The sequence below is a fragment of the Streptomyces chiangmaiensis genome (genome assembly GCF_036281785.1).
Lineage (GTDB): Bacteria > Actinomycetota > Actinomycetes > Streptomycetales > Streptomycetaceae > Streptomyces > Streptomyces chiangmaiensis.
Genome location: NZ_JAYWVC010000016.1, coordinates 1 through 56,850, shown reverse-complemented (window position 1 = coordinate 56,850; position 56,850 = coordinate 1). Strand labels below are relative to the sequence as shown.

The 56,850-nt window shown below is 69.4% G+C and carries 51 protein-coding genes and 2 pseudogenes (1 of these 53 only partly in view); 10 read left to right on the top strand and 43 right to left on the bottom strand.

Annotated features, from left to right (window positions below; translation table 11 throughout):
* Window positions 1-428, top strand: partial view of a fumarylacetoacetase gene (fahA, locus tag VXC91_RS07970; protein WP_329506199.1) — the 3' end only. Its footprint begins 787 nt before the window's first position; only the last 428 of its 1,215 coding nucleotides appear in the window; its start codon lies beyond the left edge, outside the window; its stop codon occupies window positions 426-428.
* 78 nt (window positions 429-506) lie between these two features.
* Here fahA and recQ read toward each other — a convergent pair whose 3' ends face one another.
* From recQ to VXC91_RS07895, 15 genes are all read right to left on the bottom strand, one after another.
* A complete protein-coding gene (gene recQ / locus VXC91_RS07965; protein WP_329506197.1) occupies window positions 507-2,483 on the bottom strand; it encodes a DNA helicase RecQ in 1,977 nt (658 codons plus the stop codon).
* A gap of 348 nt (window positions 2,484-2,831) precedes the next feature.
* A complete protein-coding gene (nuoN, locus tag VXC91_RS07960; RefSeq protein ID WP_329506196.1) occupies window positions 2,832-4,481 on the bottom strand; it encodes an NADH-quinone oxidoreductase subunit NuoN in 1,650 nt (549 codons plus the stop codon).
* A complete protein-coding gene (locus tag VXC91_RS07955; RefSeq protein WP_329506194.1) occupies window positions 4,478-6,088 on the bottom strand; it encodes an NADH-quinone oxidoreductase subunit M in 1,611 nt (536 codons plus the stop codon). Before VXC91_RS07955 ends, nuoN begins: the two co-directional genes overlap by 4 nt.
* 5 nt (window positions 6,089-6,093) lie before the next feature.
* Entirely contained in the window at window positions 6,094-8,013 is a 1,920-nt protein-coding gene (gene nuoL, locus VXC91_RS07950) for an NADH-quinone oxidoreductase subunit L (protein WP_329506193.1), read from the bottom strand.
* Window positions 8,014-8,027: 14 nt separating this feature from the next.
* On the bottom strand, window positions 8,028-8,327 hold the full coding sequence (gene nuoK / locus VXC91_RS07945) for an NADH-quinone oxidoreductase subunit NuoK (protein ID WP_039651090.1): 300 nt from the start codon (window positions 8,325-8,327) through the stop codon (window positions 8,028-8,030).
* On the bottom strand, window positions 8,324-9,166 hold the full coding sequence (locus VXC91_RS07940; protein ID WP_329506191.1) for an NADH-quinone oxidoreductase subunit J: 843 nt from the start codon (window positions 9,164-9,166) through the stop codon (window positions 8,324-8,326). Before VXC91_RS07940 ends, nuoK begins: the two co-directional genes overlap by 4 nt.
* A complete protein-coding gene (nuoI, locus tag VXC91_RS07935) occupies window positions 9,163-9,753 on the bottom strand; it encodes an NADH-quinone oxidoreductase subunit NuoI (protein WP_329506190.1) in 591 nt (196 codons plus the stop codon). Before nuoI ends, VXC91_RS07940 begins: the two co-directional genes overlap by 4 nt.
* The gene (gene nuoH, locus VXC91_RS07930; RefSeq protein ID WP_329506189.1) at window positions 9,746-11,110 is read right to left on the bottom strand and encodes an NADH-quinone oxidoreductase subunit NuoH; all 1,365 of its coding nucleotides are present in this window, start codon (window positions 11,108-11,110) and stop codon (window positions 9,746-9,748) included. Before nuoH ends, nuoI begins: the two co-directional genes overlap by 8 nt.
* On the bottom strand, window positions 11,107-13,611 hold the full coding sequence (locus tag VXC91_RS07925; RefSeq protein ID WP_329506187.1) for an NADH-quinone oxidoreductase subunit G: 2,505 nt from the start codon (window positions 13,609-13,611) through the stop codon (window positions 11,107-11,109). Before VXC91_RS07925 ends, nuoH begins: the two co-directional genes overlap by 4 nt.
* Window positions 13,608-14,993: an NADH-quinone oxidoreductase subunit NuoF gene (gene nuoF, locus VXC91_RS07920; RefSeq protein WP_329506186.1), complete on the bottom strand. Its 1,386-nt coding sequence runs from the start codon at window positions 14,991-14,993 to the stop codon at window positions 13,608-13,610. Before nuoF ends, VXC91_RS07925 begins: the two co-directional genes overlap by 4 nt.
* Window positions 14,993-15,865 (bottom strand): NADH-quinone oxidoreductase subunit NuoE, encoded by an 873-nt coding sequence (nuoE, locus tag VXC91_RS07915; RefSeq protein ID WP_329506185.1) that lies wholly within the window; start codon window positions 15,863-15,865, stop codon window positions 14,993-14,995. Before nuoE ends, nuoF begins: the two co-directional genes overlap by 1 nt.
* Window positions 15,862-17,193, bottom strand: a complete 1,332-nt coding sequence (locus tag VXC91_RS07910) for an NADH-quinone oxidoreductase subunit D (RefSeq protein ID WP_329506183.1) — start codon at window positions 17,191-17,193, stop codon at window positions 15,862-15,864. Before VXC91_RS07910 ends, nuoE begins: the two co-directional genes overlap by 4 nt.
* Window positions 17,190-17,966, bottom strand: coding sequence for an NADH-quinone oxidoreductase subunit C (locus VXC91_RS07905; protein WP_329506182.1), 777 nt, complete (start codon window positions 17,964-17,966; stop codon window positions 17,190-17,192). The genes VXC91_RS07910 and VXC91_RS07905 overlap by 4 nt, the downstream gene beginning before the upstream one ends.
* The gene (locus VXC91_RS07900; RefSeq protein WP_329506180.1) at window positions 17,963-18,517 is read right to left on the bottom strand and encodes a NuoB/complex I 20 kDa subunit family protein; all 555 of its coding nucleotides are present in this window, start codon (window positions 18,515-18,517) and stop codon (window positions 17,963-17,965) included. The genes VXC91_RS07905 and VXC91_RS07900 overlap by 4 nt, the downstream gene beginning before the upstream one ends.
* 13 nt (window positions 18,518-18,530) lie before the next feature.
* Window positions 18,531-18,890 (bottom strand): NADH-quinone oxidoreductase subunit A, encoded by a 360-nt coding sequence (locus VXC91_RS07895; protein WP_007383963.1) that lies wholly within the window; start codon window positions 18,888-18,890, stop codon window positions 18,531-18,533.
* Between the two features lie 787 nt (window positions 18,891-19,677).
* Between VXC91_RS07895 and VXC91_RS07890 the strand changes: the two genes are divergently transcribed.
* The gene (locus VXC91_RS07890; RefSeq protein WP_329506178.1) at window positions 19,678-20,484 is read left to right on the top strand and encodes a C40 family peptidase; all 807 of its coding nucleotides are present in this window, start codon (window positions 19,678-19,680) and stop codon (window positions 20,482-20,484) included.
* Between the two features lie 61 nt (window positions 20,485-20,545).
* On the opposite strand, the gene VXC91_RS07885 is transcribed toward VXC91_RS07890, so the two are convergent.
* The gene (locus tag VXC91_RS07885) at window positions 20,546-22,336 is read right to left on the bottom strand and encodes a hydroxysqualene dehydroxylase (RefSeq protein WP_329506176.1); all 1,791 of its coding nucleotides are present in this window, start codon (window positions 22,334-22,336) and stop codon (window positions 20,546-20,548) included.
* An 87-nt stretch (window positions 22,337-22,423) separates the two neighbouring features.
* Window positions 22,424-23,713: a geranylgeranyl reductase family protein gene (locus VXC91_RS07880; RefSeq protein WP_329506174.1), complete on the bottom strand. Its 1,290-nt coding sequence runs from the start codon at window positions 23,711-23,713 to the stop codon at window positions 22,424-22,426.
* 157 nt (window positions 23,714-23,870) lie between these two features.
* Here VXC91_RS07880 and VXC91_RS07875 point away from each other — a divergent pair, with 157 nt between their 5' ends.
* Window positions 23,871-24,377, top strand: coding sequence for a GNAT family N-acetyltransferase (locus tag VXC91_RS07875; protein WP_329506172.1), 507 nt, complete (start codon window positions 23,871-23,873; stop codon window positions 24,375-24,377).
* Window positions 24,378-24,470: 93 nt separating this feature from the next.
* Window positions 24,471-24,809 carry a PASTA domain-containing protein gene (locus VXC91_RS07870; protein ID WP_329506170.1) on the top strand — a complete coding sequence of 113 codons (339 nt, stop codon included), beginning with the start codon at window positions 24,471-24,473 and terminating at the stop codon, window positions 24,807-24,809.
* Window positions 24,810-24,866: 57 nt separating this feature from the next.
* On the opposite strand, the gene VXC91_RS07865 is transcribed toward VXC91_RS07870, so the two are convergent.
* The 6 genes from VXC91_RS07865 to VXC91_RS07840 all read right to left on the bottom strand — a co-directional run bounded on the left by VXC91_RS07865 (window position 24,867) and on the right by VXC91_RS07840 (window position 31,056).
* On the bottom strand, window positions 24,867-25,562 hold the full coding sequence (locus VXC91_RS07865; RefSeq protein ID WP_329506169.1) for a demethylmenaquinone methyltransferase: 696 nt from the start codon (window positions 25,560-25,562) through the stop codon (window positions 24,867-24,869).
* A gap of 94 nt (window positions 25,563-25,656) precedes the next feature.
* Window positions 25,657-26,307 (bottom strand): hypothetical protein, encoded by a 651-nt coding sequence (locus VXC91_RS07860; protein ID WP_329506168.1) that lies wholly within the window; start codon window positions 26,305-26,307, stop codon window positions 25,657-25,659.
* A 7-nt stretch (window positions 26,308-26,314) separates the two neighbouring features.
* Window positions 26,315-27,514, bottom strand: a complete 1,200-nt coding sequence (mqnC, locus tag VXC91_RS07855; protein WP_329506167.1) for a cyclic dehypoxanthinyl futalosine synthase — start codon at window positions 27,512-27,514, stop codon at window positions 26,315-26,317.
* Between the two features lie 120 nt (window positions 27,515-27,634).
* Window positions 27,635-28,360, bottom strand: coding sequence for a prepilin peptidase (locus VXC91_RS07850; protein WP_329506166.1), 726 nt, complete (start codon window positions 28,358-28,360; stop codon window positions 27,635-27,637).
* Window positions 28,339-30,114 carry a serine/threonine-protein kinase gene (locus tag VXC91_RS07845; protein WP_329506165.1) on the bottom strand — a complete coding sequence of 592 codons (1,776 nt, stop codon included), beginning with the start codon at window positions 30,112-30,114 and terminating at the stop codon, window positions 28,339-28,341. Before VXC91_RS07845 ends, VXC91_RS07850 begins: the two co-directional genes overlap by 22 nt.
* A 93-nt stretch (window positions 30,115-30,207) precedes the next feature.
* Window positions 30,208-31,056: a menaquinone biosynthetic enzyme MqnA/MqnD family protein gene (locus VXC91_RS07840; RefSeq protein WP_329506164.1), complete on the bottom strand. Its 849-nt coding sequence runs from the start codon at window positions 31,054-31,056 to the stop codon at window positions 30,208-30,210.
* 367 nt (window positions 31,057-31,423) lie between these two features.
* Here VXC91_RS07840 and VXC91_RS07835 point away from each other — a divergent pair, with 367 nt between their 5' ends.
* Window positions 31,424-31,627, top strand: a complete 204-nt coding sequence (locus VXC91_RS07835; RefSeq protein ID WP_043442843.1) for a cold-shock protein — start codon at window positions 31,424-31,426, stop codon at window positions 31,625-31,627.
* Between the two features lie 320 nt (window positions 31,628-31,947).
* Here VXC91_RS07835 and VXC91_RS07830 read toward each other — a convergent pair whose 3' ends face one another.
* From VXC91_RS07830 to VXC91_RS07820, 3 genes are all read right to left on the bottom strand, one after another.
* Window positions 31,948-33,153: a cytochrome P450 gene (locus VXC91_RS07830; RefSeq protein ID WP_329506162.1), complete on the bottom strand. Its 1,206-nt coding sequence runs from the start codon at window positions 33,151-33,153 to the stop codon at window positions 31,948-31,950.
* A gap of 141 nt (window positions 33,154-33,294) precedes the next feature.
* Window positions 33,295-34,311: a DUF1259 domain-containing protein gene (locus tag VXC91_RS07825; RefSeq protein WP_329506160.1), complete on the bottom strand. Its 1,017-nt coding sequence runs from the start codon at window positions 34,309-34,311 to the stop codon at window positions 33,295-33,297.
* 138 nt (window positions 34,312-34,449) lie between these two features.
* On the bottom strand, window positions 34,450-36,384 hold the full coding sequence (locus tag VXC91_RS07820) for an AMP-dependent synthetase/ligase (RefSeq protein ID WP_329506158.1): 1,935 nt from the start codon (window positions 36,382-36,384) through the stop codon (window positions 34,450-34,452).
* 556 nt (window positions 36,385-36,940) lie between these two features.
* Between VXC91_RS07820 and VXC91_RS07815 the strand changes: the two are divergent.
* Window positions 36,941-37,189: pseudogene (locus VXC91_RS07815) on the top strand (SDR family oxidoreductase); the annotation flags it as partial.
* Between the two features lie 57 nt (window positions 37,190-37,246).
* Window positions 37,247-38,056, top strand: a complete 810-nt coding sequence (locus tag VXC91_RS07810) for a MaoC family dehydratase (RefSeq protein ID WP_329506157.1) — start codon at window positions 37,247-37,249, stop codon at window positions 38,054-38,056.
* A 30-nt stretch (window positions 38,057-38,086) separates the two neighbouring features.
* On the opposite strand, the gene VXC91_RS07805 is transcribed toward VXC91_RS07810, so the two are convergent.
* From VXC91_RS07805 to VXC91_RS07770, 8 genes are all read right to left on the bottom strand, one after another.
* Window positions 38,087-38,770, bottom strand: a complete 684-nt coding sequence (locus tag VXC91_RS07805; protein WP_329506156.1) for a TetR/AcrR family transcriptional regulator — start codon at window positions 38,768-38,770, stop codon at window positions 38,087-38,089.
* A 38-nt stretch (window positions 38,771-38,808) separates the two neighbouring features.
* Window positions 38,809-39,108 carry a DUF4229 domain-containing protein gene (locus VXC91_RS07800; protein ID WP_329506155.1) on the bottom strand — a complete coding sequence of 100 codons (300 nt, stop codon included), beginning with the start codon at window positions 39,106-39,108 and terminating at the stop codon, window positions 38,809-38,811.
* A 134-nt stretch (window positions 39,109-39,242) separates the two neighbouring features.
* Window positions 39,243-39,767 (bottom strand): GNAT family N-acetyltransferase, encoded by a 525-nt coding sequence (locus VXC91_RS07795; RefSeq protein ID WP_329506154.1) that lies wholly within the window; start codon window positions 39,765-39,767, stop codon window positions 39,243-39,245.
* Window positions 39,768-39,877: 110 nt separating this feature from the next.
* Complete coding sequence (mqnE, locus tag VXC91_RS07790; protein WP_329506153.1) at window positions 39,878-41,041, bottom strand: aminofutalosine synthase MqnE; 1,164 nt, start codon at window positions 41,039-41,041, stop codon at window positions 39,878-39,880.
* 82 nt (window positions 41,042-41,123) lie between these two features.
* Window positions 41,124-41,579, bottom strand: coding sequence for an Lrp/AsnC family transcriptional regulator (locus VXC91_RS07785; RefSeq protein WP_329506152.1), 456 nt, complete (start codon window positions 41,577-41,579; stop codon window positions 41,124-41,126).
* Window positions 41,580-41,734: 155 nt separating this feature from the next.
* Window positions 41,735-42,427, bottom strand: a complete 693-nt coding sequence (locus VXC91_RS07780) for a UbiX family flavin prenyltransferase (protein WP_329506151.1) — start codon at window positions 42,425-42,427, stop codon at window positions 41,735-41,737.
* 267 nt (window positions 42,428-42,694) lie between these two features.
* Window positions 42,695-43,597 (bottom strand): menaquinone biosynthesis prenyltransferase MqnP, encoded by a 903-nt coding sequence (gene mqnP / locus VXC91_RS07775; protein ID WP_329506150.1) that lies wholly within the window; start codon window positions 43,595-43,597, stop codon window positions 42,695-42,697.
* Complete coding sequence (locus tag VXC91_RS07770; protein ID WP_329506149.1) at window positions 43,594-45,051, bottom strand: menaquinone biosynthesis decarboxylase; 1,458 nt, start codon at window positions 45,049-45,051, stop codon at window positions 43,594-43,596. Before VXC91_RS07770 ends, mqnP begins: the two co-directional genes overlap by 4 nt.
* Before the next feature lie 89 nt (window positions 45,052-45,140).
* Here VXC91_RS07770 and VXC91_RS07765 point away from each other — a divergent pair, with 89 nt between their 5' ends.
* Both VXC91_RS07765 and VXC91_RS07760 read left to right on the top strand, forming a co-directional pair.
* Window positions 45,141-45,533: a PLD nuclease N-terminal domain-containing protein gene (locus tag VXC91_RS07765; RefSeq protein ID WP_329506148.1), complete on the top strand. Its 393-nt coding sequence runs from the start codon at window positions 45,141-45,143 to the stop codon at window positions 45,531-45,533.
* 53 nt (window positions 45,534-45,586) lie between these two features.
* A pseudogene (locus VXC91_RS07760) lies at window positions 45,587-46,333 on the top strand (isopenicillin N synthase family dioxygenase); the annotation flags it as partial.
* A 33-nt stretch (window positions 46,334-46,366) separates the two neighbouring features.
* Here the strand turns inward: VXC91_RS07760 and VXC91_RS07755 are convergent.
* The 8 genes from VXC91_RS07755 to hemL form a co-directional block, all read right to left on the bottom strand.
* Window positions 46,367-46,777 carry an SRPBCC domain-containing protein gene (locus VXC91_RS07755; RefSeq protein WP_329506147.1) on the bottom strand — a complete coding sequence of 137 codons (411 nt, stop codon included), beginning with the start codon at window positions 46,775-46,777 and terminating at the stop codon, window positions 46,367-46,369.
* 250 nt (window positions 46,778-47,027) lie between these two features.
* Window positions 47,028-48,110 carry a c-type cytochrome biogenesis protein CcsB gene (gene ccsB / locus VXC91_RS07750; protein WP_329506146.1) on the bottom strand — a complete coding sequence of 361 codons (1,083 nt, stop codon included), beginning with the start codon at window positions 48,108-48,110 and terminating at the stop codon, window positions 47,028-47,030.
* Window positions 48,107-49,942: a cytochrome c biogenesis protein ResB gene (gene resB / locus VXC91_RS07745; protein WP_329506145.1), complete on the bottom strand. Its 1,836-nt coding sequence runs from the start codon at window positions 49,940-49,942 to the stop codon at window positions 48,107-48,109. Before resB ends, ccsB begins: the two co-directional genes overlap by 4 nt.
* A 3-nt stretch (window positions 49,943-49,945) precedes the next feature.
* Window positions 49,946-50,719: a cytochrome c biogenesis CcdA family protein gene (locus VXC91_RS07740; protein ID WP_329506144.1), complete on the bottom strand. Its 774-nt coding sequence runs from the start codon at window positions 50,717-50,719 to the stop codon at window positions 49,946-49,948.
* 1 nt (window position 50,720) lies between these two features.
* Window positions 50,721-51,356, bottom strand: a complete 636-nt coding sequence (locus VXC91_RS07735) for a TlpA family protein disulfide reductase (protein ID WP_329506143.1) — start codon at window positions 51,354-51,356, stop codon at window positions 50,721-50,723.
* A 66-nt stretch (window positions 51,357-51,422) separates the two neighbouring features.
* A complete protein-coding gene (locus VXC91_RS07730; protein WP_329506142.1) occupies window positions 51,423-52,727 on the bottom strand; it encodes a polysaccharide deacetylase family protein in 1,305 nt (434 codons plus the stop codon).
* Window positions 52,728-52,952: 225 nt separating this feature from the next.
* A complete protein-coding gene (locus VXC91_RS07725; protein WP_329506141.1) occupies window positions 52,953-53,627 on the bottom strand; it encodes a histidine phosphatase family protein in 675 nt (224 codons plus the stop codon).
* A complete protein-coding gene (gene hemL / locus VXC91_RS07720; RefSeq protein WP_329506140.1) occupies window positions 53,624-54,943 on the bottom strand; it encodes a glutamate-1-semialdehyde 2,1-aminomutase in 1,320 nt (439 codons plus the stop codon). The genes VXC91_RS07725 and hemL overlap by 4 nt, the downstream gene beginning before the upstream one ends.
* A 139-nt stretch (window positions 54,944-55,082) precedes the next feature.
* Here hemL and VXC91_RS07715 point away from each other — a divergent pair, with 139 nt between their 5' ends.
* Window positions 55,083-55,745 carry a hypothetical protein gene (locus tag VXC91_RS07715; protein WP_329506138.1) on the top strand — a complete coding sequence of 221 codons (663 nt, stop codon included), beginning with the start codon at window positions 55,083-55,085 and terminating at the stop codon, window positions 55,743-55,745.
* Between the two features lie 135 nt (window positions 55,746-55,880).
* Here VXC91_RS07715 and VXC91_RS07710 read toward each other — a convergent pair whose 3' ends face one another.
* The gene (locus VXC91_RS07710; protein ID WP_329506136.1) at window positions 55,881-56,294 is read right to left on the bottom strand and encodes a hypothetical protein; all 414 of its coding nucleotides are present in this window, start codon (window positions 56,292-56,294) and stop codon (window positions 55,881-55,883) included.
* Window positions 56,295-56,850: the final 556 nt, after the last annotated feature.

Sequence of the window (56,850 nt, the reverse complement as noted above, 5' to 3'; positions counted from 1 at the left end):
AGGCGCGGGTGGCACCGCCGGAGCGCACGCATCCGTTGCTGGCGTATCTGGACGACGCACAGGAGGAACGGGCCGGCTACGACCTGCACATCTCCGTCGCCATCAACGGCCGGACGGTCTCCGAGCCGCCCTTCTCCACCATGTACTGGACGGCGGCCCAGCAGCTGGCGCACATGACGGTGAACGGGGCCTGTCTGCGCACGGGCGACCTGTACGGCTCGGGCACCGTGAGCGGCCCGACGGAGCGCGAGCGCGGCTCGCTCCTCGAACTGACCTGGAACGGGCGCGACCCGCTCGAACTCCCGGACGGCAAGCGAACGTTCCTGGAGGACGGGGACGTGGTGACGCTGACGGCCTGGGCCCCGGGGCCGGGCGGGACTCGGGTGGGACTCGGCGAGGTGGCGGGCCGGGTGGTACCGAGTCCCTGAACGGAGCCGGCCGCCCACGAGTCGCCCCGCGCGGCTCGTGGGGTCCCCGGCGGGGCACCGTCCCCTGGCTCCCGTCCGCTATGTCCAGTCCGCCGGCTCGGGCTCGCCCTCCGCCTCCGGCCACTCGGGGTCCGGACCCGTCTCGGAGGCCGACCCGCCGTCCGCCGCACCGCCGAACAGAGCGGCCAGCACCGTGAGCACCCCCTCGCCGTATGTGGCGAGCTTCTTCTCGCCCACCCCGCCGATCGTGCCGAGTTCCGCCACCGTCTTCGGACGGGCCGCTGCGATCTCACGGAGCGTCGCGTCGTGGAAGATCACGTATGCCGGGACGCCCTGTTCCCTCGCCTGGGCGGCGCGCCAGGAGCGCAGGGCCTCGAAGACGGGGAGCAGCTCGGGCGCGAGTTCGGCAGCGGCCTTCGGGGAGCGCTCGCCCTTCGGGGCGGCGGACCGCGCGAGCGTGGGCTTGGGCGGCTCCTTGCGCAGCGGCACCTCGCGCTCCCGCCGCAGCACCGCCCCGCTCGCCTCGGTCAGCACCAGCGTTCCGTACTCACCCTCGACCGCGAGCAGGCTCTGCGCCAGCAACTGCCGGATCACACCCCGCCATTCGCCCTCGGTCAGCTCCTCACCGATGCCGAACACGGACAACTGGTCGTGGTCGAACTGGATGACCTTGGCCGTGCGCCGCCCCAGCAGGATGTCGACGGTCTGCAGCGCGCCGAACTTCTGGCGCCGCTCCCGGTCCAGCCGCCACACCGTGGACATCACCTTCTGCGCCGCGATGGTCCCGTCCCAGGTGTCGGGCGGCGCAAGGCACGTGTCGCAATTGCCGCAGCCGTCCGGCTCCGGGTCCTGGCCGAAGTAGGCCAGCAGCCCGCCACGGCGGCACTGGACCGTCTCGCACAGCGCCAGCATCGCATCCAGGTGCGCCTGGGCCCGGCGGCGGAACGCCTCGTCGCCCTCCCCGGACTGGATCAGCTTGCGCTGCTGGACGACGTCGTTCAGCCCGTACGCCATCCAGGCCGTCGACGGCAGTCCGTCGCGGCCCGCCCGGCCCGTCTCCTGGTAGTAGCCCTCGATCGACTTCGGCAGGTCCAGATGCGCGACGAACCGCACGTCCGGCTTGTCGATGCCCATTCCGAACGCGATCGTGGCGACCACGACCAGGCCGTCCTCGCGCAGGAAGCGGGACTGGTGCGCCGCGCGGGTGCCCGCGTCCAGGCCCGCATGGTACGGCACCGCCTCGATGCCGTTGCGGGTCAGGAACTCCGCGGTCTTCTCCACCGAGTTCCGCGAGAGGCAGTACACGATGCCCGCGTCGCCCGGGTGCTCCTCACGCAGAAATGCCAGCAGCTGCTTCTTGGGGTCGGCCTTGGGGACGATCCGGTACTGGATATTGGGCCGGTCGAAGCTCGCCACGAAGTGACGGGCTCCCGGCATGTTCAGCCGCTGGGTGATCTCCTGGTGCGTGGCGCGCGTCGCCGTCGCCGTGAGCGCGATCCGGGGGACCTCCGGCCAGCGCTCGCCGAGCACGGACAGCGCGAGGTAGTCGGGCCGGAAGTCGTGGCCCCACTGGGACACACAGTGCGCCTCGTCGATGGCGAACACCGAGATCTTGCCGCGCGAGAGCAGATCGAGGGTGGACTCCATGCGCAGCCGCTCCGGGGCCAGATAGAGGAGGTCGAGCTCGCCGGCCAGGAACTCCGCCTCCACCACGCGCCGCTCGTCGAAATCCTGCGTGGAATTGACGAATCCGGCGCGCACACCGAGCGCCCGCAGCGCGTCCACCTGGTCCTGCATCAGTGCGATCAGCGGGGAGACCACCACTCCCGTGCCGGGTCTGACCAGGGCCGGGATCTGGTAGCAGAGCGACTTGCCGCCGCCGGTCGGCATGAGGACCACAGCGTCGCCACCGGCCACCACGTGCTCGATGATCGCTTCCTGCTCGCCGCGGAAGGTCTCGTAGCCGAAGACCCGGTGCAGCGTGGCCAGTGTCTCGCTCCCGCCACCTGGCGCCGGCATCACGCCCGCCTCGGTCATCCCACCCGTCCCGTCCATCGCCCGTCCCCCGTGCGTCGTCCCTCGACCACGCCATCCACGATAGGGGGCCGCGCCGACAGCAGCCGTGGAAGTATGCCCGGCCAGGATCTCCCACTGCCGGTGCGCCGAGAATGAGAAGGGCCTCGCCGTGGGTCCACGCCTTTGAGCTGGAACCCACCACCGGGGCCTATGCCCGTGCAGGAATTGTCCGGGAGCGGATGAAGGTGACCGCCCCTGCCCCGCAGATCTCGACCTCACCCGGATCAGGACCGGACGGGCGCCGAAGCGATGACTCCGTACCGCTGGGACCACGACGGCCCGACACCCCCCGAGCGGGCACCGGGCCGTCGTGTGCGGCGGGGCTCGTCAGCGGACGAACACGCCCGCCTGGCTCGCCAGATCCAGGAAGTACTGGGGTGCCACACCCAGGACCAGCGTGACCGCCACGCCCACCCCGATCGCCGTCATCGTCAGCGGCGAGGGCACCGCCACTGTCGGGCCCTCGGGATGCGGCTCGCTGAAGAACATCAGGACGATCACGCGGACGTAGAAGAACGCGGCGATCGCCGACGAAATCACACCGATCACCACGAGCGGCACCGCCCCGCCCTCGGCCGCCGCCTTGAACACGGCGAACTTCCCCGCGAAACCGGAGGTCAGCGGGATGCCGGCGAAGGCCAGCAGGAACACCGCGAACACGGCCGCGACCAGCGGCGACCTGCGCCCGAGCCCCGCCCACTTGGACAGGTGCGTCGCCTCGCCGCCCGCGTCGCGGACGAGCGTCACGACGGCGAAGGCGCCGATCGTCACGAACGAGTACGCGGCCAGGTAGAAGAGAACCGAGGACACGCCGTCCCGCGTCGTCGCGATGACACCGGCGAGGATGAAGCCCGCGTGCGCGATGGAGGAGTAGGCGAGCAGGCGCTTGATATCGGTCTGTGTGATCGCGACGATGGCACCGCCCAGCATGGTGACGATCGCGACCGCCCACATCACCGGCCTCCAGTCCCAGCGCATTCCCGGCAGGACCACGTACAGCAGCCGCAGCAGCGCTCCGAACGCCGCCACCTTGGTCGCCGCGGCCATGAATCCGGTCACCGGGGTCGGAGCGCCCTGGTACACGTCCGGCGTCCACATGTGGAACGGCACCGCGGCCACCTTGAACAGCAGACCCATCACGATCATCGCGGCACCGACCAGCAGCAGGGCGTCGTTGCCCATGGTGCCCGCGAGCGCCGGATCGACGTTGGTGACCGTGCCGTCGACGACCCGTGCGATCGTCGCGTACGACACCGAGCCCGAGTACCCGTACAGCAGCGCGATGCCGAACAGAGTGAACGCGGAGGCGAACGCCCCGAGCAGGAAGTACTTGACCGCGGCCTCCTGCGACATCAGCCGCTTGCGGCGGGCCAGGGCACACAGCAGGTACAGCGGCAGCGAGAAGACTTCCAGGGCCACGAACAGGGTCAGCAGGTCGTTCGCCGAGGGGAAGACGAGCATGCCGCTGACCGCGAACAGCAGCAGCGGGAACGCCTCCGTCGTCATGAACCCCGCCTTCACGGCGGCCTGCTCGCTGTCGCTGCCCGGCACGGAGGCCGCCTGCGCGGCGAAGGAGTCGACCCGGTTGCCGTGTGCCGCCGGGTCCAGATGCCGCTCGGCGAAGGTGAACACCCCGAGCAGACCGGCCAGCAGGATCGTCCCCTGAAGGAACAAGGACGGCCCGTCGACCGCGATCGCGCCCATGGCCGCGATGTGCGCCTTCGTGGTGCCGTACCCGCCGGCCGCAAGCGCCACCACCGCGGCGAACGCGGCGACGAGCGCGACGGCCGACACGAACGCCTGTGCGTAGTAACGGGACTTGCGCGGGACGAACGCCTCGATCAGCACCCCGATGAGTGCTCCACCGATGACGATCAAGGTCGGCGACAACTGTCCGTATTCGATCTTCGGCGCCTCGATCTTCGAGATCGGGTCGGCCGCGGTTGTCCACAGGCTGTGGACGACTGCTGTGCTCACTTGGCCGCCTCCACCTCGGGCTTGGGATCGGTCTGGTGTACGTCGGAGATGGTCTGCTTGACCGCCGGGTTGACGATGTCGGCCACTGGCTTCGGATAGACGCCCAGGAAGATCAACAGCACGATCAGCGGGGCGACCACCAGGACTTCACGCACGCGCAGGTCCGGCATCTCGGCGACCTCCGGCTTCACCGGGCCCGTCATCGTCCGCTGGTAGAGGACGAGGGTGTAGAGCGCGGCGAGGACGATGCCCAAGGTGGCGATGATGCCGATCGCCGGATGGCGGGAGAAGGTGCCGACCAGGACCAGGAACTCGCTGACGAACGGTGCGAGTCCCGGCAGGGACAGCGTCGCCAGACCGCCGATCAGGAAGGTGCCGGCGAGCACGGGAGCGACCTTCTGCACGCCTCCGTAGTCCGCGATCAGACGCGAGCCGCGGCGCGAGATCAGGAAGCCGGCCACCAGCATCAGGGCGGCGGTCGAGATCCCGTGGTTGACCATGTAGAGCGTCGCGCCCGACTGGCCCTGGCTGGTCATCGCGAAGATGCCCATGATGATGAAGCCGAAGTGCGAGATGGACGCGTAGGCCACCAGTCGCTTGATGTCGCGCTGGCCGACGGCGAGCAGAGCGCCGTAGATGATGCTGATGAGCGCCAGGACGAGGATGACGGGCGTCGCCCACTTGCTCGCCTCCGGGAACAGCTGGAGGCAGAAGCGGAGCATCGCGAAGGTGCCCACCTTGTCGACGACCGCCGTGATCAGCACGGCGACCGGTGCGGTGGCCTCCCCCATGGCGTTGGGCAGCCAGGTGTGCAACGGCCACAGCGGCGCCTTCACCGCGAAGGCGAAGAAGAAGCCGAGGAACAGCCAGCGTTCGGTGCTGGTCGCCATGTGGAGCGAGCCGTTCGCCCGGGCCTGGACGATCTCCGGGAGCGAGAAGGTCCCGGCCTGCACATAGAGGCCGATCACCGCGGCCAGCATGATCAGGCCGCCGACGAGGTTGTACAGGAGGAACTTCACGGCGGCGTACGACCGCTGCGTGGACGCCACCTTCTCGCCGTGCTCGTGGGCGCGGTCCCCGAAGCCTCCGATGAGGAAGTACATCGGGATGAGCATGGCTTCGAAGAAGATGTAGAAGACGAAGACGTCGGTCGCCTCGAAGGAGAGGATCACCATCGCCTCGACGGCCAGGATCAGGGCGAAGAAGCCCTGCGTGGGACGCCAGTGATAGGGGCCGGTCTCCTTGGGGCCTCCCCTGTTCGAACGAGGTTGAGAGCTTGGGGAAGGGTCGGCGTCGTGCCAGCCCGCCAGGATCACGAACGGGATCAGCAGGGCGGTCAGCGCGATGAGCGCCACGGCGATGCCGTCCACCCCCAGTTCGTACCGCACCCCGAAGTCCTTGATCCAGGCGTGGGACTCGGTGAGCTGGTAGCGGGAGCCGCCCGGTTCGAAGCGGACCACGGTCAGCGCGGCGAGCACGAACGTGGCGAGCGAGACGACCAGCGCAAGCCACTTCGCGGCGGTGCGCTGCGCGGCCGGAACCGCGGCCGTGGCGATCGCCCCCACGGTCGGGAGCACCACCGTCGCTGTCAGGAGAGGAAAGGACATCGCTATCAGACCGCCCTCATCAGCAGGGTCAGGGCGACGAGCACCGCCGCACCGCCGAACATCGACACCGCGTACGACCGCGCGTAGCCGTTCTGCAGTCGTCGGAGCCGACCGGAGAGGCCGCCGACCGAGGCCGCCGTGCCATTGACGACGCCGTCGACCAAGGTGTGGTCCATGTAGACCAGCGACCGCGTGAGGTGCTCTCCGCCGCGAACGAGGACGACGTGGTTGAAGTCGTCCTGGAGCAGGTCACGCCGTGCGGCCCGGGTGAGCAGCGATCCGCGCGGGGCGACGGCCGGGACGGGACGGCGGCCGTACTGGGCGTAGGCGATGCCGACGCCGACGAGCAGCAGCACCAGGGTCGCGGCCGTGACCGCCCCGGCGCTGATGGGCGAGTTGCCCTCCTCGTGTCCGGTGACGGGCTCCAGCCAGTGCAGGAAGCGGTCCCCGATCGAGAAGAGCCCGCCCGCGAACACCGACCCGAAGGCCAGCACGATCATGGGGATCGTCATGACGCTCGGCGACTCGTGCGGGTGCGGCTCGTGGCCGTCCGCGTCCGGCTGCCAGCGCTTCTCGCCGAAGAAGGTCATGATCATCACGCGCGTCATGTAGTACGCGGTGATGGCCGCGCCCAGCAGGGCCGCGCCACCGAGGATCCAGCCCTCGGTGCCGCCCTTGGCGAAGGCCGCCTCGATGATCTTGTCCTTGGAGAAGAAGCCCGACAGGCCGGGGAAGCCGATGATGGCCAGGTAGCCGAGGCCGAAGGTGACGAATGTGACCGGCATGTACTTCCGCAGGCCGCCGTACTTGCGCATGTCGACCTCGTCGTTCATGCCGTGCATGACCGAACCGGCGCCGAGGAACAGCCCGGCCTTGAAGAAGCCGTGCGTCACCAGGTGCATGATCGCGAAGACGTAGCCGATGGGGCCGAGGCCCGCGGCGAGCACCATGTAGCCGATCTGCGACATGGTCGAGCCGGCCAGCGCCTTCTTGATGTCGTCCTTCGCACAACCGACGATCGCACCGAAGAGGAGTGTGACGGCGCCGACCACGGTCACGGCCAGTTGTGCGTCGGGCGCGGCGTCGAAGATGACGCCGGAGCGGACGATCAGGTATACGCCCGCGGTCACCATGGTCGCGGCGTGGATGAGGGCCGAGACCGGGGTCGGGCCTTCCATCGCGTCCCCGAGCCAGGACTGCAGCGGCACCTGCGCCGACTTTCCGCACGCGGCGAGCAGCAGCAGCAGAGCGACGGCGGTGAGCTTGCCCTCGCCGCCCGGCGCGGCAGCGCCTGATGTCAACGTGTCCACGCCCGCGAAGACCGGCCCGAAGGCGAAGGTCCCGAAGGTCGTGAACATCAGCATGATGGCGATCGACAGGCCCATGTCGCCGACGCGGTTGACGAGGAACGCCTTCTTCGCCGCGGTGGCCGCGCTGGGCTTGTGCTGCCAGAAGCCGATCAGCAGGTACGAGGCGAGACCGACGCCCTCCCAGCCGACGTACAGCAGCAGGTAGTTGTCGGCGAGGACGAGCAACAGCATTGCCGCGAGGAACAGGTTCAGATAGCCGAAGAAGCGGCGCCGGCGCTCGTCGTGCTCCATGTACCCGACCGAGTACAGATGGATGAGCGAGCCGACACCGGTGATCAGCAGGACGAACGTCATCGACAGCTGGTCGAGCCGGAAGGTGACGTCGGCCTGGAAGCCTGCCACCGGGATCCAGCTGAACAGGTGCTGCGTCAGGGTGCGCTGATCCGCGGCCTTCCCCAGCATGTCGGCGAAGAGGAGGACGCCGAACAGGAAGGAGAGGGCGGCGAGCAGCGTGCCGATCCAGTGGCCGACCGCGTCCAGCCTTCTGCCGCCGCACACCAGGACGGCCGCTCCGAGCAGGGGCGCCGCGATCAGCAGCGCAATCAGGTTCTCCACGATTCAGCGACCCCTTACAGCTTCATCAGGCTGGCGTCGTCGACCGAGGCCGAGTGGCGGGTACGGAACAGCGACACGATGATCGCGAGCCCGACCACGACCTCCGCGGCGGCGACGACCATCGTGAAGAAGGCGATGATCTGGCCGTCGAGATTGCCGTGCATCCGGGAAAAGGTGACGAACGCGAGGTTGCACGCGTTGAGCATCAACTCGATGCACATGAACAGCACGATCGCGTTCCGCCGGATCAGCACGCCGGTGGCGCCGATCGTGAACAACAGGGCGGCGAGATACAGGTAGTTGACCGGGTTCACTTCGACGCCTCCTCGGTCCTCTTCAGAGCCGGCCGCTCGTCCTCGGCCCGCTCCAGGCGCTCCGCGGCGCGCTGTTCCAGGGCCTTCAGATCACCGAGCGCCTCGTCGGACACGTCACGGATCTGACCGCGCTCCCGCAGCGTCTTGTTGACGGTCAGCTCGGACGGAGTGCCGTCCGGCAGGAGGCCGGCGATGTCCACCGCGTTGTGCCGGGCGTAGACGCCGGGGGCCGGGAGCGGCGGAAGGTGCTTGCCCTCACGTACGCGCTGCTCGGACAGCTCGCGCTGGGTCTTGGCGCGCTCGGTGCGCTCGCGGTGGGTGAGCACCATGGCGCCGACCGCGGCCGTGATGAGAAGGACGCCCGTGATTTCGAAGGCGAACACGTACTTGGTGAAGATGAGGGCCGCCAGACCCTCGACATTGCCGTTCGCGTTCGCCTTGCCGAGGCCGTTGAAGTCCTTCAGTGAGGCATTGGCGATGCCGGCGAACAGCAGGATGCCGAAGCCGAGCCCGCACACAAGGGCCAGCCAGCGCTGGCCCTTGATGGTCTCCTTCAGGGAGTCCGCCGCCGTGACACCGACGAGCATCACCACGAACAGGAACAGCATCATGATCGCGCCGGTGTAGACGACGATCTGCACGATCCCCAGGAAGTAGGCGCCGTTGGCGAGGTAGAACACCGCCAGCACGATCATGGTGCCGGCCAGGCAGAGCGCACTGTGCACGGCCTTCTTCATGAGGACGGTGCCCAGGGCGCCGATCACCGCGACGATGCCGAGGACCCAGAACTGGAAGGCCTCACCGGTGGAGGTGGTGTAGGCGGCAAGCTGCGAAGTCATGCGTCAGCCCCCTGTTCTCCCTTGGAGACGGCCACCTGACGCTCTGTGCCGGGCGCGGCCTCCGTCACCAGGCCCCGGTAGTAGTCCTGCTCGTCCATCCCCGGGTAGATGGCGTGCGGCGTGTCGACCATGCCCTCTTCGAGGCCGGCGAGCAGCTGCTCCTTGGTGTAGATGAGGTTGGCGCGGCTGGAGTCCGCCAGCTCGAACTGGTTCGTCATCGTGAGCGCGCGCGTGGGGCACGCCTCGATGCACAGGCCGCACAGGATGCAGCGGGCGTAGTTGATCTGGTAGACCCGCCCATACCGCTCACCCGGCGAGTAGCGCTCCTCGTCGGTGTTGTCCGCGCCCTCCACGTAGATCGCATCGGCGGGGCAGGCCCAGGCGCACAGCTCGCAGCCGACGCACTTCTCCAGACCGTCCGGATGGCGGTTGAGCTGGTGCCGGCCGTGGAACCGCGGAGCCGTGGTCTTCTTCTGCTCCGGGTACTGCTCGGTCAGCCGCTTCTTGAACATGGCCCTGAAGGTCACGCCGAAGCCGGCCACGGGGTTCTGGAAACCGGGCTTGGTCTCCTTGGGCTCCTCAGCCATCGGACGCCTCCTTTCCATCCGTAGATCCGTCACTGACAGTGTCCGATCCGCCACTGACAATCAGCTCCCGCTCCCTGCGCGGGTGGCGGCGGGGCACGGACGGAAGCGTCTGTCCCGGCAGCGGCGGCACGGGGAACCCGCCCGCCATCGGATCGAAGGCGGCGGGCTCCTCGGCGGGCCGCGCCGGCTCCTTCGCCTTCTCGCGGAACATGTCGACGACGAACGACATCAGCAGCAGCGCGAGGACGCCGCCCGCGACGTACAGGGCGATGTCGGCGAAGCCGTAGTTCTCGTTGCGCAGCACTCGCACGGTCGCCACGAGCATCAGCCAGACCACGGAGACCGGGATGAGAACCTTCCACCCGAGCTTCATCAGCTGGTCGTAGCGGACACGCGGAAGCGTGCCGCGCAGCCAGATGAAGAAGAACAGCAGCAGCTGCACCTTGATGACGAACCACAGCAGAGGCCACCAGCCGTGGTTCGCACCGGCCCAGAAGGTGCTGATCGGCCAGGGCGCCCGCCAGCCGCCCAGGAAGAGCGTGGTCGACACGGCGGAGACCGTCACCATGTTCACGTACTCGGCGAGCATGAACATCGCGAACTTGATCGACGAGTACTCGGTGTTGAAGCCACCGACCAGGTCGCCCTCGGACTCCGGCATGTCGAAGGGGGCGCGGTTGGTCTCACCGACCATCGTGACGATGTAGATGATGAACGAGACCGGCAGCAGCAGGATGAACCAGCGGTCGTGCTGCTGCTCGACGATCCTCGACGTCGACATCGACCCCGAGTAGAGGAACACGGAGGCGAAGGCGGCGCCCATGGCGATCTCGTACGAGATCATCTGAGCGCAGGAGCGCAACCCGCCGAGGAGCGGATAGGTGGATCCGGAGCTCCAGCCCGCCAGCACGATGCCGTAGATGCCGACCGAGGCGATCGCGAGGATGTACAGCATCGCGATCGGCAGGTCGGTCAGCTGCATCGCGGTGCGATGGCCGAAGATCGAGATCTCGTTGCCGGAGGGCCCGAAGGGGATCACCGCGATCGCCATGAAGGCCGGGATGGCCGCGACGATCGGCGCGAGGACGTAGACCACCTTGTCCGCGCGCTTGACGATGACGTCTTCCTTCAGCATCAGCTTCACGCCGTCGGCGAGCGACTGGAGCATGCCCCAGGGGCCGTGCCGGTTGGGGCCGATGCGCAGCTGCATCCACGCGACGACCTTGCGCTCCCACACGATGGAGAACAGCACGGTCACCATCAGGAAGGCGAAGCAGAAGACCGCCTTGATGACGACCAGCCACCACGGGTCGCGGCCGAACATGGAGAGGTCTTCAGCAGCGAGGTACGGGCTCATGCCTCCACCTCCTTGGGGGCGTCGGCGGGGATCGTCGCCGGGCCGATACGGACGAGAGTGCCGGGCAGCGCCCCGGTGTCGGAGCCGACGCCGCCGCCCGTGGAGTTCAGCGGAAGCCAGACGACACGGTCGGGCATCTCGGTGATCTGCAGCGGGAGTTGCACGGTTCCGGCGGGGCCGGTCACGGCCAGGGCGTCGCCGTTCTTGACGCCCGCCTCGGCGGCCGTGGCGGCGGAGACACGCGCGCGTGCCGCGTGCCGCGTGCCGGCGAGGGCGTCGTCACCCTCCTGGAGGCGGCCCTGGTCGAGCAGCAGCCGGTGGCCCGCGAGCACGGCCTCCCCGGCGGCGGGGCGGGCCAACTGCCCGCCGATCTCCAGGGGATTGTTTGCGCGGGGTCCGTCCCACGCCCCGAGCCGGTCCAGCTCCGTACGCAGAGTGTGCAGGTCCGGAAGCCCCAGGTGGATGTCCATCGCGTCGGAGAGCATCTGGAGCACGCGCACGTCGGTGGGTGCCAGGCGGCGGGTCATCTGGTCGGGCTTGAGCGCGGCGTCGAACATGCGGGCGCGGCCCTCCCAGTTGAGGAAGGTGCCCGACTTCTCGGCGACCGCCGCGACGGGCAGTACCACGTCCGCTCGCTCGGTGACCTCGCCGGGGCGCAGTTCGAGCGAGACCAGGAAGTCCACGGCGGAGAGCGCCTCACGCGCGCGTGCCGGGTCGGGCAGGTCGGCGATCTCGACACCGGCGACCACGACGGCCCGCAGTTCTCCGGTGGCCGCGGCCTCGACGATCTGGTTCGTGTCCCGGCCGTAGCGGTGCGGGAGTTCGGCGACACCCCAGGCGGCCGCGACCTCCTCCCGGGCGCGCGGGTCGGTGGCCGGACGTCCGCCCGGCAGCAGCGACGGCAGCGCGCCCACCTCGATCGCGCCGCGCTCCCCGGCCCGGCGCGGGATCCACACCAGGTCGGCTCCGGTCGCGGCCGCGGTCCGGACGGCGGCGGTCAGTCCGCCTGCCACACCGGCGAGGCGTTCGCCGACGACGATCACCGCGCCCTCGGTGCGCAGGGCCTCGGCGGCGCGTACGCCGTCCTCCTCCAGGCCGACCCTGCCGGCCAGCGCGTCCAGCCACTCGGTCTCGGTGCCGGGCGCGGCGGGCAGCAGCGTGCCGCCGGCCTTCTCAAGACCCCGGGTGGCATGCGTGGCGAGCGAGAAGACCCGTTGCCCGTGGCCCCGCCAGGCCTTGCGCAGCCGCAGGAAGACGCCGGGCGCCTCCTCCTCGGACTCGAATCCGACGAGCAGGACGGCGGGCGCCTTCTCGAGTGAGGTGTAGGTGACCCCCGTACCGTCGAGGTCGCGGCCGCGTCCGGCGATCCGGGCGGCCAGGAAGTCGGCCTCCTCGCCGCTGTGCACCCGCGCACGGAAGTCGATGTCGTTCGTGTCGAGGGCCACCCGCGCGAACTTGCTGTACGCGTAGGCGTCCTCGACGGTGAGCCGGCCGCCGGTCAGCACTCCGGCCCGGCCCCGTGCGGCCAGCAGGCCCCGGGCGGCCGCCTCCAGCGCCTCGGGCCAGGACGCCGGCTCCAGTTCACCGGACTCGCCTCGCACCAGCGGCGCCTCGAGCCGGTCCTTCATCTGCGCGTACCGGAAGCCGAACCGCCCCTTGTCGCAGATCCACTCCTCGTTGACCTCGGGGTCACTGGCCGCGAGGCGCCGCATGACCTTGCCGCGCCGGTGGTCCGTCCGGGTCGCGCAGCCTCCGGAGCAGTGCTCGCACACGGACGGCGACGAGACGAGGTCGAAGGGCCGGGAGCGGAAGCGGTACGCCGCCGACGTGAGCGCACCCACCGGGCAGATCTGGATGGTGTTGCCGGAGAAGTACGACTCGAAGGGGTCGCCCTCGCCGGTGCCTACCTGCTGAAGCGCGCCCCGCTCGAGCAGCTCGATCATCGGGTCGCCCGCGATCTGGTTGGAGAACCGGGTGCACCGGGCGCACAGCACGCACCGCTCCCGGTCGAGCAGCACCTGGGTGGAGATCGGGACGGGCTTCTCGTAGGTGCGCTTCCTGCCCTCGAAGCGGGACTCGGCGTTGCCGTGCGACATCGCCTGGTTCTGCAGCGGACACTCGCCGCCCTTGTCGCAGACCGGGCAGTCCAGCGGGTGGTTGATGAGCAGGAGCTCCATCACACCCTTCTGGGCCTTCTCGGCGACGGGGGAGGTGAGGTGGGTCTTCACGACCATCCCGTCCGTACAGGTGATCGTGCAGGAGGCCATGGGCTTGCGCTGGCCCTCGACCTCGACGATGCACTGCCGGCAGGCGCCGACCGGGTCGAGGAGGGGGTGGTCGCAGAAGCGGGGGATCTCGATGCCGAGCTGCTCGGCGGCGCGGATGACCAGGGTGCCCTTGGGCACGCTGATCTCGATGCCGTCGATCGTCAGCGACACGAGGTCCTCCGGCGGGACCGCCGCCTCTCCCCCTCCCGAGGGAGCGCTGGTGGTCACAGTCATGCGGTCACCTCCGTGGGCTTGTCCGCCCAGGCCGTGGACTTGGCCGGGTCGAAGGGGCAGCCCCGGCCCGTGATGTGCTCCTCGTACTCCTCGCGGAAGTACTTGAGGGAGGAGAAGATCGGCGAGGCGGCGCCGTCGCCGAGGGCGCAGAACGACTTGCCGTTGATGTTGTCGGCGATGTCGTTCAGCTTGTCGAGGTCGGACATCACGCCCTTGCCCGCCTCGATGTCCCGCAGCAACTGGACGAGCCAGTACGTGCCTTCGCGGCAGGGCGTGCACTTTCCGCAGGACTCGTGGGCATAGAACTCGGTCCAGCGGGTGACGGCACGGACCACGCAGGTCGTCTCGTCGAAGCACTGCAGGGCTTTGGTGCCGAGCATGGAGCCGGCGGCGCCCACGCCCTCGTAGTCGAGCGGGACGTCGAGGTGTTCGTCGGTGAACATGGGCGTCGAGGAACCGCCCGGCGTCCAGAACTTGAGGCAGTGGCCGGGCCGCATGCCGCCGCTCATGTCGAGCAGCTGGCGGAGCGTGATGCCCAGCGGGGCCTCGTACTGGCCGGGGTTCGCGACATGGCCGCTGAGCGAGTAGAGAGTGAAGCCCGGGGACTTCTCGCTGCCCATCGACCGGAACCATTCCTTGCCCCGGTGCAGGATCGCGGGAACCGATGCGATCGACTCGACGTTGTTCACCACAGTCGGGCAGGCGTAGAGGCCCGCGACCGCGGGGAAGGGAGGACGCAGCCGGGGCTGGCCACGGCGGCCCTCGAGCGAGTCGAGCAGTGCGGTCTCCTCACCGCAGATGTACGCGCCGGCGCCCGCGTGCACGGTGAGTTCGAGGTCGAGCCCGCTACCCAGAATGTTCTTGCCGAGGTAGCCCGCCGCGTAGGCCTCCGCCACGGCCGAGTGCAGCCGCCGCAGCACGGGGACGACTTCACCCCGCAGATAGATGAAGGCATGCGACGACCTGATGGCGTAGCACGCGATGACGATGCCCTCGATGAGGCTGTGCGGGTTGGCGAAGAGGAGCGGAATGTCCTTGCAGGTCCCGGGCTCCGATTCGTCGGCGTTGACAACGAGATAGTGAGGCTTGCCGTCGCCCTGGGGGATGAACTGCCACTTCATCCCCGTCGGGAATCCAGCTCCGCCGCGCCCGCGCAGCCCGGAGTCCTTGACGTACGCGATGACCTCGTCCGGCGACATGGCGAGGGCCTTGCGAAGCCCCTCGTACCCCTCGTGATTCCGGTAGACATCCAGCGTCCAGGACTTCTCCTCGTCCCAGAAGGCGGACAGGACGGGTGAGAGCAGCTTCTCGGGGCTGCTCTCTCCCGCACCCTCGAACTTGCTCGGGCGGGAGGTCCCCCCGTCCTCGGTGGTCACTGTCATCACTCCCCCTCCTCCGTGGCGGGACCCGCCGGGTGGGCCGGGTCGGAGGCCGATGTGTCCTGTGGCGCGTCGTGCGACCCGAGGTGCTCGGCCGGTGACGGCCCGTGCACCGGTTCGGGCCGCGGCTCGTCGTGCGGTCCGCCGTGCCGCGGGTGCACCACGCGCGCGGTGGGGGTCTCGCCCTTGGACAGCCGGAGCCCGACCAGCGAGGCCGGGCCCGCGCCGCCGGTCGCGTCGACGACCCCGTGCCGTTCGTCGGGGAAGCCGGCCAGCATCCGGGCGGTCTCCTTGAAGGTGCACAGGGGCGCGCCGCGGGTGGGTTCGACCTGCCGTCCCGCCCGCAGGTCGTCGACGAGGCTCTTGGCGCTCTCGGGGGTCTGGTTGTCGAAGAACTCCCAGTTGACCATCACGACCGGTGCGTAGTCGCAGGCCGCGTTGCACTCGATGTGTTCCAGGGTGACCTTGCCGTCGCCGGTGGTCTCGCCGTTCCCGACGCCCAGGTGCTCCTGGAGCGCGGAGAAGATCGCGTCACCGCCCATCACGGCGCACAGCGTGTTGGTGCAGACGCCCACCTGGTAGTCCCCGGAGGGCCCCCGCCGGTACATGGTGTAGAAGGTCGCGACCGCGGTGACCTCGGCCGTGGTCAGGTTCAGCATGTCCGCGCAGAACCGCATCCCGGTGCGCGTGACATGCCCTTCCTCCGACTGCACCAGGTGCAGCAGCGGCAGCAGGGCGGAGCGCGAGTCCGGGTAGCGGTCGATGATCTCGCGCGCGTCCCGCTCGAGCCGGGCCCGCACGTCGTCCGGGTAGTCGGGCGCGGGCAGCTCGGGCATGCCCAGGCTGATGCCGCGCTCCGAGGAACTGGTGGTCACCGGTCGACGCCTCCCATCACGGGGTCGATGGACGCGACGGCGACGATCACGTCGGCGACCTGGCCGCCCTCGCACATCGCCGCCATGGCCTGCAGATTGGTGAAGGACGGGTCACGGAAGTGGACCCGGTAGGGGCGGGTGCCGCCGTCGGAGACGACGTGCACCCCGAGTTCGCCCTTGGGCGACTCGACCGCCGAGTAGGCCTGTCCCGCCGGGACGCGGAATCCCTCGGTCACCAGCTTGAAGTGGTGGATCAGGGCCTCCATGGAGGTACCCATGATCTTCTTGATGTGGTCGAGGGAGTTGCCGAGCCCGTCCGGACCCAGGGCGAGCTGGGCGGGCCAGGCGATCTTCTTGTCGGCGACCATGACCGGACCGGGCTGCAGCCGGTCCAGGCACTGCTCGATGATCGCGAGCGACTGACGCATCTCCTCGAGCCGGATGAGGAAGCGGCCGTAGGCGTCGCACGTGTCGGCGGTCGGGATGTCGAAGTCGTAGGTCTCGTAGCCGCAGTAGGGCTGTGTCTTGCGCAGGTCGTGCGGCAGCCCGGCGGAGCGCAGGATCGGGCCGGTGGCACCGAGGGCCATGCACCCGGCCAGATCGAGGTAGCCGATGTCCTGCATGCGCGCCTTGAAGATGGGGTTCCCGGTGGCGAGCTTGTCGTACTCCGGGAGGTTCTTCTTCATCCTCTTCACGAACTCGCGGATCTGGTCCACCGCGCCCGGCGGCAGGTCCTGGGCGAGTCCACCGGGGCGGATGTAGGCATGGTTCATCCGCAGGCCGGTGATCAGCTCGTAGATGTCGAGGATCAACTCCCGGTCGCGGAAGCCGTAGATCATGATGGTGGTGGCGCCGAGCTCCATGCCTCCGGTGGCGATGCATACCAGGTGGGAGGACATCCGGTTGAGCTCCATCAGGAGCACGCGGATGATCGTGGCCCGGTCCGGGACCTGGTCCTCGATGCCGAGGAGCTTCTCGACCGCGAGGCAGTACGCCGTCTCGTTGAAGAACGGCGTCAGGTAGTCCATGCGCGTCACGAAGGTGGTGCCCTGCGTCCACGTGCGGTACTCGAGGTTCTTCTCGATACCGGTGTGGAGATACCCGATGCCGCAGCGGGCCTCTGTGACGGTCTCGCCCTCGATCTCCAGGATGAGCCGGAGCACACCGTGCGTGGACGGGTGCTGCGGGCCCATGTTGACGATGAGGCGCTCGTCGTCGGCACGGGCCGCGGACTGGACGACCTCGTCCCAGTCGCCGCCGGTGACCGTGTAGACGGTGCCCTCGGTCGTCTCGCGCGAGGAGGCGGAGGACGGAGTCTGCGTGCTCATGAGTACGACCTCCGCTGGTCGGGAGCCGGGATCTGGGCGCCCTTGTACTCGACGGGGATGCCGCCGAGGGGATAGTCCTTGCGCTGCGGGAATCCCTGCCAGTCGTCGGGCATCATGATCCGCGTCAGCGCCGGGTGGCCGTCGAAGATCAGGCCGAAGAAGTCGTACGTCTCGCGCTCATGCCAGTCGTTCGTGGGATAGACCGGGACGAGCGACGGGACGTGCGGGTCGGCGTCGGGGGCGCTGACCTCCAGGCGGATCACCCGGTTGTGGGTGATCGAGCGCAGGTGGTAGACGGCGTGCAGCTCTCGGCCCTTGTCGCCGGGGTAGTGCACTCCGCTCACGCCCGTGCACAGCTCGAAGCGGAGCGCCGGGTCGTCGCGGAGGGTCTGGGCGACAGCGACCAGGTACTCGCGCTCGATGTGGAAGGTCACCTCGCCCCGGTCGACGACGGTCTTCTCGATGGCGTTCTCGGGGACGAGTCCCTGTTCCTCGAGCGCGCCCTCGAGTTCGTCGGCGACCTCGTCGAACCAGCCTCCGTAGGGCCGCGCGGAGGCGCCCGGGAGCCGGATGGAGCGGACAAGGCCGCCGTATCCGGAGGTGTCCCCGCCGTTGTTGGCGCCGAACATGCCGCGCTGGACGCGGATCTCCTCACCGTGGTCGCCGCGCATCCCCGGGAGGTTCGCTGCGCCGAGGTCCTTCTCGGGATTGACGCCGTTGCCGTTGGCGCCGTCGCCCGGCGTGTTCGCGCCGTTGCTCTTGGCGTCGCTCATCGCAGCAGCCCCTTCATCTCGATCGTCGGGAGCGCCTTGAGCGCCGCTTCCTCCGCCTCGCGGGCCTCCTCCTCGGCGTTGACGCCGAGCTTGGAGGTCTGGATCTTGTGGTGGAGCTTGAGGATCGCGTCCATCAGCATCTCGGGCCGCGGCGGACAGCCGGGCAGATAGATGTCGACGGGGACGATGTGATCCACGCCCTGGACGATCGCGTAGTTGTTGAACATGCCGCCCGAGGAGGCGCAGACCCCCATGGAGATCACCCACTTGGGGTTCGGCATCTGGTCGTAGACCTGCCGGAGAACCGGCGCCATCTTCTGGCTGACCCGGCCCGCGACGATCATCAGGTCCGCCTGCCGGGGCGAGCCGCGGAAGACCTCCATGCCGAAGCGCGCGAGGTCGTAGCGGCCGGCTCCGGTGGTCATCATCTCGATGGCACAGCAGGCGAGGCCGAAGGTGGCGGGGAAGACCGACGCCTTGCGCACCCAGCCCGCGGCCTGCTCGACGGTGGTGAGAAGGAAACCGCTCGGCAGCTTTTCTTCGAGTCCCATGTCTAAAGGCCCCTCAGTCCCATTCCAGACCGCCGCGCCGCCATACGTACGCGTACGCGACGAAGACGGTGAGCACGAAGAGCAGCATCTCCACGAGCCCGAAAACCCCGAGGGCGTCGAAGGTGACGGCCCACGGATAGAGGAAGACGATCTCGATGTCGAAGACGATGAAGAGCATCGCCGTCAGGTAGTACTTGATGGGGAAGCGCCCGCCACCGGCCGGCGTGGGGGTCGGTTCGATACCGCACTCGTATGCCTCGAGCTTGGCGCGGTTGTACCGCTTCGGACCGATCAGCGTGGCCATGACCACGGAGAAGATCGCAAAGCCTGCCCCGAGGGCTCCCAGTACGAGGATGGGCGCATACGCGTTCACCGCTCCTCGCTCCTCTCAGTCGGCACTGACTGCTGGCGGTTGCGCTGGACTCACGACCGCCCCACCTGTCCCACGAGCCCCACTCGCCCCAGCGAAGATCGCGCACATGTGAAGCAGGTCACAAGCCCAACTGCCCCGCATCTTATGCCCGCCGGTATGTGATCTGCGACACGGGGGTCATCACGTACTTTGTGATCTCCACCACCCGGCGAAGGATCATGAAGTCGGATGAGCGGTGATCTTCGTACGCGAAGCAGTCGAGCGATCACCAAGAGGTGACATTTTCGCTCGTCTTCGCTGGTCGGAGCCATCTCGCATTATCAAAGAGGAAACGCTCGAGGCAAATTCGCCCTGGGCTCGACCCCTTGATAGAGGAGCCCGTTCACACGTCAGAGGGAGGAACGAGGGCGGATGTGGACGTGTGCACGCGTTCACGAGCGGGAGGCGAACCGTCACGGAACGAAGATGCGGGTGCCCGCGAGCACAGAGGGCGTCACCCGCACACGGGACGCCGCCGCAGCGGCGGCCGCTTCGTGATCTGCGTCACATCGGCAGGGGAGTCCGATGAGCGGGGCTTGGCCACCTGGGTCGACCGGTGGTAATTGCCGAGCAATTGGGACGTAACGACGAAAGGCCGTGATCACAGGCTTGATCATCGCTGTCCACAATGTCCGTTACGGCGTCAATAAGAATGGCCGCTCGGGGGATTTGAGGTGTCGATTGAACAACTGTGGTGCACCACACGTTCCTTGAAGGTATGGAGGAGCCCCTGATACCGGTTGTTCTCATGTCCCACACCGCTCACATACGCACCCACCGGAAGCCCCGCAACCGCAGCGCGTCGACGATCGCGATGCGGGCCGGAGTTGCCGGGGGCGTCCTCGGCCTGGCCGCCGCCGGCGCTTCGGCTACGGCGAACGCCGCCGAGCCGGTGACGCAGACGCTCGAACTGCCCACCCTGACCGCCGACCTGTCCCAGCAGGTCGCGCAGTCCGCCGCCGCCACCCAGCAGGCCGCAGCCAACTACCAGCTGCAGGCCGAACGTGACGCGGCCGCCGCAAAGGCCGCGAAGCAGGCCGAGGCGGACCTCGCGGAAGCCAAGAAGAAGGCCGCGGAGGCAGAGCGCAAGGCCGAGGCCGCGCGCAAGGCCGAGGCCGCGGCAGCCGCTTCGCGCAGCAGCGAGCGCACCGCCCTCGCCGCCACGTCGAACAGCACCGCGACGAGCACCTCCACGTCCACCGGTTCGGCCGCGGCGGTCATCGCCTTCGTCAAGGCGCAGATCGGCGACTCGTACGTCATGGGCGGCACCGGCCCCAACTCGTGGGACTGCTCCGGTCTCGTACAGGCCGCGTTCAAGCAGGTCGGCGTGGACCTGCCGCGCGTCTCCGGGAGCCAGTCGACGGCCGGCACGCAGGTCTCGCTGAGCAATCTGCAGCCGGGGGACATCCTCTACTGGGGCGGTGCGGGCAGCGCCTACCACGTCGGGGTGTACGTCGGCGACGGCATGTTCGTCGGCGCGCAGAACCCCTCCACCGGCGTGGTGGAGAAGCCGCTGTCGTACGACCCGCCGTCCGGCGCCGTCCGGGTGCTCTGAACAAGCCGTCCCGAGCCGTAGGGAGTGAAGGGCCGCAGCCGCTCGGGGGCGGCGGCCCTCCTCACCCCAGGTCGAAGGTGTTCGGCAGGCCGAGGCGGTAGCGCAACTCGTCGACGCGCTTGAGGGGCTCCAGCTCCGGCGGCTGGTAGTGACCCCAGGTGGCGCAGCGTGCCGCGGCCGAGCGGTCGGCTTCGAGCAGAGCGTTGACGGCATGCCGGGCGGCCTCGTTGGCGCCCTCCATGGAGGCCAGGTTCATGCCCGTGCGGACGTAGTCGCCGGCAAGGAAGAAGTTCGGCACGGCGGTCTTCGCCGAAGGGCGGTTGTAGAGCGAGCCGACGGGATGGATGAGGAGTTGCTCGCGGTTGGCCGGATCCGGCCCGCCCATGCCCGTCACGGCGGGGTCCAGGAACCACGCCACCCGGTCCTCGTCCTTCAGCACGGGATCCCCCGCGACGCCGACCGCGTCCTGGAGCTGGGCCCAGACCTCGGCCACGAACTCCTCACGGGTGCACTGTCGTGCCGTCTTCCCGTAGAGAATGCCGGGCTTGTCCCACTCGGAGGCGATGGCGGAGACGCAGTCCACGGCGCGCCCGTCCCCGTACTCGGCGGGAAAGTCGTGCGTGTCCCAGAACTGCGCCTGCCCGACCGCCGTCACCGACCAGGGTGAGTCGAGACAGTTGACGTGCCCGTTCACCATCGGCGTCCGCGTGCGCATGAAGTACTGCACGCCCACCATCCAGTCGGTGCGCAGCGCGTCGCACCGCGCGAGCTGCGGATCGGCTGCCCGCAGCGCGGGTCCCCACGTCGGACGCGCGTGTTCGACGGGGAGGGCGGAGACGTAGTGGTCGGCGGTGATCGTGCGCGCGTCGGTGCCGTCCGGGGCGGTGACGCGCACCCCGGCGATCCGCCCGTTTTCGTACAGCACGTCCCGCACCGACGTGGAGAGCACGAACTCCACGCCGAGTGAGCGCAGATGGGCGACCCACGGGTCGAGCCACGCCTCGGTCGTGGGGCCGTTGAGGACGCGGTCGATGTCGCCGTCCTGGCCGAGCCCGAGCAGGCCGAAGGCGAGGAAGTTCTCCATGTAGACGCCGGCGACCGTGCGGGTGGAGGACTCCTCGGCCTTGGTGGCCGTGAGGTTGCGGCTCTGGCCGATGGCGAAGATCCGGCGGTACTCCTCGCTGAAGTCCTCGGCCCGGATGAAGTCCCACCACGGCACCCTCTCCCACTGCTGGTCGCGGCGGACCTCGCAGCTGGTGAGGAAGACGAGCAGTCGGTTGACGAAATAACTCAGTTCGTACGCGGGCATCCGGGTTGCGAGACCGAGTACCGACAGCAGCTGGTCGCGGATCCAGGCCGGGGTGAGGTCGCCGAGGTGCGGGGGCGTGGTGACCCGGCGCAGGGGGAAGCGCAGATCGGCCCGGCCACCGGAGCGGGCGAACAGCGTCTCGGTGCCGGAGCGCAGGTTGTCGTGGACACCGTTGGCGTTGCCCGGGTACGGAATGCGGCGCAGGGTGTCAGGGAGATTGCGGTAGAAGCCGGGAATGAAGCGGAAGCCGTGTTCACCGGGCAGCGGTTTGCGGCCGGCGGCCGCCGATCCCGGGACGGGGATGGAGCGGGCCTTGCCGCCGAGGACGTCGTAGTACTCGTAGACGGTGACGCGGTAACCGCGTTCGGCGAGCTCGTGGGCGGCGGTCAGACCCGACACGCCGCCACCCAGGACGGCGACGTGCCCCTGACCGCGGGGGGCGGCCACCGCCGGGCCCGCGGATAGCGTGACCCCGACCGCGCCGCCCGCCGCACCGGCCGCCGCGCCTTTCAGAAGGGTTCGTCGACTGTGTCCCGTACGCATAGCTCGGCCCCCTTCGGCCACGGATGCATCATGCGCACGTCACCGTAGGGAGCCGACCCCCTGAGCGCCCGGACACTTGCTGAACCTTCACGCCTTCGGCGCCACCTTGCTCAGACCGTTGATGATCCGGTCCATCGCGTCGCCGCCCGTCGGGTCCGTCAGGTTGGCCAGGAGCTTCAGCGTGAACTTCATCAGCAGCGGGTGGGTCAGACCCCGCTGCGTCGCGACCTTCATCACCTTCGGGTTGCCGATGAGCTTCACAAAGGCGCGGCCCAGCGTGTAGTAGCCGCCGTAGGTGTCCTTGAGGATCTTCGGGTAGCTCTGCAGGGCCATCTCGCGTTGGGCCGGGGTCGCGCGGGCCATGGCCTGGACGATGACGTCCGCCGCGATCTGGCCCGACTCCATGGCGTAGGCGATGCCCTCGCCGTTGAAGGGGTTCACCAGGCCGCCCGCGTCACCGACGAGCAGCAGGCCCTTGGTGTAGTGCGGCTGGCGGTTGAAGGCCATGGGGAGGGCGGCACCGCGGATCGGGCCTGTCATGTTCTCGGGGGTGTAGCCCCAGTCCTCGGGCATCGAGGCGCACCACGCCTTCAACACCTCGCGCCAGTCCAGTTCCTTGAAGGACGCGGAGGTGTTCAGGACGCCCAGGCCGACGTTCGAGGTGCCGTCGCCCATGCCGAAGATCCAGCCGTAGCCCGGCAGCAGCCGCTCCTGGCCGTCGCGCCGGTCCCACAGCTCCAGCCAGGACTCCAGATAGTCGTCGTCGTGGCGCGGGGAGGTGAAGTACGTGCGCACCGCGACACCCATGGGACGGTCCTCACGGCGGTGCAGGCCCATCGCCAGCGACAGGCGCGTGGAGTTGCCGTCGGCGGCCACCACCAGCGGGGCGTGGAAGGTCACCTCGCGCTTCTCGTCGCCCAGCTTGGCGTGCACGCCGGTGATACGACCGGTGCGGTCGTCGATGACGGGCGCGCCCACGTTGCAGCGCTCGTACAGGCGCGCGCCGGCCTTCTGCGCCTGCCGGGCCAGCTGCTCGTCGAAGTCGTCACGCTTGCGGACCAGTCCGTAGTCCGGGTACGAGGCGAGGTCGGGCCAGTCCAGCTGGAGCCGCACCCCGCCACCGATGATGCGCAGACCCTTGTTGCGCAGCCAGCCGGCCTCCTGGGAGATGTCGATGCCCATCGCCACGAGCTGCTTGGTTGCACGGGGCGTGAGGCCGTCGCCGCACACCTTCTCGCGCGGGAAGGCGGTCTTCTCCAGCAACAGGACGTCGAGCCCGGCCTTCGCCAGGTAGTAGGCGGTGGTGGAACCGGCTGGCCCGGCCCCGACGACGATCACGTCGGCGGTGTGTTCGGTAAGGGGCTGGGGCTCGGTCACGGCGGGTTCTCCCCAAAGCTCGACAACGGCAACGACGACACGGGCACCGGCAGCGGCGGCAGCGCCGAAATCATCGGCGAAAACGGTGTGCTGACGGGCACCGGACATGGGCAGTCTATTCAGCGGTATCGATCCCCCGGCTGAAGGGCTGCCCTCCGTGAACCGAGCTCTCCCCGACGTACGGCTGCGCGTTCCCAGCGACGAGGACGCCTTCGCCTGGCACAGGATCTTCGACGACCCCGATGTCATGAAGTTCCACGGCGGCCGGGCCGCCGAGCTGTCCGTGTACGAGGAGCTCACTGCCCGCCAGCGCAGACACGACGCCGAGCGCGGCTTCTGTCTGTGGACCATGCTGGAGGAGTCGGGCGAGGTCATCGGCTTCACGGGCGCGCAGCCGTGGCCGCGCGAGTGGGGCCCGGAGGGCGAGATCGAGATCGGCTGGCGGCTCGGGCGGGCCCACTGGGGCAAGGGCTATGTCACCGCGGCCGCGCTCGCCACGCTGGAGCGGTTGCGGGCGGCGGGCGTGCCCCGGGTCGTGGCGATGGTCATGTCCGCCGACGAGCGGTCGATCGCGGTGACCCGGCGCCTGGGCATGGAGCCGGCCGAGGTGCTCACGCATCCCACCCTGGAAGAACCCGCACACTGCTATCGACTTGATCTGTGACGCTGGGTAGTCGACTGTTACAGAAAGACACGTGGCGCTTCCGGGTAGCACCCTCGGCCGGTTACCCTTCCAGTACCGCTGGGGGTGACATCTGTGCCTATAACACCCAAAACACCCGAAGTGCGCGTGCCGCGGCTGGTCGGTCTGATGGCCATGGACGCGCGCGAGGCCGCCGCGAAGCAGGGCGTGCAGCTGGCCGCTCCCGACCGGCCGGACTTCCACCTCACCGTCGTCGACTACGTCGTCCGTCAGTACCCCTTGCCCGGCACCGAGGTGCCGCGCGGTGCGGTGGTGACCGTGTGGTTCGACCTCAGCGAGGGCGAGGGCGGCGGGGGCGCCGGGGTCCGCGAGCCTCGGCTGCCCATTCCGCCACCGGGCGGACTGCGCCGTGAACTCGACGAGCCGGGCAGCGCCTTCGAGGTGCTCAGGTGACCTGACGCCGCCGTGCCCGAGGGTGGCCTCTGAGGGACTCTCCGAGCGGGGAGGACCTCAGACCTCCTTGAACCCGCGGTGCAGCGCCACGATCCCGCCCGTGAGGTTCCGCCACGCCACCGACGACCAGCCCGCCGTGCGCAGCCGCTCGGCCAGGGCGGGCTGGTCGGGCCAGGCGCGGATGGACTCGGCGAGGTAGACGTACGCATCGGGGTTGGACGACACCGCGCGCGCCACCGGCGGCAGTGCACGCATCAGGTACTCGGTGTAGACCGTGCGGAAGGGCACCCAGGTCGGGTGCGAGAACTCGCAGATCACGACCCGCCCGCCGGGCTTGGTCACTCGGTACAGCTCGCGCAGCGCCGCGTCCGTGTCCTGCACGTTGCGCAGTCCGAAGGAGATCGTCACCGCGTCGAAGACGTCGTCCTTGAACGGCAGCCGTGTCGCGTCACCGGCCGTGAACGGCAGCCAGGGGAGCCGCTTCTTGCCGACCCGGAGCATCCCGAGCGAGAAGTCGCAGGGAACGACGTACGCGCCCGTGCGCGCGAAAGGAAGGGACGAGGTCGCCGTGCCGGCGGCGAGGTCCAGGACCTTCTGCGCGGGGCGCGCGTCCACGGCCCTCGCGACCTCCTTGCGCCAGACCCGGTCCTGGCCGAGCGACAGCAGGTCGTTCGTCAGGTCGTACCGTTCCGCCACGTCGTCGAACATCGAGGCGACTTCGTGCGGCTGCTTGTCCAGGGATGCGCGGGTCACGGTCCCTATTGTGGCAGTACGGGCCGGGCCCGGCTGAGGCACCCGGCCCGTACGCCGGACAGCCCGGTTCGCCGAGGGTTCTCCGGCCGGCCCGTCAGCGGCGCCGGTGCACGAGCCGCCCGGCGACGACCGTCGCCACACAGGTGCCGGCTCCGCGCCCGGCGAGCGCGGCCTCGTCCGGGACGTCGAACACGGCGAACGTCGCGTCCCAGCCGTCCACACCGTCCGGCGGAAGCGGGAGCAGAACGGCCTCCGCCAGGCTGCGTCCGGCCAGCGGGTCGAGAGACGGCGGGCCCACCGGACGCTCGAAGCGCTCCTCCTGTGTCAGCCCCGCCCGGCGCACGGCGTCCACCACGGCGGGCCGCGACAGCCGTCCGGCCACGGCGACGGTGCCGTGCGCCAGCATCCGCCGCACCCCGCGCCGCGCGCTCGCGCCCCAGCGGGCGTCGTCCAGCGCCAGAGCCGTGAGGCCCTCGCCGACGATCGGCTCCGTGCCCAGGTCGTCGGCCTCGCGCGGATCGGGATGGTAGGCCCGCTCCAGCAGTTCGGGACCGTACGGATTCAGCAGCCCCGGCGTGAGGAGCCCCGGCCAGCGTCGCACCCGGGCCGTCGGATGCACCGCCGCCAGCGCCTCGTAAGGGCCGACGCCCGCGCACCGTCTGCCGTCGACGAGCACCGCACCTCCGGGCACGGCGGGCCGCCGATCCCCCGTGATCAGGAGGTCGGCGGCATGGATCGTCAGCACAGGCGGACTAGTTGGAGGCGAGCAGCTTCAGTTCGGGGTGGGCGGTTCCACCCTCGATCGCCGTCGACGAGATGTGGGACACCACTCGCTCGTCGACCGGGTCGTTCGCCGGGTCGTCGTGGACGACGAGGTGCTCGTACGTCGTGGCGCGCTGGGCCGGGACGCGACCCGCCTTGCGGATCAGGTCGATGATCTCGAGCCGGTTGGAGCGGTGCTTTGCCCCGGCGGACGAGACCACGTTCTCCTCGAGCATGATCGAGCCGAGGTCGTCCGCGCCGTAGTGCAGGGACAGCTGACCGACCTCCTTGCCGGTGGTCAGCCACGAGCCCTGGATGTGCTGGACGTTGTCGAGGAAGATGCGGGCGATCGCGATCATCCGCAGATACTCGAAGAGGGTGGCCTGGGTGCGGCCCTTCAGGTGGTTGTTCTCGGGCTGGTAGGTGTACGGGATGAAGGCCCGGAAGCCGCCCGTACGGTCCTGCACGTCACGGATCATCCGCAGATGCTCGATGCGCTCGGCGTTGGTCTCGCCGGTGCCCATGAGCATGGTGGACGTGGACTCGACGCCGAGGTTGTGCGCGGTCTCCATGATCTCCAGCCAGCGCTCGCCGCTCTCCTTGAGCGGGGCGATCGCCTTGCGCGGCCGCTCGGGAAGGAGTTCTGCACCGGCACCGGCGAAGGAGTCGAGCCCGGCGGCGTGGATGCGCGAGATGGCCTCTTCCACCGTGACGCCGGAGATCCGCGCCATGTGCTCGACCTCGGACGCCCCCAGACTGTGGATGACCAGCTGCGGAAAAGCCTCCTTGATGGCGCGGAAGTGCTTCTCGTAGTACTCGACGCCGTAGTCCGGGTGGTGTCCGCCCTGGAACATGATCTGCGTGCCGCCCAGCTCGACGGTCTCCGCGCATCGCCGCAGGATGTCGTCGAGGTCGCGGGTCCAGCCCTTGGCGGTGTCCTTCGGAGCCGCGTAGAAGGCACAGAACTTGCACGCCGTCACGCACACGTTCGTGTAGTTGATGTTGCGCTCGATGATGTACGTCGCAATGTGCTCGATACCGGCGTACTTGCGACGGCGGACGGCGTCGGCGGCGGCACCCAGAGCGTGCAGCGGGGCGTCGCGGTAGAGGGCGAGCGCTTCTTCGGGCGTGATCCGACCACCGGCGGCGGCGCGGTCGAGGACGGACTGAAGGTCGGCCTTCTCGGTCACCGGGCGTCCCTTTCGTAAGGGTGAGGAAAATCAGGCGCGAAGCGCATGCGAAGCAAGTGGTGGTGGGAGACGGGTGGACGGACCGAACCAGCCTACGCCAGCGGTTTCGCCGGCCCGACCTCAGGCCGCGTACGCGCCGATCAGCAGCCCGACGAAGGCGCCGGCGATGAGGAACGGCCCGAACGGGATCGCGGTCCGCCGCCCGGCCCGGCGCGCAAGGACGAGCCCGAGGCCGTACAGCCCGCCGAAGAGGAATCCGACGAAGGTCCCGAGCACCACGGTGGGCCAGCCGTACCAGCCGAGCACCGCCCCGAGCCCCAGCGCGAGCTTGACGTCGCCGAACCCCATGCCGTTCGGGTTGACGAGGAAGAGCAGGAAGTACGCACCGCCGAGCACGAGCGCGCCGAGGAGCGCGGTGAGCCACTTCCCGGCGTGCTCGGGCAGGGCCGCGGCGCCGCCGAGCAGGACCAGGGCGAGGGAGGCGAGCGGCAGGGTGACGACGTCGGGCAGCCGCTGCACCCGGAAGTCCACGATCGTCAGCAGTACACCGACGGGGGCGATCAGCAACCAGACGAGTAGTTCGGGACGGGTGCCGGTGGCGAGCGCGAGCCCTGCGCAGACCAGCGCGGTGACAGCGCACACGAGCACCGTCCCGGGACCGTACGGCCGCCCGTCCGCACACCGTGCCCGGCCGACCCACCCGCCGATCGGATGCCCGTCCGGACACCGGTCCCGCCACGGCTGCTCGGGCTCGACGGAGAGCCGGTAGGCCACCCGGGGCACCAGGGTCCCGGCCACCCCACCCCACAGCGCGGCACCGGCGATCAGCCAGAGGTCCAGATCCACGCCGACAGGGTAAGCGCCGGTCGGCCCGTCCGACTCGGCCGAACCGTGGGCTGGTCGACCTTCGCCAGGCGCGATGTCGGGTTGCCCGCGTCCGGGTTGTCCGTCTCGTACGCGAGGTCGGCGCCGGCCGGTGTCAGTCGCACCTCGTGCCGTCCGGTCGTGCACGTCGGCGGATTGGACTTCTTGGCCACGCTCGTGGCGACGAGCTGACGGGCCGTGGCCCGTTTGAGGAGCAGTACGTCGTCGCAGATGCCACCGAGCTGGTCGATGGACCGGAAGAGACCGATCTCCTCGCCCACCGCGGCCTGCTCGATGGTGACGCGGAAGGTGCCTGCGGGCAGTGTGCCCCCGAGTGCCGTCGCGTCCCCCTCCCATGTGCCGAGGTAGGCGGCGGGCACAGCGGACCCCCCGGTGCCCGGGGTGGCCGAACCATGGGTGGGTTTCCCGCCCCCGGCCGCGCTGTCCTTGTCCGTGCCGTCCTTGTCGAACAGCCCGAGAAGGAACGCCGAACCGACCGTCACCGCGGCCAGCGCCCCCGCGACGGCCAGCGCGATCGTGCAGCTCATGCGCCGGCCGCGACCGCCGGTTCCCGGTACGGAGGTCGTGGCGACGCTGACGGAGACTTTCCCGGGCCCGTCGACGGCGGCAGGCACGGCGTCCTGCGGCTGCTCCTGCCGTCGCGCCTGGGGCGCGTGGTCGGAAGATGTCCCGGGAGCGGTCATGACGGGCGGCGGGCCGAAGCCCCCCGCGGGCGCGGGCGCTTCGGGCCCGGCCGGAGCGACATCCACGCGCGGACCGGCCGCGGACGGCTCGTCCACCGGCGCCTCGCCCGATCCGGCCGGCCCCGACGGCGCCGCCCCCGCCTCCAGATTCAGCAGCTGTACGGCCTTGCGGCTGACCTGTTCCACGAGCGAGCCGGGCAGCCAGCCGTCGGACACCAGTCGCGACGCGCCCTGCGGGGCGAGCCGTCGGGCCACCTCCGCCGGAACGGGGCGCCCCGCCGGGTCCTTGGCGAGGCACGCGGCCACCAGTTCCCGCAATTCGCCCTCGATTCCCTCGAGTTCCGGCTCCTCGTGGACGACCTTGTACAGCAGCGCCGCGGACGAGTCGCCGGGGAAGGGCGGTTGCCCCGTCGTCGCGTACGCCAGCACCGCGCCCAGCGAGAAGACATCGGCGGCACCCGTGACGCCCTTGCCGAGGATCTGCTCGGGCGACATATAGCCGGGCGAGCCGATGGAGACGCCCGTGGAGGTGAGCGACGCGGTGCCGTCGATGGCCCGCGCGATACCGAAGTCGATGAGGACCGGGCCGTCCAGGGTCAGCAGGACGTTCGACGGTTTCACGTCCCGGTGGACAAGTCCGAGGCCGTGCACGGCCGTCAGGACCTCCGCGAGTCCCGCGCCCAGGGCCCGTACCGACGACAGCGGCAGCGGGCCGACGTCCGTCACCGCGGAGGTCAGGGACGGACCCGCCGCGTACCCGGTCGCGACCCATGGCACCGGCGCCTCCGGGTCCGCGTCCAGGACCGGTGCGGTCCAGGCGCCACCGACCCGCCGCGCCGCGTCCACCTCACGGCGGAAACGGGCACGGAACTCCTCGTCCAGCGCGAAATGCGGGTGCACGACCTTGACCGCGACCGTGCGCCCGCCCGCACTGCGCCCCAGATAGACGCGGCCCATCCCGCCGGAACCGAGTCTGCCGAGCAGCCGGTAGGGCCCCACGACGGCGGGTTCCCCGACCTCCAGCGGCTGCATGCCCCCCACCCCTCCCCCGTACGACTCCCAGCAGGGTAGTCCCCGGGGGCGCGCGGACGGCGTCCTGCGCTCCCCGAGTCCGGGGCAACTCCCCTACGGCTCCAGGAGCTTCACCTTCACGTCCGACGGGAAGCCGGTCGTCGGGCCGACCCGCCGCGCGAACTCGGCGACGGCCGCCAACTGGGGGGCGCCGAAGCGGAAGTCGAGCGTCGTGAAGTACTGCTCCAGGACCTGCTCGTCGAAGGCCTCCCAACGGGCCGCCTGCTCCGCGACCTTGCCGACCTCGACCAGGGACAGGTTGCGGGAGGCGAGGAAGGCCTCGTGCACCGTGCGAGTGATGACCGGCTCCCGCTCCAGGTACTCGCGCCGTGCGGCCCACACCGCGAAGACGAACGGCAGCCCCGTCCACTCCTTCCACAGCGTGCCGAGGTCGTGCACGGCGAGGCCGTAGCGCGGCCCGTCGAGGAGGTTCGCGCGCAGGGCGGCGTCGCCGATCAGCACCGCCGCCTCGGCCTCCTGCATCATCAGGCTGAGGTCGGGCGGGCAGGTGTAGTAGTCCGGCGCCACGCCGTACCGCTCCGCGAGCAGGAGCTGGGCGAGGCGTACCGAGGTCCGCGAGGTGGAGCCGAGGGCGACCCTGGCGCCGTCCAGCCGGTCCAGGGGCACCTGGGAGACGATCACGCAGGACATCACCGGTCCGTCGCAGCCGACCGCGATGTCGGGGAAGGCGACCAGGTCGTCGGAGTTCTTGAGGAACTCGACGAGGGTGATGGGCCCGATGTCGAGGTCACCCCGCACCAGCTGTTCGCTGAGCTTCTCGGGGGTGTCCTTGGTCAGCTCGAAGTCCAGAAGGGTGCCGGTTCTCGCGAGCCCCCAGTACAGGGGCAGGCAGTTCAGGAACTGGATGTGGCCGACGCGCGGCCGGGTGCGAGAATTGTCCACATCGCGAGACTAGACCCCATGCGGTAGCGTGCTGGCCCCAGGGTCCCCGAACGGCTTCGGAAACCCCCAGGACCGCTGATGTCAACCTCTGGGACTACTATGTGACACAGCGACCGTGACACGGCGACGTCAACCCGCTCACCACCCACTGAAGCATTCGGGTGAAGTGATCTTGACTCTATTGCTTTCGGCTGCCCCCGTGCTAGGCTCGCCGCAAGTTGCAGTTTGGTTTCCTTGCAGTACAGAGCCTGCGGAGCATGTAACCGCGGGCTCTCGTCGTTTTCAGACATATGCAGTTGTGCGGCGCTTCCGTTTTCACACTTGCAGGTTCTGGAGCAGGGCAACCCTTTGGGCCCAAGGAGGGCTTATGGCTACCGGAACCGTGAAGTGGTTCAACGCCGAAAAGGGCTTTGGTTTCATCGCCCAGGAAGGCGGCGGCCCCGACGTCTTCGTCCACTACTCCGCGATCAACGCGAACGGTTTCCGCTCGCTCGAAGAGAACCAGCAGGTGAGCTTCGACGTGACCCAGGGCCCGAAGGGTCCGCAGGCGGAGAACGTCACCGCCATCTGAGTCACCCGTCTCGGAGTTTCGGTCTTCGGTTCCAGGCCTTCGGCTCGTCGAGTCCGATCGCTTCGATCCGGAACGGACAGCAGTACCCAAGGAGCCCCTCGCGCCATTCGGCGCAGGGGGCTCCTGCTTTTCTGGTGCCCGCATGCGTTGCGTGATCCCTGTATGCCATGGAGTCACCGGGGTCGGCGGGACACCCCGCCGCGGCGGGCACCACGGCGCCGCTGCGCTCGGCACGCGTGGCGGGGGCGGCACGTCGGCCCCGCCACGTGGGGCGGTGTCGCCGCGTCCAGCCCCTGATCGGCTGAGGGTCGGCGGCGGCCCTACCAGGCCACAGGCAGCTCGAGCGGGAAGCGGCGGATCGTCTCGGTGTCCCAGGGCACTTCTTCCGCCGGCACCGCGAGCCGCAGGCTCGGGAACCGCTCCACCAGGCGCCCGATGGCCACTTCCAGCTCCGCCATGGCCAGTGGTACGGCGATGCAGCGGTGTCCGCCCCAGCCGAAGGTCATGTGCGGCGCGGGTGGCCGGTCGGGATCGATGAGGTCCGGGTCCAGGTAGCGCTTGGAGTCCCGGTTCGCCGTCAGGTACGACACATGGACGAAGTCACCCGCCCGGATGAGTACGCCGTCGAGCTCCACGTCCTCGAGGGCCACCCGTGGAATGCCGACGCCCTTGCGGAACGGGATGACACGGAGCAGTTCGTTCAGGACGTCCGTCAGGGTCTCCGGCCGGCTCCTGAGGTGCTTCATCAGCTCGGGTCGGGTCAACAGCAGGTAGGAGATGTTGCTGATCTGGCAGGTGGCCGTGTCCTGACCGCTGAGCACCAGCGTCAGCGCCATGACCGCCAGCTCCTGGTCGTCGAACACGTCCTCGCCGTCCTTGGCGGCGGCCAGTGCGCTGATCAGGTCCTTGCCCGGGGAGCGCCGCCGCTGCTGGATCAGATCGCCGAAGTACTCCCGCAGCCGGGCCTTGGCGTTCGCCGCCGTCTCGCGCCCGTCCGGGCCCGTGGCGAGCAGCTGGTGCGCGTACTCCTGCATCCGGGGCCAGTCCTCCCGGGCGATGCCGAGGACGTCGTAGATGGTCTGCTGGGGAAGCCGGTTCGACAGATGGTGGACCAGATCCGCCGGTGGCCCCTGCTCGGCCATCTCGTCGAGCAGGGTGTCCGCGAGCTGGACGATCTTCTGCCGCATCAGCTCCACGTGCCGCTTGGCGAAGCCCTGCGACGCCAGGCGGCGCAGGCGGGTGCTGTGCGGCGGGTCCATCACATTGATCGACTCCGGGGAGACGATGGGCTCCGGTGTCAGCCGCGGATAGTCGAACCCCATGATCCCCGCGCGGCTGAAGCGCTGGTCGGTGGTCACCTGCCGTACGCCCTCGAATCCGGTGACCAGCCAGGCGTCGGCGTCGCCGTACGGCAGCCGGATGCGGGTGATGGATTCGCGAGCCATGAGCGCCGCGAGCGTGGGATCGAACTCCAGCGCCTTGCTGAAGTCGAACGGACAGGTGATTGCCTCGCCTCTTGGGGTCATGGCGCAGTACTCCGTTTCCAGCCGCGTTCGCCGCTGTTTCCATGCATACGCCTTTCCGCGCGGCGCGGCCGTCGGGATACCTCCACACGTGCTATCCGGGCCTGCGCGCACCCGGCAGCGGAGGCGACGAGGGCGGGAGGGTCAGCCGACCGCGCCGGGCACCGGGACCACGTTGGTGGCGTTCACGGCGGCGCGCAGGCCTCGGGCGATCTCGACCGCGTCGCCGACGGCCCAGAAGTGGACGAAGAAGAGCCGGGGTTCGTCCTTCAGACCGTGGTTGTGCACTTCGACGAGTTCGGCACCGGCACGCCTCAGGGCCGTGAGGACGGGCTGGACCTCGTCGGCGATCATGGCACAGTCGCCGCTGAGCGCGGCCCGGCCGCCGCCCAGCGGCTGGAAGTTGAACGCAGTGGTCGAACCGAGGCCCGGCGGCAGCACCATGTGGCCCTCGGTGATGGTCTCCCGGCGGACGAAGGTGTTCTTGTAGATCCCCTCGTCGGTGGAGCCCTTGACCCCCAGCGCGGCATCAATGCCGGCGGTGTCCAGGTCGACGGGCCGCGGCGGGCTGAGGAGCGGCCGGGCCGGGGGCGGGGTGCCGGTACGGTCGAACGCCGCGCGCAGGCCCCGGGCGACGGCCACCGGGTCGTCGCTGTGCGCGTGGACGTGGATCCACCAGATGTCGGGGGACTGGGACAGCAGGTGCTTGTGGATCGCGGTCTGCTCGATCCCGCGCTCCTGCAGCACGTCGAGGAACGGCTGCATCTCGTTCTCGGTGACCACCACGTCGCCCATCAGCAGCGTGCCCCCGTCGGTGTAACGAACGAAGGACACGTGCGACCCCAGGGCGAGCGCCGGTTTGACGACGACGCCGTGCGAGACCAGCCTGAGGTCCAGGCGCGGCAGGCCCGTGTGGTACATCAGGCCGCGCTTCATGTCGCCCGGCCGGCCCAGCGCGTCGGCGACGCCCTTCCAGTCCGACAGAGCGGTGCGCACCGGCACGACCGGCTCGTGGTGCTTGTCCTGCGTCACTCCGGTGGACTGGGCGCACGCGGGGGCCGTCACGGCCAGCATGGGCGTCAGAGCGGCCGCGGCCAGTACGTGCCGCCGCGGCGTGACCGCGCGCGGGCCGGGGTCCTGCTGTCGGTCGTCAGCCATCATGTGAGCCTCCTGACCGGATGGAAGCACGAAGGTCCCCGGACGGCCGCCGGCAGCGCCAGTCCTACGGCCAGGTGGGGTAATCAGCCGTCGGCAATCGGGTGATGTCGCCGGGCGGCTCGGGTCGTGGGCCCGGGCCCGCTACCTGTACAGCTCGTCCACCTGCGCGGCGAAGTCCCGCATGATGGCCGTCCGGCGCAGTTTCATCGACGGGGTCAGATGGCCGGCCTTTTCCGTGAAGTCCACGGGGAGTACGGCGAAGCGGCGGATGGACTCCGGGCGGGAGACCAGCTTGTTGGCCTCGTCCACCGCACGCTGCAGGACGGCGAGCAACTCCGGGTCGTCCACCAGGAGTTCCACCGGAACCGGGTGCTTGCCGTTCATCTGGCGCCAGTGGACGATGCCCTCCGGGTCCAGGGTGATCAGGGCGCTCACATAGGGGCGGCGGTCACCGAGGACCAGGCACTGGGAGATGAGGGGGTGGGACCGCAGCCAGTTCTCCAGGGGCGCCGGGGCCACGTTCTTTCCCCCGGCCGTGATCAGGATCTCCTTCTTCCGGCCGGTGATCATCAGATAGCCCTGGTCGTCCAAGCGGCCGATGTCGCCCGTCGGGAGCCAGCCGTCCGGCGTGGACGGAACCACCCCTCCCGCGTGGGGATCCCAGTAGCCGCGGAACACCTGGCCACCGGACAGCAGCACCTCACCGTCCGCCGCGATGCGCACCTTTGTGCCGGGCAGTGGCCAACCCACCGTGCCCAGCCGGGGTTTGAGCGGGGGTGTCACCGTCGCCGCGCCGGTCGTCTCCGTCAGGCCGTACCCCTCGTAGATCTCTATGCCCGCACCCGCGTAGAACGCCGCCAGTTCCCGGCTCAAAGGGGAACCGCCGCAGATGACATGGCGGACACGGCCGCCGAGGGCGTTACGGATCCGGCGGTAGACGAGCGGGTCGTAGAAGGCACGGGCTGCCTTCAGAGCCCCGCTCGGCCCTCGGCCCGAGCCGTGCCGGCGGGCCACCATGGCCTCGCCGTAGCGACGGGCCACGCTTGCCGCACGGTCGAACAACGACGCCCGGCCACCCCGCTCGGCCGTCGCCCGCGCGTTGTTGAAGACCTTCTCCAGCATGTACGGGATGGCCAGCAGGAAGGTCGGCTTGAAGCTCGCCATGTCGGCGATCAGATCCTGTGCCTGCAGGCTCGGCGCATGGCCGAGGCGCACCCGCGCACGGATGCAGGCGACCGCCACCATGCGGCCGAAGACGTGCGACAACGGCAGGAACAGCAGCGTGGACGGCTCGCCGTTGATCTTCGCCTTGAACACCGGGTGAAGGAGCTCGATCGCGTTGTCGACCTCCGCCAGGAAGTTGCCGTGCGACAGCGTGCAGCCCTTGGGGCGGCCCGTGGTGCCCGAGGTGTAGACGAGCGTGGCCAGCGTGTCCGGGCCGAGCATGCCCCGGCGTACGGAGACCTCCTGGTCCGGCACCGTGTCACCGAGTTCGGCCAGGCGCTCGACGTGCCCCTTCTCCATCACCCACAGGTGATGCAGATCGGGCAGCAGGCTGCGTTCCGGGCCGATGGCCGCCGCCTGCCCGGCCGTCTCCGTCACCAGGGCCACCGCGCCGGAGTCCTGGAGGATCCAGCGGGTCTGGAAGACCGAGGAGGTGGGGTAGACGGGGACCGTGACCAGGCCCGCCGCCCATGCCGCGAAGTCGAGCAGCGTCCACTCGTACGTGGTGCGGGCCATGATCGCGATCCGGTCGCCCGGCATCAGGCCCTCGGCGATCAGCCCCTTCGCCACGGCCAGTACCTGGTCAGCGAACTGAACCGCCGTCACATCCGTCCAGCCACCGTCCGGGTCGCGGCGGCTGAGGACCGGTTGACCGGGCATCGCGGTCGCGTTCTCGAACGGCACGTCGGCGAGCGAGCCGTGGGTGACCGGCGGCACCAGTGGGGGTACGTATGCCTCCCGCACCTCGCCGTTCAGCCGCCGTGTCTCCGGCACCACGAGCACGGGACCGCCGTCGTGGTCGAGATCGGCCGGGGCGGTGAGAACAGGCGTGGTCGAGTACGAGATGGGCATGGGGCAGCTCCTGGGGACTGCAGCTGTGTACTGCTCTGCTGCATGAGTACGCAATATGCGCGTGGAGACGTTCAGCGGTCGGCGCGGCTCGCTGTTACCGCTGGTTGGAACCGCGATGCTACGTGTCCTTCGTGGGGAGTCTGTGCGGGTTCCGGGATGGTACAGGGCCGGGGCTGTGCAGCCTCCTCCCCATGACCGTCAGGCGCGTTCGAGAACGGCCGCGACTGCCTGTCCTCCGGCCGCGCACCGGCGCAGGGGCCGTCGGAGCGGGCGAAGGGGATGCGGCTGCCGCCCACGACGGCGACGCGCCGCAGCTGCGTGTCGGTGGCAGAACTGCTCATCTCGACCTGCTCCTCATGCCCGACAGGGGCTTACCCTGGGTAACCTCACTCCAGAGCAAGAGAAATGAACGGACAAGCAAGCTGGGAGCTGGACCATGGCCGACCGCTGTCTGCGCTTCACGACGACCGCACCCGGTCGGTTCCTCACCCGGCGGCTCGGGCAGCCGGTGACGCTGCATCGCTGGTCCGCCGAACGCCCCACCCCGGCCGGCCCGTTGGCGCCCCGGGCATCGGCTGAGCACGGGGTGACGGTCGACGCGGTCGCGCCGGGATCCATCGAGACGAAGGTGACCGCGGCGATTCCGCTGTTCGTCCGGGAAGCGGGGCGCCGGAAGAACTCGCTGCGGCAGGGCGGTCTGCCAGGAGATGTGGCGGAGGCGGTGGCCTGGCTGTCAAGGCCCGGATCGGACGCGGTGAACGGGCAGGTCGTATGGGTCTGCGGGCAGAGCCTGCTCGGGGCGTAGCGCTCTGCCCGTGATCGCCGTACGACCCCCTTCGTTCCGCAGTCCCGGAGACCACACATGCTGCTTCCCGTCCTCCTGCGCGGCGCTCTCCTTGCACCCTTCAAGCGCCCCGGGCCCGATGCCGCCTTCCCCCGCGACCGACTCGTGCTGCCCGGGGTGCGGATCGAGCCCGCCCGCCTCGCCGCGTACGAGCGTGTCTGCGGGTTTCCCGGCGGGGCCGACGCGTTGCCGGTCACCTGTCCCCAGGTCCTCGGCTTTCCGCTCGCCATGCGGATCATGGCGAGTCGGCAGTTCCCCCTCCCCCTGCTCGGGCTGGTGCACACGTCCATCGAGATCACCCAGCGGGAGGCGCTCGCCCCGGACGGCGCGTACGACATAGAAGTGCGGACCGAGAAGCTCCTGCCCCATCGGCGCGGCACCGAGGCCGTCGTCGTCACCGAGGTGCGTACCACGGACCGGATCGTGTGGGAGTCGACCAGCACGTATCTCGCCCGCCACCGCACCGCCCTCCCGGCCGAGGCGTCGCCGTCCGCCCCGCGCCCGCTCCCCGCGTCGGCCGAGTGGCGGCTCGCCGGGGACATCGGGCGGCGGTACGCGGCGGTCTCGGGGGACCGGAACCCCATTCATCTCCATGCCCTCACCGCCCGCGTCTTCGGCTTCCCGCGCGCCATCGCGCACGGCATGTGGACCGTCGCCCGATGCCTGGCCGAGCAGCCGACCCCCGCCGCGGTACATGTACGCGTGCAGTTCAGGGCGCCGGTACTGCTGCCGGGCACCGTGACGTACGCGGCCGACGGCGGGCGATTCGAACTGCGCGGCGGGGAGAGGCTCCATCTCACCGGCGAGACACGACGACTCGACGGCTGAGGGCCCCGCGCGAACAACAGGGGACGAGGCCTAGTCGGGCTCCGGGGGTGACCAGGAGCGGCCCTCCATGAGGTTGCCGAGGCCCGCCCAGGCGAAGTTCATCAACGTCGCGGCGGCCTGACGGGCGGAGACGCCGGGGGTGGCGTTGGCCCAGGCGGCGAGCGACTCGGCGGCGCCGACCAGGGCCTCCGCGAGCCCGGCGATCTCGCGCTCGGGCAAACCGGAACCCCGGTGGCCCGGGTTTCCCCCGTCGTTCGAGCAGGGGCTGCCCCCGTCGCGGGCGGCGGCGGCAATGAGCTGGGTCACCAACGCGACGATGTCCTCGCGCATCGCGGTGACCTCGGCGGCGAAGGACTCGCCGTGCGTGCGGGCGCGGAGGTGCAGGATCGACCAGCCGTCCGGGTTCTGCGCGGTGTGCGTGAAGAACGCGCACAGACCTTCCCAGAGTTGGCGGTCCGCGCTGAACCCGGGCCGGACGCCGGCGCGTACGGCCTCGGTGAGCGCCGCGGCCTCGCGGCGGATGCAGGCGGTGAAGAGTTCGTCCTTGGAGTTCAGGTAGAGATACACCAACGGCTTGGACACGCCCGCCAGTTCGGCGATCTCGTCCATCGACGCGGCCATGTAGCCACGCCGGCCGAAGGTCTGTACGGCGGCGTCCAGCATCTGCCGTTCACGGACCGCCCGCGGCATCCGCTTGGTCTTCACGGAACCCATGGGGCAAGAGTACGTTCAGCCCCGCGGGCCGGACCGGCCTAGGACGTCTGGCCCTGCTTCCTGACGGCGTCTTCGTCCAGGTCCTCCTGTGCGCGGTTGGCCTCGAGATTGGCCTTCATGCGGTCCACCCGCCCGACGACCTCCACGGAGGCCCGGTCGCGCTCCCCCCGCAGGACGACGAAGCTGATCGGGGCCGATACCACCAGGGCGAGCAGCACGATCCAGATGCCGTTGGAGTCGCCGAGGCCGCGCGGGACGATGCCCGAGTAGACGAGGCCCCAGACAACCACGAGGCAGCCCGCGAAGATGCCGAGGCGCATCAGTGTGTAGCGGAGCATCTGAATCCACTCTTCCGTTCCATGGGGGGGTCTCCCTGTTCGAGCGATGCCGACGACTCGGTGGAACCTCCCGAAGGGCATCCTCCAGTGAAGCACGCCGGGCACCCGATCTTGCACGGGGGTGCGCGGGCTGCTCAGACCAGCGGCAGCAGCATGATGACGTCGTCGCGCTCGTCACCGGGCGCCACCCGGATCGCCCCCGGCACTCGGCCAACCTCCTTGTAGCCGCAGGAGCTGTAGAAGCGCTCCAGACCGTGGCCGCCCCGACAGGTGAGCCGTATCGCCTCGATCCCCTCCAGACCGCGGGCCGCGTCCGCGGCGGCGGCCAGCAGATCGCGCCCGTACCCCTTGCCCTGGTGCCGCGGGTGCACCATCACGGTGTAGAGCCACACCCAGTGCCTCATCAGCCGGTGGGTGTTGAAGGTGAGGAACGCGGTGGCCGCCACCTGTCCGTCCTCGTCGTGCCCCGCCAGCAGCCGGGTGCGCCCCTCGCTCATCGCCGCGAGGTGCTTCACGAGCTCCGGGCGTATCTCCTCGCGTGTGACCGGCGGCACGAAACCCACGGAACCACCGGCGTTGGACACGTCCGACCACAGGTCGAGGACGCCGTCACGAAGGACGGGGGTCATGGCCGGATCGAGCGTGAATGTAAGGGGCATGGACGGAGAGTTTATTACCAGCGCGGGGGCTCAAGGCTTTTCGATGTCCGCTGCGCCACACCGACGAGCCCCGGCCTGGGCCAGGGCTCGGTCGGGGTTACCGGAGCGGGTCAGACGCGCATGGGCTGCGGCTCGTCCCGCCGGGCCGGGTCCGGGCCCTCGTACTCGCGGATGATCTCGTAGCGCGTGTTCCGCTCGACCGGCCGGAAGCCGGCGTCGCGGATCAGGTCGAGCAGATCCTCACGGGTCAGCTTGTTCGGCGTGCCGAAGTTGTCGGCGTCGTGCGTGATCTTGTACTCGACGACCGAGCCGTCCATGTCGTCGGCACCGTGCTGAAGGGCCAGCTGCGCGGTCTGGACGCCGTGCATGACCCAGAACACCTTCACATGCGGGACGTTGTCGAACAGCAGGCGCGAGACGGCGAAGGTCTTGAGCGCCTCGGCACCCGTCGCCATCTGTGTCCGCGCCTGAAGCCGGTTGCGGATCTTGCCGTCCTTCATGTCCACGAAGTCGTGCTGGTAGCGCAGTGGGATGAAGACCTGGAAACCTCCGGTCTCGTCCTGGAGTTCACGCAGCCTCAGGACGTGGTCCACACGGTGCCGCGGCTCCTCGATGTGGCCGTACAGCATGGTGGACGGGGTCTTCAGACCCTTCTCGTGCGCCAGGCGGTGGATGCGCGACCAGTCCTCCCAGTGGGTCCTGTGGTCGACGATGTGCTGCCGGACCTCCCAGTCGAAGATCTCGGCGCCGCCGCCGGTCAGCGACTCCAGACCGGCATCGATCAGCTCGTCCAGGATCTCGGAGGCCGAGAGGCCGGAGATGGTCTCGAAGTGGTGGATCTCCGTCGCCGTGAACGCCTTCAGGGAGACGTTCGGCAGCGCGGCCTTCAGCTCGCGCAGCGAACGCGGGTAGTAGCGCCACGGCAGGTTCGGATGGAGGCCGTTGACGATGTGCAGCTCGGTGAGGTTCTCCGACTCCATCGCCTTGGCGAGCCGGACGGCCTCCTCGATGCGCATCGTGTACGCGTCCTTCTCGCCGGGCTTGCGCTGGAAGGAGCAGTAGGCGCAGGACGCGGTGCACACGTTCGTCATGTTGAGGTGGCGGTTGACGTTGAAGTGGACCACGTCGCCGTTCTTACGGGTCCGCACCTCGTGCGCGAGACCGCCGAGCCAGGCCAGGTCGTCCGACGCGTACAGCGCGATGCCGTCCTCGCGGGTCAGCCGCTCACCGGCCCGGACCTTGTCCTCCAGCTCCCGCTTGAGCCCGACATCCATGCTTCTGCCTCTCCCTCGACGAACCACCCAACGGTACCCCCGGCCCTTCGGGCGGCCGGTGCCCCCATACGGTGCCGCGCGCCTAGCGTTGCTCGGGCAGCTCGCCCACCCGGTTCTCCCACTTCGTGGACAGCACGATGGTCGTACGGGTACGGGAGACTCCCTTGGTGCCGGACAGCCGGCGGATCGTCTTCTCCAGGCCGTCCACGTCCGTCGCGCGCACCTTGAGCATGAACGAGTCGTCGCCGGCGATGAACCAGCAGTCCTCGATCTCCTGAAGGTCCTTCAGCCGGTACGCCACGTCCTCGTGGTCGGCGGCGTCGGAGAGGGAGATGCCGATCAGGGCGGTGACGCCGAGGCCGAGAGAGGCGGCGTCGACCGTGGCGCGGTAGCCGGTGATGACACCGGCCGCCTCCAGGCGGTTGATACGGTCGGTGACACTGGGCCCGGAGAGGCCCACGAGCCGGCCGAGCTCGGCGTAGGAGGCCCTGCCGTTCTCGCGCAGGGCCTGGATGAGCTGCCTGTCAACGGCATCCATAGATCCGAAGCCTTTCATTGTTCGGCGTTACCGCAAGTTTACGTATAGAAATCAAGGCGCGCAGGGCTGGACCCCTGAGAATCTCTCATACGACGCGCGACGGGCCGACGTCCCGGCGCGCCACCGGGAAACGCTCCCCCCCACCGCTCGGACCCCTACTCGTCGGGCCGAGAGCCACCCCCGAGCTCTCCCTGCCAGCGGCGGTACAGCCGGTGTGGCACCCCCGCCGCGTCCAGCAGTCGCCCCGCGACGAAGTCGACGAGGTCCTGAATGTGCGTGGCGCCCGCGTAGAACGCCGGCGAGGCGGGCACCACGACAGCGCCCGCCTCGTCCAGCGCCACGAGCTGCCTGAGGGTCTGCCCGCTGAGCGGGGTCTCCCGCACGGCGACGACCAGCGGCCGTCGCTCCTTGAGCGTGACGCTCGCGGACCGCTGGAGCAGGTCCTTCGAGAGCCCGAGCGCCACGCCCGCCACACAGGCCGTGGACGCCGGCACGATCAGCATCCCCTTGGCGGGGTAGGACCCGGAGGACGGCCCGGCGGCCAGATCGCCCGCGCTCCAGTGCCGCACGCGGTCGCCCTCGACGTCGACCGCGAACGTCCCGGGCTTGCCGTCGGCGCCCGCGCCCAGCCACTCCCGCAGGTCGTCCCGCCAGTGCGCGTCCCGGAAGGCGATGCCCGTCTCGTCGAGCAGAGTGAGTCGCGAGGCACGGGAGACGACCAGATCGACGCTCTCGCCCGCGGCAAGGAGAGCACGCAGCACGGCGGCGGCATACGGGGTGCCGGAGGCGCCGGACACCCCTACGATCCAAGGCGTACGCGGCGTCTCTCCTGGCTTGACTGGGTTCACGGCACCGAGCCTATCCGGCCCCGCGGTGCGGTAACCGGCCAAGGGGGCCCGGCTGATTCCCACAGGGGCGGACGGGGGGATCCGGGGTCAGGACCGGTCGCGCGCTCTCGGGTCCACCGGCAGGCGGCCGGTGGTGAGCTTCAGCTTCCGGGCGGGGAGTCGATGGCCGGATCGGGACCGTACGGAATGGTGTCGCGGCCCCGACAGCCGTCGGGGCCGGGGTTCCACATCGTGACGACATGGCCCTTGATGCCGGGCCGCACGGATTCACACGCTCAGGCCGCGCACCAGGAGATCGAGCAGCGCGCACACGAACAGGGCGATCCCGATGAACCCGTTGACACTGAAGAAGGCGCGGTTCAGGCGGGTCAGGTCGTGCGGCCGGACGATCGTGTGCTCGTAGACGAAGGCACCGGCCACGATCACCAGGCCCAGCCAGAAGAAGAAGCCGGCGCCGGTGACGACGGCGTACCAGACGAACAGCGCCGTGGTCACCGCGTGGCAGGCGCGGGCGCCCCAGATCGCCGCGGGGATACCGAAGCGGGCCGGCACCGACATGACGCCGATCTCACGGTCGGTCTCCACGTCCTGGCAGGCGTAGATCAGGTCGAAGCCGCCGATCCAGACGCCGACGGCGAGACCGAGGATCACCGCGTCCCAGTCCCAGGTGCCGCTGATCGCGAGCCAGCCGCCGACCGGGCCCATCGCCTGGGCCAGGCCCAGGATGGCCTGCGGGAAATTGGTGAACCTCTTGCCGTAGGGGTACACCACCATCGGGATCACCGCGATGGGGGCGAGCGCCAGGCACAGCGGGTTGAGCAGCGCCGCGGCGCCCAAAAAGAGGACCAGCGCGATCAGCGCGCCCGTCCAGGCGTGCCGCACCGACATCGCGCCGGTGACCAGCTCGCGGTGGGCCGTGCGCGGGTTGCGGGCGTCGATCTCGCGGTCGATGATCCGGTTCGCCGCCATGGCGAAGGTGCGCAGGCCCACCATGGCGACGGTGACGAGGAACAGACGCCCCCAGTGGATGTTCCTGTCCCACTGGTACATCGCGGTCAGCGAGGCGATGTACGCGAAGGGCAGGGCGAACACGGAGTGCTCGATCATCACCAGGCGCAGGAACGCCTTGGTGCGTCCTGGCTGCGGGATCGCGGCGGAGGCGCTGCTCACAGGCCGTACTCCTTCCAGCGGCGGGTCACCTTCGCCGCCGTCTCCGGGTCGGACAGGACCATCTCGGGCCAGCCGCCGTCCCTCGTGTAGCCCTCCTCGGGCCATTTCCTCGTCGCGTCGATGCCCGCCTTGCCGCCCCAGAACTGCTGGTACGAGGCGTGGTCGAGGTGGTCGACGGGGCCTTCGACGACCGTGAGGTCACGGGAGTAGTCGGTGTTGCCGAGGGCCCGCCACGCGACCTCGTGCAGATCGTGCACGTCGCAGTCGGAGTCCACGACGACGATCAACTTGGTCAGGGACATCATGTGCGCCCCCCAGACGGCGTGCATCACCTTCTGGGCGTGCTTGGGGTACTTCTTGTCGATCGAGACGATCGCACAGTTGTGGAAACCGCCGGCCTCGGGGAGGTGGTAGTCCACGATGTCCGGCACGATGATCTTGAGGAGAGGCAGGAAGAAGCGTTCGGTGGCCCGGCCCAGGGGCCCGTCCTCCGTCGGGGGGCGGCCCACCACGATCGACTGGAGCAGCGGCCGGCGGCGCATGGTCACGCAGTCGATCCGCAGGGCGGGGAAAGGCTCCTGCGGCGTGTAGAAGCCGGTGTGGTCACCGAACGGGCCCTCGGGAAGCATCTCACCGGGCTCCAGCCAGCCCTCCAGGACGACCTCGGCGTTCGCCGGGACCTGGAGCGGGACCGTCCTGCAGTCGACCGTCTCGATCCGCTTACCCGCGACGAACCCGGCGAAGAGGTACTCGTCGATGTCTCCGGGGAGCGGCGCGGTCGAGGCGTACGTCACGGCGGGCGGACACCCGAAGGCGATCGCGACCGGCAGCTTCTCACCTCGCCTTGCCGCGACCTGGTAGTGGTTGCGGCTGTCCTTGTGGATCTGCCAGTGCATCCCGATGGTGCGCTTGTCGTGGCGCTGGAGCCGGTACAGGCCGAGGTTGCGGATCCCGGTCTCCGGGTCCTTGGTGTGGGTGAGCCCGAGGTTGAAGAAGGAGCCGCCGTCCTTGGGCCAGGTGAACAGGGCCGGCAGGGCGTCGAGGTCGACGTCGTCGCCGCGCAGGACGACCTCCTGCACGGGCGCGTTGTCGGATTTGACCTTCTTGGGTGGTACATGTGCCATGGCACCGAGCTTTCCGAAGGCCTCACGCACCCCGACGAACCCGTGCGGCAGTTCGGGCTTGAGCAGACCGCCGATCCTGTCGGAGATCTCGCCGTACGACTTCAGGCCGAGGGCCTTCAGCAGACGCCGGTCGGTGCCGAACACGTTCATGGCGAGCGGCATGCGCGAGCCGCGCACGTTCTCGAAAAGCAGCGCCGGCCCGCCGGATTTCTGCACCCGGTCGACGATCTCCCCGACCTCCAGATACGGGTCGACCTCGGCTTTGATGCGCTTGAGGTCTCCCTCGCGCTCCAGCGCCCGGAGCAGGGACCGAAGATCGTCGTAAGCCATGCGCTCCAGTATCCGGCACCCGCTACCCTTGCCCCGTCACCGGGGCCCGTCCCACGCTCCGTCACCGATTCCTGGGGGATCGCACCACCATGTTCAGGTATCTTCCCTACCTGCTGGTCCTGGCGCTGTGGATATACGCCTTCATCGACTGCCTCAACACCCCCGAGGAACAGATCCGGGGGCTGCCCAAGGTGGTCTGGGCCATCATCATCCTGCTCTTCGGCGAGGTGCTGGTCGGCCCGATCGCCTGGCTCGTCGTCGGCAAGGTGCGCCACGCCCCGGCGAACGGCTCCACCCCCTCGGAGTGGCACCGCAACCACCGCATGAACTGGGTCGCACCCGACGACAACCCGACGTTCCTGAAGTCCTTGAAGGAGGAGAACAAGAAGGACGAGGCGCTCCTGAAGGACTGGGAGGCCGACCTGCGCCGCCGCGAAGAGGAACTGCGGCGCCGGGAGCGCGGCGAGGAACCCAAGGACTGAGAACCCGAGGACCGGTCTCCCCCTGACCGGGCGCCCCGACCTGCCGGCACGTCGCCCGGGTCGGCGGTCGCGGCTGGCTCGGCCCCGGCACCGAGGCCAACGGCTACTCCGAGGGCACCGAGACCCCGCCCGACCTCAAGGAGTCGCTGTCCTTCGCGACGCAGGAACCGTTCGAGGACCCGGAGACCAACGCGGAGTGGTATGCGCCCAACGTCTGGCCCGCCGAAGTGCCGGAGCTGCGGGTGCTGTTGGAGGAGTACCTGGCGCGGATGGGCGAGCTGGAGAACGGTCTGCTGTCGCTGCTCGGCGAGGCCCTGGGGCTCGAACCGGACTTCTTCACACGCCACATGGCGCACCCCACCTACGGTTTCAACATCAACTGGTATCCCGGCACCCAGGTCGTCGGTGTGCCGGAGCCGGGCCAGTTCCGCATCGGCCCGCACACCGACTTCGGGACCGTCACGGTCCTCGACCGGCAGGCCGGCAAGGGCGGTCTCCAGGTTCACACGGACGACGGCGGCTGGCAGGACGCGCCTTTCGACCCGGCGGCTTTCACCATCAACATCGGCGATCTGATGGCCCGTTGGACCGGCGACCGCTGGCGCTCGGGCCGCCATCGCGTGCTGCCGCCACCCGCCGGAGCACCCGCCGAGGAGCTGATGTCCCTCGTCTACTTCGGTGAGTGCACCCCGGGAACCGTCGTGGAGTCGGTGGCCGCTCCGGTGGGACGGGTGGCGTACGAGCCGGTCGACTCCCATGTGTATCTGCGGGAGAAGCTCGACTCGATCGCGGTGGGCTGAGATCGGACAGGGAAGCCGCCGACGCGACCGGGCTCAGGCGGCGCCGCTCTCCACGTAGGCGAGCAGACGCTCGAAGCGTTGCCGCCAGCCCGGGTCCCGGTCCTCGTCGGTCTCGTGCGTGAAACGCACCGTCGTGCCCGCCGGGCGGTCCGGCTCCAGATGGAAGCGGATGCGGCCGCGGCCCTCCACCGTGTACTCGGCGACCCGTTCCACGTCCCACGCCGTGATACGGCCCTGGGCCGTGCCGTCGGGCAGCCGGAGTCCCACCGAGCCGCCGAGCCGCGGTTCGAACGGCTCGGCGGCGGCCAGCCACTCGCGCAGGCCCGCGGAGGTGGCCAGGGCGGGCCAGATCTCCTCCACGGGCCGGGGCAGGTGCAGCAGGTAGTGGCGTACGTGCATGTCCCCCCGGTGCTCGGCGGTGCCCTCTTCGATGGGATCGGTCATGACTCCAGCCTGGCGCGCGAACGGGGTATCCGCACGTGTTACGGGCGCTCGCCCGCCTTGTCGACAACGGCCCGCGTCGCGACCGCGCTCAGGTCGAAGAGCTCGCCGAAGGCGATGTGATCGCCCGCGCGGATGCGTGTCCTCGGCTGAGTGCCCACACCGCTCACCTGTCCGTACGGCAAAGGCCGGTTCCGGTGACGTGGGTCACCGGAACCGGCCCGGGTGGCGGGGAAACTCTCGTGGCAGGGACTTACACACCCGCGTACGAGTGCTTGCCGGACACGAAGATGTTCACGCCGTAGTAGTTGAACAGCCAGCATCCGAAGGCGATGAGCGCGATGTAGGCCGCCTTGCGGCCCTTCCAGCCTGCCGTGGAACGGGCGTGCAGGTAGCAGGCGTAGGCGACCCAGGTGATGAAGGCCCAGGTCTCCTTCGGGTCCCAGCCCCAGTAGCGGCCCCAGGCGGCCTCCGCCCAGATGGCACCCGCGATGATCGTGAACGTCCACAGCGGGAAGACGGCGGCGTTCACGCGGTAGGCGAACTTGTCGAGGGACGCCGAGGCGGGCAGCCGCTCCAGGACCGAGGTGGCGAAGGTGCCGGGCTTGCCGCCGCCGGCGACCTTGCTCTCGTAGGAGTCCTTGAACAGGTAGAGGACCGTGCCGACCGCGCCGACGTAGAAGACCGCGCCGCAGAGGATCGCGGTGGAGACGTGGATGTACAGCCAGTACGAGTGCAGGGCGGGGACGAGCTGGTCGCTGGCGGTGTACAGGACGGTGACGGCGAGACCGAGGTCGAGCAGGACGGTGGTGACGAGGAAGAGGCCCAGCCACCGCACGTTCTTCTTCAGGGCGAGCAGCAACAGGTACACCCCCACGGCGGACGTGGAGAAGGTGATGCTGAACTCGTACATGTTGCCCCACGGCGCCCGCTGCACGGAGGCCGCGCGGGTGATGACGCCGGCGAGCTCGACCGCGAAGGACAGCACGGTGAGCGACACGGCGATCCGGCCGTACAGGTCACCCTGCTCGTCGCCGCCGTGGGCACCGGGTCCGTCCGGCACATCACGGGCACCGGCCGCGGAGCGGGTGACGACCTCGGGCCGCTCGAGCACCGCGGTGCCCCCGGCCTTCCGGACCGTGACGGCGGGCGCCTGCGCCCTCTTCACGCCGTCGGTGGTGAGCGCGTTCGCCGTACGGGCGACCTTGCTGCGGCTGCCGAAGAGCCATTCGGCGATGTACGCGAAGAAGGCCAGGGTGTAGACGGCCATCGCGGAGTAGATCAGCGTGTTGCTGAGGTTCGCGAGGTGTTCGTTGGTGGCGGTGGCGAGGGTCACTTCTTCTGGGCCCCTTCAGCGGCAGGTACGGGGGTTGTGGCGCCCGGCTCCTGATCGGGGTCGGCGTCTTTCTCGTCGGTTCTCGTGGGTGCCCGGTCGTGCACGAGCGCGGCCAGGTCGCCCAGCTCCTCGGGCAGCTTCGTGGACTCGCTGCGGCCGAGGCCCGCCATCTCGACGACGGTCACGCCGTCGGCCCCCTTGGTGGCGCGCACCCAGACGCGGCGGCGCTGGATGAACAGGGAGGCGGCCAGTCCGAAGATCGCGGCGATCGCACCGCCGAGCGCCCAGCCGTTGCCGGACTGCTGCACGACCTGGAAGCCGGCCCACTCCTTGATGTCCTTGTCGAAGGTGATCGACCCGTTGCCACCGGGCAGCGTCATGGTCTCGCCGGGCAGCAGCCGGGCCGCGAGGATGTTGCCCTTGGCGTCCTTGAACTGCTTCAGGTTCTTGGTGTTCAGCTGGTACACGTTCTGCGGGATGCCCGAGTTGACGCCCAGGTCCCCGTGGTAGGCGTTGAGCATGAGCGCCGGGTAGTCGAGCGCCGGGAACTGCGACCACATCGTGCCCTTGCCCGCGCCCGCGAAGGTCGGCACGAAGATGGCCTTGAAGCCGAGCTGGTCGTGCACACCCTGGGCGTTCCGGTAGCCGTCGTAGACCTTGACGGCGCCCTGCGAGGTCGCGTTCGAGTCGAGGGGCAGCAGCGGCACGGCGCCCTGGAAGACGACGTTGTCCTTGCCGTCGCGGACGGTGACGGTGGGAGCGTAGCCGTGGCTGACGAGGTAGACCTTCGCGTCGCCGATGTTCAGCGGCTCGTTGACCCTGATGGTGGTCTTCTTGTCCTTGCCGTAGGCACCCACGCTGTAGGTGATGGCCGCCTCGTAGGTGCGCGGAGTGCCCCTGTTCGGGCCGTTGCGCTCGTACGTGCCGGTGAACTGGTCCAGTTTGAAGCTGAACGGCACCAGGTCGTCGTCGGTGAACAGGCTGCCGGACTTGAAGTCGTCGTACTGCGTGAGGGTGTTGGCGAACCCGTCGCCCTCGACGATCAGCTTGTTGCCCTCGGACTTGTAGAGCTGGCCCCAGGCGAAGGCGATCAGCATCACGATGAGGGCGACGTGGAAGGCCAGATTGCCGGCCTCCCGCAGATAGCCCTTCTCGGCGGCGACCGCGTCACCGATGGGGGTACCTCCCTGCTCGAGCGAAGCCGGGAGCCTGGGGGAATGCACGCGGAAGCGGCGCTGCTTGAGCACCTTCAGCGCGGCCTCGCGAACCTGCTCGGGGTCGGCGTCGGTGCGCCAGGTGGCGTAGGCGGGCAGCCGGGTCAGCCGCTTGGGCGCGCCCGGCGGACGGCCCCGGAGCTGACCGACGAACTGCCAGGTGCGCGGCACGATGCAGCCGATGAGCGAGACGAACAGCAGGATGTAGATCGCCGAGAACCACACCGAGCTGTACACGTGGAACAGCCCGAGCTTCTCGTAGATCGGCCCCAGTGTCGTGTGGGCGTCCATGAAGTCCTGCACCTTCAGCGCGTCGGTGCCGGACTGCGGGATCAGCGAACCGGGGATCGCCCCGAGCGAGAGCAGGAACAGCAGGAGCAGCGCGACCCGCATGGAGGTCAACTGCCGCCAGAACCAGCGGCCCCAGCCGATGGTCTCGCGTACGGTCCAGGCGGCCCAGCCCCGAGGGCCGGGGGCACGGGAGCCGCCGAAGGACCCGGGCATGGCCGTCTCGGTGGGCGCGGTGGACAGTTGCGAGCCGGCCTCGCCGAGGTCGGCCTCGGAGCCGTTCGCGGGGCTCTCGTCGCTGTGCACGTCGCTGCTCCGTGTGTCGCTCATGGATCAGATCCCCACCGTGAAGCCGTCGGACCAGCCCTGCATGTCCTGCACGATGCCGTCCCAGACACCGGTGAGCAGCAGCAGGCCGGTCGCCATCATCATGCCGCCGCCGATGCGCATCACCCACGCGTAGTGCCGCTTGACCCAGCCGAACGCGCCGAGCGCCTTACGGAAGGCGACCGCGGCGACCACGAAGGGCACACCGAGGCCGAGGCAGTAGGCGATGGTCAGTATGGCACCGCGTCCCGCGCTCGCCTGGTTGAGCGCGAGGGCCTGCACGGAGGCGAGGGTCGGGCCGATGCACGGCGTCCAGCCGATCCCGAAGAGCGCGCCGAGGAAGGGAGCGCCCAGGAGGCCGGCGGCCGGCCGCTTGTGGAAGCGGAACTCGCGCTGGGTGAGCCAGGGCATCAGGCCCATGAAGAACACGCCCATGAGGATCATGAGCACGCCCAGCGACTTGGACAGGACGTCCCTGTGCTCCTGCAACGTCTGCCCGAAGAAGCCGAACAGCGCTCCGCCGGAGACGAACACCGCAGTGAAGCCGAGGACGAACAGCGAGGCACCAGCGACCATCCGGCCCCGCCGGGCGTCGGCGAGGTCGGTGCCCGTGACGCCGGTCACATACGAGAGGTAGCCGGGGACGAGCGGCAGAACGCACGGAGAGAAAAAGGAGACGAGACCGCCGAGGAGGGCGATCGGCAGCGCGGCCAGCAGCGCCCCGTTGAGGACGGTCTGGTTCGGGTCGGTGGCCGCGGCGAGCGTGGACACTGCGCTCACGTCACTTCTCCGCGACGACCGGAGCGAGCATCCCGCGCAGCTTCTCCTCGCTGAGAGCCTGAAGCGTGCGCGCGGCGATCTTCCCCTCCCGGTCGATGACCAGCGTGGAGGGGATCGCCTGCGGGTTGAGCGTGCCCTTGTCGAAGCGGAGCATCAGCTTCCCGGTCGGGTCGTACAGGCTCGGGTAGGTGACCCCGTACTGCTTCTCGAAGGCACGGGCCGGCTGTGTGCTGGTGTCACGGGTGTTGATGCCGACGAACTGGACGCCCTTGCCCTCCATGTCCTTGGCGACCTTGACGAAGTTCGACGCCTCGGCGCGGCACGGCGGGCACCAGGAGCCCCAGACGTTGATGACGACGACCTTGCCCTTGTAGCCGGCGACGTCCAGCTGCTTGCCGTCGATCGTGGTGCCGGACAGGTCGGGGGCGGCGGCCCGCTCACCCTTCTTGACGGTCGCGATGCCGTCCTTGCCGGTGATGAAGTTGGTGTTGCCGGAACCCCCGGCGGTGCCACCGGATCCGCAGGCCGACAGGACGAGCGCGGCGACGGCGGCTCCGACGGTGGTCAGGGCGGCGCGTCGGCGGCTGTGGCCACGGGTGCGATTCAGGCGCTGGGGGGTGCGGCGGGCGGCACTCATGTGAAAAGTTTCGCATGTCCGTTCCGGGGATCTTGCGCACCCCCCTTGCGGACGGAAGACCGCATTTCAGGCGGCGTTTGACGGGGTACCCGAGGCCTCCGTGCCGACGTCCGCGAGGAACTCCTTCCAGCCACCCGCCGGCCGCTGCCCCACGTCCAGGGTCTGCAGCTTGCGCACGATCTCGGGCTTCTGGACGTCGAGCCAGTCCGTGAACTGCCGGAAGGAGACGAGCCGTACGTCGCCCCCCTTCTCCTTCTCGCGCGCGATGTGCGTGAACGCCTCTTCGACGGCGTCCATGTATATGCCGCCGTTCCAGTGCTCGAAGTGGTTGCCTACGAAGAAGGGTGCACGATTCGTCTCGTATGCCCGCTTGAATCCGGATATGTAGGCGTTCGCCGCCTGGGTACGCCAGCCCGGGTAGTTGTACGAGGGCCCTTGTGTCGTCCTGATCGACTGGTTGGCGAGCATGTTGTAGTCCATCGACAGGACCTCGAACGTGTGCCCAGGGAACGGGATCAACTGGAGCGGGAAGTCCCACAGGCCCTGCCGCTTCCCCGGCCAGCGCTGCCGGCCGCCGGGTGAGGAGGCGTCATAGCGCCAGCCCAGCTCGCGGGCCGTCGGCAGCAGGTTGTCCTGGCCGAGGAGGCAGGGCGCGCGACCGCCGATCAGCTCCTTGTCGTAGTCGAAGGGCAGCGTCGGCAGATCGGTGAACCCCGTGTTGGTACGCCACTCCTTGACGAAGGACTTGGCCTGTTCGATCTCGCTGCGCCACTGCTTGGGCGTCCAGTTCGCGACCGTGCCGAAGCCGGAGCAGAAGTGGCCGTTGAAGTGGGTGCCTATCTCATGGCCCTCGAGCCACGCACGGCGGACGTTCTCCAGGGTGGAGCGGATGTGCGCGTCCGTCAGATAACCGATGTCGGAGGCGCCCGGCGCGTTGTTCGGGGGCAGGTACATGCGCTTCTTCGACTCGGGCAGCAGATAGAGCCCGGAGAGGAAGAAGGTCATGTGCGCGCCGTGCTCCTTGGCGAGGTCGAGAAAGCGCGGGAAGAGCCCGTTTCCGACCTCGCCGGCGCCGTCCCAGGAGAAGACGACGAACTGCGGCGGTGTCTCACCCGGCTCCAGGGGCCGCGGCTTTTCCGGCTGGTTCGGCTGCTTGCCGGTGTCGGCGGTGGAACCGTCCCCGAGGGGAGGTGTGGTGGCGGTGGGCCTGGGGCTGGGACGGGAACTGCCGACGCCACCGGAGCCCCCCGTGCCGGAACCGCGTCCCGGGGTCGCGCCGTCATGCGATTGGGAACCGCACGCGGCCAGCCCCATCGCGGCCGCAGCACCGGCACCGAGTCCCATCAGTCCTCGCCGGCTGATCTCCCGCATCCCGTCCTCGTCTCATAGCGCGCTCTCAGCGGTCACACAGTGAGAGGGCGCGACGGAGACAAAGGTTCCGCTCAAGCCGCTGATGTGTCGCGGGATTTACAAAGATACGGTCAGATGACGGGATTGCGTATGACTTGTGATGAAGCGAACGTCCTGGCGTGAGGCGTGCGTCCTACGGCGCACGCCTCCACCACCGGCCCCGGTCGGTCGGGGCCACCGGACGGCTCAGGCCCCGAATGCCTTGTCCTTCCCCTTCACCGGCTTGGCCCCCGCCAGCAGATGGGCCGGCACCAGGTCCCGGGCCGGCTCGGTGTAGCCGACCGACACGATCTTGTCGCCCTGGTACGTGAACGTGGTCAGCGAGGCGAGTGTGCACTGCCGCTTGCGGGGGTCGTGCCACAGCCGCCGCTTCTCCACGAAGCTGCGCACGATCCAGATCGGCAGCTGATGGCTGACGCACACGGCCTCGTGCCCGCGCGCCGCGTCCTTGGCGGCGTCCAGCGCCCCCATCATCCGTACGACCTGGTCCACGTAGGGCTCGCCCCAGGACGGCTTGAACGGGTTGACGAGGTGCTTCCAGTTCTCCGGCCGCCGCAGCGCGCCGTCCCCCACCCCGAAGGTCTTGCCCTGGAAGACGTTCTCGGCCTCGATGAGTCGTTCGTCGACGGCGAGGTCGAGCCCGTGTGCCTTGGCGATCGGGGTGGCCGTCTCCTGCGCCCGCTCCAGCGGGGAGGCGACGACGTGGGTGATGTCCCGGGAGGACAGGTGCTCGGCGACCCGCTCGGCCATCTGCCGCCCCAGCTCGGACAGGTGGTAGCCGGGCAGCCGCCCGTACAGCACGCCGTCCGGGTTGGCGACCTCCCCGTGACGCATCAGGTGGACGACGGTGATGTCACTCATGCTGCCGTGGCCTCCGCTGCTGCACGGGCCGCCGCGGGAAGGGCGTCGGCGATCCGCTGGATCGCGCGCTCGTCGTGGGCGGTGGAGACGAACCAGGATTCGAAGGACGAGGGTGGCAGATAGACACCCTGCGAGAGAAGGGAGTGGAAGAAGGCCGTGAACCGGAAGGACTCCTGGCTCCTGGCGTCCTCGTAGTTGTGCACCGGACGGTCGGTGAAGAACACGGAGAACATGTTGGACGCGCTCTGGAGCCGGTGCTCCACGCCTTCCTTGGCCAGCGCCTCCGTGACGAGCGTGCGGATCTCGGCGGAGACCGCGTCGACCTTGTCGTACGCGGCGTCGTCGAGCAGCCGCAGCTGGGCGAGGCCGGCGGCGGTGGCGACCGGATTCCCGGAGAGGGTGCCGGCCTGGTAGACCGGTCCGGCCGGGGCGAGGTGCGCCATGACGTCCGCACGTCCGCCGAAGGCCGCGGCGGGGAACCCTCCGCCCATGACCTTGCCGAAGGTCATGAGGTCGGGCTCGACCCCGTCGATGCCGTACCAGCCGGCCCTGCTGGTGCGGAATCCGGTCATGACCTCGTCGGAGACGTACAGGGCGCCGTTCTCCCTGCAGAGATCCTTGAGCCCCTGATTGAACCCGGGCAGCGGCGGCACGACGCCCATGTTCCCGGGCGAGGCCTCGGTGATCACACAGGCGATCTCTCCGGGGTGGGCGGAGAAGGCGGCGCGGACGGCCTCGAGGTCGTTGTAGGGGAGGACGATGGTGTCGCCGGCCTGGGCACCGGTGACCCCGGGGGTGTCGGGCAGGGCGAACGTGGCCACTCCGGACCCGGCGGCCGCCAGCAGCGAATCGACATGCCCGTGATAACAGCCGGCGAACTTGATCACCTTGGACCGGCGGGTGAATCCGCGGGCCAGCCGGATCGCCGACATGGTGGCTTCCGTCCCACTGGAGACGAGCCGCACCTGCGCGACGGGCGCGACCCGGGCGACGATCTCCTCGGCGAGCGCGACCTCGCCCTCACCGGGCGTGCCGAAGGAGGTGCCACGCGAGACGGCCTCCTGTACGGCGGCGATCACCTCCGGGTGGGAATGCCCGAGGATCATGGGCCCCCAGGAACAAACAAGATCAACATATTCGCGCCCGTCGGCATCGGTCAGATAGGGACCGTTACCGGACACCATGAACCGGGGCGTACCGCCCACGGCGCGGAAGGCGCGCACCGGAGAGTTCACGCCGCCGGGCGTGACGGCCGACGCGCGCTCGAAAAGAGTCTGCGAAACTGGGGCTTCGTACGGATAGCTCACACAAGCCATGGTGTCAGAGCCCGCGAAGATCCCGCGGACGGGTGTTTAAACGCACGTTTCGGCGGGCGGCCGTGGGGGAGGTCACTGACACGTTGATCGGGTTGCGCGGCGGGGGCCACGCGTCCTAGAAATGCACTCGGGTGGAGATATGCATCGCGGTGGCGGACTGGGCGAGGGGACCGATGACGTGGGTCCTCGGCGTGCCCGGCGGGGGAGGCACCGGCGCGACGCGGAAGAGACGAGCGAGAGACGCCAGGCGCAGAGTGCGCAGGGTGGACCTGAGCGGATCGACCGGCTGTCACGTATGGATGGCATGGACCATGCGAACCATGGGATTGATCGGCTCGGGTCAGGGAGCGGGAATGGTGGCCGGGTGGGGGTGACGTACAAATACTTCGGTGCGCCGGACGGCGCCACCGCAGCCCGGGTCCCGATCTCGATGCGTCCCGAGGAGCTCGGCGGTGACGAGCTCGGCATGGGCGGGATGTTCACCAAGATCAAGCCGGAGACGATGGCGGCGATGGTCCTCACGGGAATCGAGGGCGTCCCGCTGCACAGGGTCCCGCCGCTGGAGTTGGTGGTCCTGCACCCCGACTACGCGGTGGTCAAGCTCCCCATGACGGTCGTGGACCCGCTGCGCGGCATAGGCGAGGAAGCGGTGGGCGCCGCGGCGTTCATCTGGTCGACGGTTCCCGACCGGGGCGGGCCGCGGGACGCGTTCAACGTGTATCAACTGCTGCACGAGTGGCAGGATTTCAGCCATCGACTGCACGAGGCCGGGCACCAGCCGTACTGCCTCGTGTGGCCCTGATCCGGGGCACTTGATCGCCTGCTCCTGCGCCGGTCCGCAACGGTGCCCGTCCACGGAGAAGGGGCGCCCCGACGACGGGACGCCCCTCGACCTCGTGGCGTCACTTCACGGTGCCGAACACCGCGTCGTGTGGCGTCAATTCACGCTGACGATCACCGTCGGTGACACCGTCGCGCCGTGGCTCACCCGGAACCTCTCCGAGCCCCTGGTGGTGAGTTTGGTGGCCATGAAAGTGTAGGTGTTGCCCTGGGCGACCTTGACGGTCTTCACGGTCACCCACTTGGTGCCGTCGTACCGCTGGAGCGACAGGGTGTCGCCTATCTTCAGACCCGTCGCGGCGCCCGTGAACGTCACCGACTCCCCGGACTGGAGTTCGGTCCTGGAGGCGTTGACGCTGATCGAGGCCATCGTCGCGGTCTTCACCGTGGTCGCGCTGTGCTGTGGAGCCGGGGCGGCGAACGCGCCGGCGGCGCCGGTGGCCAGCAGCGCGACGGACAGCGCGCCAACGGGGAGCAGACGGGCGGAACGGGTGCGAAGTGAGGACTTCACGGTTGTCTCCTGTACTGTGACGGATCCCCCACTGACGGATTCCCCCACACTGCGCGCACCACCGAGGCTTCCACGGAGGCGACGGGGCGGCGACCCGTCTGTCACTGGATTGCAGTAGCGAGACGGGCCCGAAGATCGCCACTTTAAGTGATTTCACCAGGTCGTTCGGGTAATCATGAGGCCCGACTTTCTTACGTGCGCTTCACTTCACACCGGCCCTCGACGCCCTGGGCGTGCGTGCGGTCCGCCTTCGGGTCCGTACTGCCCGGGGTCGGTAGCGGCGCTCGCCCGGTACAGGGGTCAACCGGTCAGCGCCCACGGGCCGTTGCTCCCGTCGCGAGGGACGCCAGGGGTTCCGGCAGCGGGCGGCACGGGCGCCGCCGCGCGGATCCGCGGCCCATCGCGCCCCGCGTGACGCCATCCGGTCGCCGTCCGCAGGCCCCCGGATCGGTCTCTGCCTACGCTGGTATTCGGTCTCTTCGTTGGCCGGAACCGTTCGCAGAGCCGTACGCCAGGAGAGCACGCCGATGGCCGCCACGGAGCGCGCCCGCCCGAG

Bases quoted from the DNA above. Each gene is read 5' to 3' on its own strand.
- recQ (WP_329506197.1), bottom strand. From the start codon at position 2,483: ATGGACGGGACGGGTGGGATGACCGAGGCGGGCGTGATGCCGGCGCCA.
- VXC91_RS07955 (WP_329506194.1), bottom strand. From the start codon at position 6,088: ATGTCCTTTCCTCTCCTGACAGCGACGGTGGTGCTCCCGACCGTGGGG.
- VXC91_RS07940 (WP_329506191.1), bottom strand. From the start codon at position 9,166: ATGACTTCGCAGCTTGCCGCCTACACCACCTCCACCGGTGAGGCCTTC.
- nuoI (WP_329506190.1), bottom strand. From the start codon at position 9,753: ATGGCTGAGGAGCCCAAGGAGACCAAGCCCGGTTTCCAGAACCCCGTG.
- nuoH (WP_329506189.1), bottom strand. From the start codon at position 11,110: ATGAGCCCGTACCTCGCTGCTGAAGACCTCTCCATGTTCGGCCGCGAC.
- VXC91_RS07925 (WP_329506187.1), bottom strand. From the start codon at position 13,611: ATGACTGTGACCACCAGCGCTCCCTCGGGAGGGGGAGAGGCGGCGGTC.
- nuoF (WP_329506186.1), bottom strand. From the start codon at position 14,993: ATGACAGTGACCACCGAGGACGGGGGGACCTCCCGCCCGAGCAAGTTC.
- VXC91_RS07910 (WP_329506183.1), bottom strand. From the start codon at position 17,193: ATGAGCACGCAGACTCCGTCCTCCGCCTCCTCGCGCGAGACGACCGAG.
- VXC91_RS07905 (WP_329506182.1), bottom strand. From the start codon at position 17,966: ATGAGCGACGCCAAGAGCAACGGCGCGAACACGCCGGGCGACGGCGCC.
- VXC91_RS07900 (WP_329506180.1), bottom strand. From the start codon at position 18,517: ATGGGACTCGAAGAAAAGCTGCCGAGCGGTTTCCTTCTCACCACCGTC.
- VXC91_RS07890 (WP_329506178.1), top strand. From the start codon at position 19,678: ATGTCCCACACCGCTCACATACGCACCCACCGGAAGCCCCGCAACCGC.
- VXC91_RS07885 (WP_329506176.1), bottom strand. From the start codon at position 22,336: ATGCGTACGGGACACAGTCGACGAACCCTTCTGAAAGGCGCGGCGGCC.
- VXC91_RS07845 (WP_329506165.1), bottom strand. From the start codon at position 30,114: ATGCAGCCGCTGGAGGTCGGGGAACCCGCCGTCGTGGGGCCCTACCGG.
- VXC91_RS07835 (WP_043442843.1), top strand. From the start codon at position 31,424: ATGGCTACCGGAACCGTGAAGTGGTTCAACGCCGAAAAGGGCTTTGGT.
- VXC91_RS07830 (WP_329506162.1), bottom strand. From the start codon at position 33,153: ATGACCCCAAGAGGCGAGGCAATCACCTGTCCGTTCGACTTCAGCAAG.
- VXC91_RS07825 (WP_329506160.1), bottom strand. From the start codon at position 34,311: ATGATGGCTGACGACCGACAGCAGGACCCCGGCCCGCGCGCGGTCACG.
- VXC91_RS07820 (WP_329506158.1), bottom strand. From the start codon at position 36,384: ATGCCCATCTCGTACTCGACCACGCCTGTTCTCACCGCCCCGGCCGAT.
- VXC91_RS07810 (WP_329506157.1), top strand. From the start codon at position 37,247: ATGCTGCTTCCCGTCCTCCTGCGCGGCGCTCTCCTTGCACCCTTCAAG.
- VXC91_RS07805 (WP_329506156.1), bottom strand. From the start codon at position 38,770: ATGGGTTCCGTGAAGACCAAGCGGATGCCGCGGGCGGTCCGTGAACGG.
- VXC91_RS07800 (WP_329506155.1), bottom strand. From the start codon at position 39,108: ATGCTCCGCTACACACTGATGCGCCTCGGCATCTTCGCGGGCTGCCTC.
- VXC91_RS07795 (WP_329506154.1), bottom strand. From the start codon at position 39,767: ATGCCCCTTACATTCACGCTCGATCCGGCCATGACCCCCGTCCTTCGT.
- mqnE (WP_329506153.1), bottom strand. From the start codon at position 41,041: ATGGATGTCGGGCTCAAGCGGGAGCTGGAGGACAAGGTCCGGGCCGGT.
- VXC91_RS07785 (WP_329506152.1), bottom strand. From the start codon at position 41,579: ATGGATGCCGTTGACAGGCAGCTCATCCAGGCCCTGCGCGAGAACGGC.
- VXC91_RS07770 (WP_329506149.1), bottom strand. From the start codon at position 45,051: ATGGCTTACGACGATCTTCGGTCCCTGCTCCGGGCGCTGGAGCGCGAG.
- VXC91_RS07765 (WP_329506148.1), top strand. From the start codon at position 45,141: ATGTTCAGGTATCTTCCCTACCTGCTGGTCCTGGCGCTGTGGATATAC.
- VXC91_RS07755 (WP_329506147.1), bottom strand. From the start codon at position 46,777: ATGACCGATCCCATCGAAGAGGGCACCGCCGAGCACCGGGGGGACATG.
- resB (WP_329506145.1), bottom strand. From the start codon at position 49,942: ATGAGCGACACACGGAGCAGCGACGTGCACAGCGACGAGAGCCCCGCG.
- VXC91_RS07735 (WP_329506143.1), bottom strand. From the start codon at position 51,356: ATGAGTGCCGCCCGCCGCACCCCCCAGCGCCTGAATCGCACCCGTGGC.
- VXC91_RS07730 (WP_329506142.1), bottom strand. From the start codon at position 52,727: ATGCGGGAGATCAGCCGGCGAGGACTGATGGGACTCGGTGCCGGTGCT.
- VXC91_RS07725 (WP_329506141.1), bottom strand. From the start codon at position 53,627: ATGAGTGACATCACCGTCGTCCACCTGATGCGTCACGGGGAGGTCGCC.
- hemL (WP_329506140.1), bottom strand. From the start codon at position 54,943: ATGGCTTGTGTGAGCTATCCGTACGAAGCCCCAGTTTCGCAGACTCTT.
- VXC91_RS07715 (WP_329506138.1), top strand. From the start codon at position 55,083: ATGCATCGCGGTGGCGGACTGGGCGAGGGGACCGATGACGTGGGTCCT.